This is a genomic window from Listeria weihenstephanensis, assembly GCF_003534205.1.
GTDB lineage: Bacteria > Bacillota > Bacilli > Lactobacillales > Listeriaceae > Listeria_A > Listeria_A weihenstephanensis.
In genome coordinates this window covers 1,127,122-1,184,792 of the sequence record NZ_CP011102.1, presented here as the reverse complement: position 1 = coordinate 1,184,792, position 57,671 = coordinate 1,127,122, and the positions used below count along the sequence as shown (strand labels likewise).

Annotated in this window: 50 protein-coding genes and 1 riboswitch (2 of these 51 only partly in view); of the genes, 12 read left to right on the top strand and 38 right to left on the bottom strand. The window is 42.2% G+C overall.

What is annotated here, in order from left to right:
* From UE46_RS05755 to UE46_RS05735, 5 genes are all read right to left on the bottom strand, one after another.
* A protein-coding gene (locus UE46_RS05755) for an SGNH/GDSL hydrolase family protein (RefSeq protein ID WP_036061101.1) crosses the window boundary here: on the bottom strand, nt 1–612 show its 5' portion. 177 nt of this gene lie to the left of the window's left edge; the window shows 612 of its 789 coding nt (coding positions 1–612); it begins with the start codon at nt 610–612; the stop codon falls past the left edge of the window.
* Nucleotides 609–1,433, bottom strand: coding sequence for a hypothetical protein (locus UE46_RS05750; RefSeq protein WP_036061098.1), 825 nt, complete (start codon nt 1,431–1,433; stop codon nt 609–611). Before UE46_RS05750 ends, UE46_RS05755 begins: the two co-directional genes overlap by 4 nt.
* Before the next feature lie 159 nt (nt 1,434–1,592).
* The gene (locus UE46_RS05745; RefSeq protein WP_036061097.1) at nt 1,593–1,934 is read right to left on the bottom strand and encodes a GIY-YIG nuclease family protein; all 342 of its coding nucleotides are present in this window, start codon (nt 1,932–1,934) and stop codon (nt 1,593–1,595) included.
* A 13-nt stretch (nt 1,935–1,947) separates the two neighbouring features.
* On the bottom strand, nt 1,948–2,427 hold the full coding sequence (locus tag UE46_RS05740; protein ID WP_036061096.1) for a DUF6530 family protein: 480 nt from the start codon (nt 2,425–2,427) through the stop codon (nt 1,948–1,950).
* Nucleotides 2,428–2,525: 98 nt separating this feature from the next.
* A complete protein-coding gene (locus UE46_RS05735; RefSeq protein WP_036061094.1) occupies nt 2,526–3,287 on the bottom strand; it encodes an adenylyltransferase/cytidyltransferase family protein in 762 nt (253 codons plus the stop codon).
* 163 nt (nt 3,288–3,450) lie between these two features.
* On the opposite strand from UE46_RS05735, the gene UE46_RS05730 reads away from it, so the two are divergent.
* A complete protein-coding gene (locus UE46_RS05730) occupies nt 3,451–4,143 on the top strand; it encodes a DsbA family oxidoreductase (RefSeq protein ID WP_036061093.1) in 693 nt (230 codons plus the stop codon).
* A gap of 48 nt (nt 4,144–4,191) precedes the next feature.
* Here the strand turns inward: UE46_RS05730 and UE46_RS05725 are convergent, their stop codons facing one another.
* A complete protein-coding gene (locus UE46_RS05725) occupies nt 4,192–4,524 on the bottom strand; it encodes a hypothetical protein (protein WP_036061091.1) in 333 nt (110 codons plus the stop codon).
* Nucleotides 4,525–4,777: 253 nt separating this feature from the next.
* Nucleotides 4,778–5,251, bottom strand: a complete 474-nt coding sequence (locus tag UE46_RS05720) for a methylated-DNA--[protein]-cysteine S-methyltransferase (RefSeq protein ID WP_411431064.1) — start codon at nt 5,249–5,251, stop codon at nt 4,778–4,780.
* A gap of 160 nt (nt 5,252–5,411) precedes the next feature.
* Here UE46_RS05720 and UE46_RS05715 point away from each other — a divergent pair, with 160 nt between their 5' ends.
* Both UE46_RS05715 and UE46_RS05710 read left to right on the top strand, forming a co-directional pair.
* The gene (locus UE46_RS05715; RefSeq protein ID WP_036061088.1) at nt 5,412–5,771 is read left to right on the top strand and encodes a DUF4064 domain-containing protein; all 360 of its coding nucleotides are present in this window, start codon (nt 5,412–5,414) and stop codon (nt 5,769–5,771) included.
* An 88-nt stretch (nt 5,772–5,859) separates the two neighbouring features.
* The gene (locus tag UE46_RS05710; RefSeq protein ID WP_036061086.1) at nt 5,860–7,014 is read left to right on the top strand and encodes a VanZ family protein; all 1,155 of its coding nucleotides are present in this window, start codon (nt 5,860–5,862) and stop codon (nt 7,012–7,014) included.
* Nucleotides 7,015–7,062: 48 nt separating this feature from the next.
* On the opposite strand, the gene UE46_RS05705 is transcribed toward UE46_RS05710, so the two are convergent.
* The 11 genes from UE46_RS05705 to UE46_RS05655 all read right to left on the bottom strand — a co-directional run bounded on the left by UE46_RS05705 (nt 7,063) and on the right by UE46_RS05655 (nt 23,267).
* A complete protein-coding gene (locus tag UE46_RS05705; protein ID WP_036061146.1) occupies nt 7,063–8,400 on the bottom strand; it encodes a TrkH family potassium uptake protein in 1,338 nt (445 codons plus the stop codon).
* Nucleotides 8,401–8,446: 46 nt separating this feature from the next.
* On the bottom strand, nt 8,447–9,208 hold the full coding sequence (locus tag UE46_RS05700; protein ID WP_036061085.1) for a TerC family protein: 762 nt from the start codon (nt 9,206–9,208) through the stop codon (nt 8,447–8,449).
* 436 nt (nt 9,209–9,644) lie between these two features.
* Nucleotides 9,645–10,415 (bottom strand): TerC family protein, encoded by a 771-nt coding sequence (locus tag UE46_RS05695; protein WP_036061084.1) that lies wholly within the window; start codon nt 10,413–10,415, stop codon nt 9,645–9,647.
* A gap of 96 nt (nt 10,416–10,511) precedes the next feature.
* Nucleotides 10,512–10,620: riboswitch (yybP-ykoY riboswitch) on the bottom strand.
* 102 nt (nt 10,621–10,722) lie between these two features.
* Nucleotides 10,723–12,108 carry a collagen binding domain-containing protein gene (locus UE46_RS05690; RefSeq protein WP_077912521.1) on the bottom strand — a complete coding sequence of 462 codons (1,386 nt, stop codon included), beginning with the start codon at nt 12,106–12,108 and terminating at the stop codon, nt 10,723–10,725.
* An 88-nt stretch (nt 12,109–12,196) separates the two neighbouring features.
* Nucleotides 12,197–13,765 carry a peptide chain release factor 3 gene (locus UE46_RS05685; RefSeq protein WP_036061081.1) on the bottom strand — a complete coding sequence of 523 codons (1,569 nt, stop codon included), beginning with the start codon at nt 13,763–13,765 and terminating at the stop codon, nt 12,197–12,199.
* Between the two features lie 168 nt (nt 13,766–13,933).
* Nucleotides 13,934–17,731: a type I pullulanase gene (gene pulA, locus UE46_RS05680; RefSeq protein ID WP_233231015.1), complete on the bottom strand. Its 3,798-nt coding sequence runs from the start codon at nt 17,729–17,731 to the stop codon at nt 13,934–13,936.
* A 215-nt stretch (nt 17,732–17,946) separates the two neighbouring features.
* A complete protein-coding gene (locus UE46_RS05675) occupies nt 17,947–19,032 on the bottom strand; it encodes a S8 family serine peptidase (RefSeq protein WP_051492934.1) in 1,086 nt (361 codons plus the stop codon).
* 349 nt (nt 19,033–19,381) lie between these two features.
* A complete protein-coding gene (locus tag UE46_RS05670) occupies nt 19,382–20,929 on the bottom strand; it encodes a flotillin family protein (protein WP_411431063.1) in 1,548 nt (515 codons plus the stop codon).
* Nucleotides 20,930–21,004: 75 nt separating this feature from the next.
* Complete coding sequence (locus UE46_RS05665) at nt 21,005–21,547, bottom strand: NfeD family membrane protein (protein WP_036061078.1); 543 nt, start codon at nt 21,545–21,547, stop codon at nt 21,005–21,007.
* Nucleotides 21,548–21,724: 177 nt separating this feature from the next.
* On the bottom strand, nt 21,725–22,198 hold the full coding sequence (locus tag UE46_RS05660) for a glutathione peroxidase (RefSeq protein ID WP_036061077.1): 474 nt from the start codon (nt 22,196–22,198) through the stop codon (nt 21,725–21,727).
* Nucleotides 22,199–22,214: 16 nt separating this feature from the next.
* Complete coding sequence (locus tag UE46_RS05655; RefSeq protein ID WP_036061075.1) at nt 22,215–23,267, bottom strand: M42 family metallopeptidase; 1,053 nt, start codon at nt 23,265–23,267, stop codon at nt 22,215–22,217.
* Nucleotides 23,268–23,397: 130 nt separating this feature from the next.
* Between UE46_RS05655 and UE46_RS05650 the strand changes: the two genes are divergently transcribed.
* A complete protein-coding gene (locus UE46_RS05650) occupies nt 23,398–24,873 on the top strand; it encodes an LM6179_1298 family efflux MFS transporter (protein ID WP_036061074.1) in 1,476 nt (491 codons plus the stop codon).
* A 391-nt stretch (nt 24,874–25,264) separates the two neighbouring features.
* The gene (locus tag UE46_RS05645) at nt 25,265–25,366 is read left to right on the top strand and encodes a type I toxin-antitoxin system Fst family toxin (protein WP_118907467.1); all 102 of its coding nucleotides are present in this window, start codon (nt 25,265–25,267) and stop codon (nt 25,364–25,366) included.
* 151 nt (nt 25,367–25,517) lie between these two features.
* On the opposite strand, the gene UE46_RS05640 is transcribed toward UE46_RS05645, so the two are convergent.
* Nucleotides 25,518–26,540, bottom strand: a complete 1,023-nt coding sequence (locus tag UE46_RS05640; protein ID WP_036061071.1) for a branched-chain amino acid aminotransferase — start codon at nt 26,538–26,540, stop codon at nt 25,518–25,520.
* Nucleotides 26,541–26,767: 227 nt separating this feature from the next.
* Here UE46_RS05640 and UE46_RS05635 point away from each other — a divergent pair, with 227 nt between their 5' ends.
* From UE46_RS05635 to UE46_RS05625, 3 genes are all read left to right on the top strand, one after another.
* Complete coding sequence (locus tag UE46_RS05635) at nt 26,768–27,517, top strand: alpha/beta hydrolase (RefSeq protein ID WP_036061070.1); 750 nt, start codon at nt 26,768–26,770, stop codon at nt 27,515–27,517.
* Between the two features lie 15 nt (nt 27,518–27,532).
* Nucleotides 27,533–27,967, top strand: a complete 435-nt coding sequence (locus UE46_RS05630; protein ID WP_036061068.1) for a GNAT family N-acetyltransferase — start codon at nt 27,533–27,535, stop codon at nt 27,965–27,967.
* A 140-nt stretch (nt 27,968–28,107) separates the two neighbouring features.
* A complete protein-coding gene (locus tag UE46_RS05625) occupies nt 28,108–30,261 on the top strand; it encodes an ATP-dependent Clp protease ATP-binding subunit (protein ID WP_036061067.1) in 2,154 nt (717 codons plus the stop codon).
* A gap of 335 nt (nt 30,262–30,596) precedes the next feature.
* Here UE46_RS05625 and fabI read toward each other — a convergent pair whose 3' ends face one another.
* The 4 genes from fabI to yjbM all read right to left on the bottom strand — a co-directional run bounded on the left by fabI (nt 30,597) and on the right by yjbM (nt 33,946).
* A complete protein-coding gene (gene fabI / locus UE46_RS05620) occupies nt 30,597–31,385 on the bottom strand; it encodes an enoyl-ACP reductase FabI (RefSeq protein WP_036062960.1) in 789 nt (262 codons plus the stop codon).
* Between the two features lie 73 nt (nt 31,386–31,458).
* Nucleotides 31,459–32,349, bottom strand: a complete 891-nt coding sequence (locus UE46_RS05615) for an RluA family pseudouridine synthase (RefSeq protein WP_036062958.1) — start codon at nt 32,347–32,349, stop codon at nt 31,459–31,461.
* 94 nt (nt 32,350–32,443) lie between these two features.
* Entirely contained in the window at nt 32,444–33,235 is a 792-nt protein-coding gene (locus UE46_RS05610; RefSeq protein ID WP_036062956.1) for an NAD kinase, read from the bottom strand.
* Between the two features lie 48 nt (nt 33,236–33,283).
* Nucleotides 33,284–33,946, bottom strand: a complete 663-nt coding sequence (yjbM, locus tag UE46_RS05605) for a GTP diphosphokinase (protein WP_036062954.1) — start codon at nt 33,944–33,946, stop codon at nt 33,284–33,286.
* Between the two features lie 169 nt (nt 33,947–34,115).
* On the opposite strand from yjbM, the gene UE46_RS05600 reads away from it, so the two are divergent.
* The 3 genes from UE46_RS05600 to yjbH all read left to right on the top strand — a co-directional run bounded on the left by UE46_RS05600 (nt 34,116) and on the right by yjbH (nt 36,283).
* Nucleotides 34,116–34,595 carry a tetratricopeptide repeat protein gene (locus tag UE46_RS05600; RefSeq protein ID WP_036062952.1) on the top strand — a complete coding sequence of 160 codons (480 nt, stop codon included), beginning with the start codon at nt 34,116–34,118 and terminating at the stop codon, nt 34,593–34,595.
* Nucleotides 34,596–34,619: 24 nt separating this feature from the next.
* Nucleotides 34,620–35,195: a CYTH domain-containing protein gene (locus tag UE46_RS05595; protein WP_118907466.1), complete on the top strand. Its 576-nt coding sequence runs from the start codon at nt 34,620–34,622 to the stop codon at nt 35,193–35,195.
* A 281-nt stretch (nt 35,196–35,476) separates the two neighbouring features.
* Nucleotides 35,477–36,283 carry a protease adaptor protein YjbH gene (gene yjbH, locus UE46_RS05590; protein ID WP_036062950.1) on the top strand — a complete coding sequence of 269 codons (807 nt, stop codon included), beginning with the start codon at nt 35,477–35,479 and terminating at the stop codon, nt 36,281–36,283.
* 124 nt (nt 36,284–36,407) lie between these two features.
* Here yjbH and UE46_RS05585 read toward each other — a convergent pair whose 3' ends face one another.
* From UE46_RS05585 to UE46_RS05550, 8 genes are all read right to left on the bottom strand, one after another.
* Nucleotides 36,408–37,604, bottom strand: coding sequence for an ISL3 family transposase (locus tag UE46_RS05585; RefSeq protein WP_118907465.1), 1,197 nt, complete (start codon nt 37,602–37,604; stop codon nt 36,408–36,410).
* A gap of 131 nt (nt 37,605–37,735) precedes the next feature.
* Nucleotides 37,736–38,926, bottom strand: coding sequence for an ISL3 family transposase (locus tag UE46_RS05580; RefSeq protein ID WP_118907464.1), 1,191 nt, complete (start codon nt 38,924–38,926; stop codon nt 37,736–37,738).
* Between the two features lie 378 nt (nt 38,927–39,304).
* On the bottom strand, nt 39,305–46,117 hold the full coding sequence (locus UE46_RS05575; protein ID WP_036058684.1) for an immunoglobulin-like domain-containing protein: 6,813 nt from the start codon (nt 46,115–46,117) through the stop codon (nt 39,305–39,307).
* 476 nt (nt 46,118–46,593) lie between these two features.
* Nucleotides 46,594–47,520, bottom strand: a complete 927-nt coding sequence (gene htpX / locus UE46_RS05570; protein ID WP_036058682.1) for a zinc metalloprotease HtpX — start codon at nt 47,518–47,520, stop codon at nt 46,594–46,596.
* A 23-nt stretch (nt 47,521–47,543) separates the two neighbouring features.
* Nucleotides 47,544–48,101 carry a LemA family protein gene (locus tag UE46_RS05565; protein WP_036058681.1) on the bottom strand — a complete coding sequence of 186 codons (558 nt, stop codon included), beginning with the start codon at nt 48,099–48,101 and terminating at the stop codon, nt 47,544–47,546.
* Between the two features lie 183 nt (nt 48,102–48,284).
* Nucleotides 48,285–49,550 (bottom strand): peptidase U32 family protein, encoded by a 1,266-nt coding sequence (locus UE46_RS05560; protein ID WP_036058680.1) that lies wholly within the window; start codon nt 49,548–49,550, stop codon nt 48,285–48,287.
* 12 nt (nt 49,551–49,562) lie between these two features.
* The gene (locus UE46_RS05555; RefSeq protein ID WP_036058679.1) at nt 49,563–50,471 is read right to left on the bottom strand and encodes a peptidase U32 family protein; all 909 of its coding nucleotides are present in this window, start codon (nt 50,469–50,471) and stop codon (nt 49,563–49,565) included.
* Nucleotides 50,472–50,589: 118 nt separating this feature from the next.
* The gene (locus tag UE46_RS05550; RefSeq protein WP_036058677.1) at nt 50,590–51,651 is read right to left on the bottom strand and encodes a glycosyltransferase family 4 protein; all 1,062 of its coding nucleotides are present in this window, start codon (nt 51,649–51,651) and stop codon (nt 50,590–50,592) included.
* Nucleotides 51,652–52,295: 644 nt separating this feature from the next.
* On the opposite strand from UE46_RS05550, the gene UE46_RS05545 reads away from it, so the two are divergent.
* Nucleotides 52,296–53,093, top strand: a complete 798-nt coding sequence (locus UE46_RS05545) for an LCP family glycopolymer transferase (protein WP_233230992.1) — start codon at nt 52,296–52,298, stop codon at nt 53,091–53,093.
* Nucleotides 53,094–53,139: 46 nt separating this feature from the next.
* Here UE46_RS05545 and UE46_RS05540 read toward each other — a convergent pair whose 3' ends face one another.
* The 7 genes from UE46_RS05540 to UE46_RS05510 all read right to left on the bottom strand — a co-directional run.
* Entirely contained in the window at nt 53,140–53,604 is a 465-nt protein-coding gene (locus tag UE46_RS05540; RefSeq protein WP_036058675.1) for a DoxX family protein, read from the bottom strand.
* Between the two features lie 13 nt (nt 53,605–53,617).
* Nucleotides 53,618–54,073: a DM13 domain-containing protein gene (locus UE46_RS05535; RefSeq protein WP_036058674.1), complete on the bottom strand. Its 456-nt coding sequence runs from the start codon at nt 54,071–54,073 to the stop codon at nt 53,618–53,620.
* Between the two features lie 77 nt (nt 54,074–54,150).
* Nucleotides 54,151–54,798, bottom strand: coding sequence for a TVP38/TMEM64 family protein (locus UE46_RS05530; protein WP_036058672.1), 648 nt, complete (start codon nt 54,796–54,798; stop codon nt 54,151–54,153).
* Nucleotides 54,795–56,147: a dihydrolipoyl dehydrogenase family protein gene (locus UE46_RS05525; protein WP_036058671.1), complete on the bottom strand. Its 1,353-nt coding sequence runs from the start codon at nt 56,145–56,147 to the stop codon at nt 54,795–54,797. Before UE46_RS05525 ends, UE46_RS05530 begins: the two co-directional genes overlap by 4 nt.
* Before the next feature lie 5 nt (nt 56,148–56,152).
* Nucleotides 56,153–56,746: a CDP-alcohol phosphatidyltransferase family protein gene (locus tag UE46_RS05520; RefSeq protein WP_036058670.1), complete on the bottom strand. Its 594-nt coding sequence runs from the start codon at nt 56,744–56,746 to the stop codon at nt 56,153–56,155.
* Nucleotides 56,739–57,599 (bottom strand): ABC transporter ATP-binding protein, encoded by an 861-nt coding sequence (locus tag UE46_RS05515; protein ID WP_051492759.1) that lies wholly within the window; start codon nt 57,597–57,599, stop codon nt 56,739–56,741. The genes UE46_RS05520 and UE46_RS05515 overlap by 8 nt, the downstream gene beginning before the upstream one ends.
* Nucleotides 57,599–57,671, bottom strand: partial view of an ABC transporter permease gene (locus UE46_RS05510; protein ID WP_036058667.1) — the final stretch only. 653 nt of this gene lie beyond the right edge of the window; the window shows 73 of its 726 coding nt (coding positions 654–726); the start codon falls outside the window, past its right edge — the gene reads right to left on this strand; its stop codon occupies nt 57,599–57,601. Before UE46_RS05510 ends, UE46_RS05515 begins: the two co-directional genes overlap by 1 nt.

Genomic DNA, 57,671 nt, shown 5'->3' with positions numbered 1-57,671 from the left:
GGTCGTATCCATGTTCCATTTAGACGCAATACTAGCCAGCTCCGCGCGATTTGCTACATCCACAAACGGATTATATAAACCAAGATGATAAACAACCGCATCTTTATTTAACTCGCGAATTCGTTTATAGGTTTGCTCTAAATTTTTCAAGTATGCTGTTTCATTCTTTTGAATATCCGCCGCATTTAAATCCTCCAATGCCGCGCCACCACGAAATAGATCGTTACCGCCAATCGTCATTAAAATAACATCGGCGTTCTTCACTTGGTCCGCAATCTCCTTTTGGCCAAGCTGACTGAGTAACTGGTTGCTACGTGCGCCGCTGATAGCCAAGTTAGATAGCGTTACATTCGTGCCGTTTTTTTCAATCGTATCGACCACACGCCGAACGTATCCTTTGCCATCCGTATCCCCAACACCAGCTGTTAAAGAATCTCCCAATCCGGTTACTTGGAAACGACCTGATTTCTTCGTCTCTGTTGTCTTTTCTGTTTTTGCCGTTGAATCTGTCGTTGTTTTTCCAGTTGCCACTGCAAATAATCCTACTAAGCAGAGCAAAAGTGCCAATATCGAGATCCACGTCATCATGATAACCCATTTATTACGTTTCAAGTGCGTTCCTCCTGTTCGCTTCTTCTAGCCCCTCCCAAAAATAAAAGGAAGCCAATAAATCCTGTCACACCAACAAATAAAGGCAATATCCCGAGCATTGTTAGTTCCGCTCCACTGCTTTGCATACTGCTCATCTGTAGCCAACCAAATAATAATTCGCGCATCGCGATACCGATTCCAACATAGGCAAGTAGCGGCTGCCATTTTTGGAATAGTAAAAATGCGATAAAAATAAATGCCACCACTACAAATAAATATTCTCCTAACGCAATCATTGCCGGATAAAAAACATGTTTTTGGTAGTCAACGCCTTGCCAATCTTTCATTTCCGCATAGGCTTGATAACGTACGACCGCAAGCACAAGTCCAAGCCCAGCGCCAAGTAATACCATTACAAAACCGCTTACCGTCACCATTCGATTTTCTGATTTAGCTTTTACTAATCCTGGTTCCGTCGTATAAAATAGAATGAAGGCGGAAAACATCGCAAGTCCTGCTAACAATGATAAAATATTCGTATTTTGAATCGTTGCAGTTTCTTCCATCCCAATCACCGAACGAATCATAAAATACGTGAAGTACGTGACAAAAAGTAAACTTACCACGACTTCGGTTCCTTTTAACCGGCGACCAGAATAAGATAAAATTGCCGTTACAATCATCAAAATAGCCATCCCGAGCTCAACAATCCAATATACGCTTGAACGTTCTTGATCGAGCATCAGCATATACATTAGCCGCCTTACCGCACCAAGACCCGTAATCACACCAAAAACAAGCATTAATGCAATACCGATTTGATGCGTATAATATTTTCTCATCCCTTCACCATCCCCTCTTTATTTAGGTACCATTATACTTTTGATTAAGTATAGCAGAATTACGTCCAAACCAAAACAAAAAAGCCGAAATATGGCGAGAATGACACTTTGACATGCCTCCATCGTCCACTTCGACTTTCTCCGTGAAACTCGTGCGAATTAGCTTAACTTCTCCTGCCAAATTTCCAATAATACATCTAATTCTTCTTTAATATCCTGATTTGTCATTTCATCTTTTATATCAACAAGTTCTAAAATTTCCAAATCGACCGCGTCCATGCCGTATTTTGCAACGTCTTGTGCAATCACATATGGCAATGCACTCGGCTCATTCACTTTTTTCGCAAATTGGTATTTGTTCTCAATACCTTTTAAATTCATACTCGCAGCCAGCGCATAAATGCCCGACTCCTTGCTAATAAAGCGATACACGCCAGCACGGTGCTTCGTCTGCTTGTACGCGTTCGTCATTTCCTTCCGAGTTTCCTTCGATGATGTCATGTTCCAAACCTCCTTAATAACCTGCTTCTTTCAAAATTCGGCTTAACGTGCGCAAACGCTCACTAAGCAACTCGTCGCCATCCGCTAATGCTTGTTGGAAAAGTTCGATGTCCTCGGCAATCATCTGGTTATCCTCACATACAGCAACCGTCATCGCGTCTCCTTGCAAACCAATACGATCAATTTGTGGATTTTCTTTATCATATAAGCCCTCATATTTATAAGCGTCTTTAAAATATAACTTGGATCTCGCGATTAAAATAGCTAAATCAAGTACACGATGAAGTGGTAATTCTTCTGATTGGCGAGACCACTTCCCGCCAGTATGCCGCCAAACTTTTGCTGAAATATCAACTTTGCCGCGATCGTTCCATTGCGCTAAGCCAAGAGACAAGCCCTTCGCATCCGAATTATAGGCGTATTTGCCATCGACCTCTTCATAGTTTTCAGCTACAATGACTGGTTTGTGTTTTAAATTGGTTGGGATTTTCATGGTATCACTCCTTCTTAGTAATTTAGTAAATTAGTAACTTACTAAAAAGATTATAACACCTTCTTAAAGGAAAATCAACCCAACAAAAAAACACCACCTCATTTGGTAGTGTCTCTTGTCAAAAATTGAATTCTGGCATAGTCCACTTCGTCCGGAATAAACACGTTCCCCTCACTTGAAATCTGGATAACCGCTCTCTCCCCATTAAGAAGCACATCATATTCGCCCTGCTTTGGTACTACAAATTCATCGATTCCCAAAAGTTGATTCCCGAGCACCGTTTGCGCTTCCATAAAATACGGATGACCAAGAAGTTGCTCTGCTTTTTCAAAATCTCCTTCATATAAAGCCGCGCGAATATCGGTCGAGCTAATTTTATGCTGTGTTCCGTCGCGAATAAACGGCACTTCGGTCACAGGAACCGCACGCTCACCACAAAGATTGATCAATAAATCGACGTCAGAATCCCGCCCTTTACCGAAATTAAAGCTCTCGCCAACCACGATATGTCGCAAATTAAGACCACGCAAATGTTCTCTCACAAAAACTTCCGCGGAATTCTCTGCATATTTCACATCGAATTCGATATTGTACACCTTATCCACGCCAAAATGAGCCAGCCACAAAAACTTCTCGGCATCAGGTGTAATCGCTCTTTTATACGCAGGGTCTTTTTTCAACGCCCACAATGGATGCGGCGTAAAACAAACGATTGCTAGTTTTTCTCCGTTTTCACAAAACGATTTCGCCTTTTCTAGAAGATACTGGTGACCTTTGTGAACACCATCGAATTTACCGATAACTAGCACAATCGGTTCTGCACTATCTGGCAATTTATCCTTCACTTGAAAAACTTCCATTCCAAAAATCACTCCTCTACTATTCAAAGATACCCTATTTCAGCCTCGCTTCTCAACTGGTTTGCCTCGTCTACTAACAAATAGTAAGCAAGTTGGTTGTATTCCTGATTTCGGCACGCTATACTTACTATTAAACGCATCATTATTTTAGGAGGAATATACAATGAAAGTAGAAATTTGGTCGGACTTCGCATGTCCGTTTTGTTATATTGGAAAACGCAATTTTGAAGCTGGTTTAAAAGAATTTGGCCAAGATGTCGAAGTTGAATATCGTAGCTTTGAACTCGATCCTAGCGCACCAGTGAAATACGATCAAACGATGGATGAAATTTTAGCGGAAAAGTATGGTATGACCGTAGAAAAAGCGAAAGGCATGAACGACCAAGTCAGCGCGCAAGCTAAAGCGGTTGGTTTAGATTATCATTTCGATACGATGATCCCAACAAATACATTTGACGCCCACCGTTTACTTCAATTCGCCAAAACAGAAGGGAAATCCACCGAGTTAAAAGAAATTTTGCTCCATGCGTATTTCACAGACTCGAAGAACTTAGGCGATCATGAAACACTCGCGACTCTCGCTACAACGGTTGGCCTAGATAAAGCGGCTGTTTTAGAAATGCTTGCGAGTGATGCTTATGCAGCAGATGTGCGTGATGACGAACAAACTGGTGCTGCGCTTGGCATTCAAGGCGTACCATTCTTTGTTATCAATGAAAAATATGGCGTTTCTGGCGCACAACCTGCTGAAAGTTTTACCGAAGTCCTTGAAAAAGTTTGGAAAGAGGAAAATCCGCTGACGATGCTAAACAAAGATGATACTAATCAATGTTCTGGCGACTCATGTAACTGCTAACAGCGCAAAAATGGCACATTCGACGTAAAAATCGAATGTGCCATTTTTTTAGATAGAACTTGATGAAGAACTACTAGAACTTGAATCAGTATCCGGGTTAATAGAAGCGCCAGAGTTAGCGTCTGTATCACCACTCGATCCTGTTGTTCCATCTTGTTGCGCGCCTGGACTACCACTCGGCGGCGTTCCATTTGAACCGCTTGTTCCGCCCATTTGTGTTTGACCGTTTGACGGCATATTTCCTTGCCCCGTTGTACCTGCTTGATTAAATAGTGCAAAACCCATAAATGAGATCGTAATAACTGAAACAATACTTACGATAATAGTACTCCATTTCCACTTGTTCACCTGTTTTTTCGGTGCTATAAATTCACTTTCCATGTAATTTCCAGCTCCTTTCAATTGATTTAATCTTACCTAATAAATAAGACAAAACTATGAACGAGCCATGAAATTTATAATAACATTTTAAAAGCACTATACTAAAAATGATTGACATGATTTCCTACCAAAATTCAGCATGTCGACAAGTACTGAATTCCTAGGAAAAAGCGAGTACCAGCGCGGAATGTACTAGAGTATATGAGCACTGGAACGGAGCTTTTAACGAAGGAAATGAGTGCTTATCGACACGCTAAAAAGGCCTCTCCAAATTCAATAACCACACTTTGCGATCAACATCATTACCATTGTATCCGCCGAGTTTCCCGCCAGCTCGAATCACACGATGGCATGGAATTATAATTGGAATCGGATTGGCACGGTTCGCTTGGCCCACCGCCCGCACTGCTTTAGGACTCCCTGCAAGCTCTGCAATCTCTTTATAAGAAACAGTTTCCCCGTAAGGTATCGTTTGCAAAGCCTCCCAAACTTTCATTTGAAAAGCCGTTCCCGAGACTTCGATCGGCACAGAAAAATCGTTTTTCTCTCCAGCAAAAAAAGCTTCCAACTCTATTTTTAATTGTTGCATCAAATCGATTTCCAGGTTACTAACATCCATCCGATCATCTAAAAAGGACGCTTCATCGTAAGAAATATATTTCACCGCTTCCTCCGATACACCAAGATAAACCTTTCCAAGTGGCGTCTCCATCTCATTTACATAGATTTTCATCATCTTCCCGCCTCCTCTTCCTTCCTCCAAAATAGCATATTCGCGTACAAATAACCACCTAAATTTTATTATTCACTAAAAATGGTTATTCTTTCTGGAATTGGGGTAAAAGTAGTGAGTACGACTAAAGTGTACATTACAGAATGGGGGAAAAATGATGTCAAGAAAAATTGAATTAATACTTGGACTTATTGGTTCTATCGTTGGGCTAATCGCAGGATTTTGGATTATCAATTATGGTAACGATTTAACAAATTACATCCAAACTTTCACGTATTTAAGTGGTACTTTTGGTGATGAAGTGGCGACACTCGGTTGGGTGACAGTCGTTGCATCGGCTCTAGCACTTGTCGCGTCACTACTTATCAAAAAAAACCCACGTGGTTGGGGTGTTCTACTCGTACTTATCGGCATTCTTATGTTCTTCGTTGTCGGCCAAATCTGGATCGTATCAGGAATTCTTTTAATCCTTGCTGGTTTAATGGGGATCTTCCGTGTACCGAATCCAAGATAAAGTTCGCTTTTTAGATCAGACTAGTGACTTATGTTGCTAGTCTTTTTCATCGATTTATTGTAGTCTAGGAAGAAAGGAGGTTGATCCTGTGGACGCATACTTATTTCCAATAAAAATTGCCGTGCTATTATTTCCCATACTCGCATTTGTTTTGACGCTGCCATTCGCGATTTACCAGTATCGTAAATTCGGTGGGCTAAATTTTCTGCGCAATGTGGTTTTATATACGTTCATTTTTTACTTATTATGCGCGTTCTTGTTGATTTTACTACCACTCCCAGATCCGGATGATGTCGCAAAAATGACGGGCTCTGCGGTACAACTCATCCCATTTAAATTCGTTCAGGATTTCCTCGCGCACACCGTCATCGTCTGGAATGACCCAAGTACATATTTGGTCGGACTAACACAAGCCGTTGTTTTGCAACCGATTTTTAACATTCTACTTGTGATTCCCTTTGGTATCTATTTACGCTATTATTTCCGCTTTTCATTCCGCAAAACCATACTTTTCTCATTTTTACTTTCGCTCTTTTTCGAAGTCACACAACTAACTGGAATTTACGGGATTTACCCACACGCATACCGGCTTTTTGATGTCGATGATTTAGGTTTAAATACACTCGGAGGCATCGTCGGGTATGCCATTGCGCCACTGTTTACAAGCCTTTTACCATCTCGCTCTAAAATGGATGAAATCACCTATCTCAAAGGAAAACGAGTCAGCTACATCAGACGCCTGCTCGCCTTCATCGTTGACTGGTTCCTGCTTGACGTCCTAACATGGATCCTCGGCACAGCTCGCGTCATTCCCTTTAAGAAACTAGAAATAAACGGCGGCACAGGTTTTTCACAGCTTTGGTGGCTCGTCTTGCTTGTTTTCCTTTATTTCATCGTCATCCCAAGATTCGCCCGCGGACAAACGATCGGAAAAGGGCTCGTTCGGATTCAGATAAAATCAACAAATAGCGAGAACCTCACATTCAAACACCTCTTTATTCGTAACGCCCTGCTTTATTATGTAGCACTTGCCACCATTATTTTACCGCAAAATCCATTTTTCATAGATCGCCTTTCACCTGTACTTTTTTTAACCGTTATTGGAATTGGCTTTGTCGCTGGTTTTATGTTTTTCATTCATATTTGTATCAATGTTTTCTCGAAAGACCGACAATTATTTTATGAAAAATTGAGTCATACTGCGCATGTAAGTACTTTTAAACCAAAAAAATCTGACCTCTAAAATAGAGATCAGATTTTTTATTTTGCTAGGTTTATCTGCCTTTCGTTTTTATCCAGTGATAATCTTCTCTTTTGGCAGTCTAATCGCATTTTTCTTACCGTCACGTGTTCTGAAGGATAACATCATGTACATGATTCCCACGCGGCCGATAAACATCAGCAAGATGATCACAATTTTGCCGATTGTTGTCAGATTCGTCGTCAAACCTATCGATAATCCGCATGTTCCAAAGGCCGAGAATACCTCGACAATGATGGCCATTAACTCCGCCTGCTCGGTGTAGCCAAGTGTTACGATAGCACTGACGCATAAAATCGTTGCAAAAATCGCGACAGCAAGTGCTTTTCTAACGTCTTCTTGGTACAACTCACGCCCAAAAATATAAATATGATTGCGCCCGCGAATAACCGAGTATAAGAATAAAATCGTGATTGCAAATGTTGTCGTCCGAATTCCGCCACCAACAGAACTTGGCGATGCCCCGATAAACATTAAGGCAGAAACGACTAGCAGCGTCGGATTAGTAAGCGCTGATGTATCGATCGTTGAAAGTCCCGCGCTTCTGGAAGTTGCAGATAAGAACATTGAGTTGAAAAAGCCTTCATCAAGTGACGTTCCTTTGAAATAATGCTGGCTCTCCATCGCCCATATTAGCAAGCCACCAACGACTAGCAAAGCCATGTAAGTCGCTGTTGTTACTTTTACGAATAGGGAAAATCGGAAGGGGATCAGCGTATTTTTTTCGAATAAGAAACGTCTTGCTTCGATCAAAACTGGGAACCCGATCCCGCCCGCAATAATAAGTAAAATCGTGATGAATTGGACGAAATAATCATTCACAAATGGCGTCAAGGAATAACCAGTAATGTCGACGCCTGCATTGGTAACCGCAGAAACCGAGTTAAACAGCCCCTGAAACATCGCTTCCCCGACATCGCCTTTATAATAGGGAATGAAATAAATCCCAAGAATAAGCCCACCGATAATTTGCAACCCAAAAATTAAAACGAGTATTTCTCGAAGCATCCGAACCATGCCGCTAAGCGTAAACTGATTGGTATCCGTCATAATTAACTGGCGCTGTTTCAGACCAATTCGCCTTTTTAAAATTAAGTAAAAGAAGGTGCTCAGCATCATGACACCGAGTCCACCAATTTGGAATATACCCATCAAAACCCAGATGCCAGCGCGACTGTAAGATTCGCCGATATCGACCGAAGCAAGCCCCGTCACGCTCACCGAACTCGCGGCTGTAAATAGCGTATCAATGAAGGAAATATGCACACCGGGTTTTTGTGTGAAAGGCATACTAAGAATCGCGGTTGCAATCGTGACAGACCAGATATAGAATGTAATGATGACTTGTATTGGAGTCATTTTAGACATCCGTGCTCGCATTCTTCCACGCCTCGACGTGCCACCAATCATATAATTATCCCTTTTGTTTCTCTTTTTTCCTCGCAATTATATAACCACCTAAACCAATGATAATCATGACCGCCCAAAATGTGATTTCCCATGCAGGCGAATCAGGAAATGTTTCTGGCAAAATGCCAACTTGCGGATGTGCCAACGTAATAACGGCCATCTTCACGCCAACCCAACCAACGATCAAAAACGCCGCTGTTTCAAGTGTAGGATAGCGTTCTAGTAATTTCACGACTTGTGTTGCTGCAAAACGAATCACAATAAGTCCCGCTAATCCACCTGTAAACATCACGATGAATTGGCCAGCACTCATGCCACCGATTTCGTACGTACCGATAGCTGGAAGTGTCACAACTAAGGCAGCTGCTGCTAACATGGAATCAAGCGCAAACGCAATATCCGTTAATTCGACACGTGCCACCGTTCCCCAAAAGGAAGTAGGCTTCGTATCTTTCTCGACCGCGTCTTCTTTTGACTTCCCTTTTCTCTTGTCCCAAATATGCTTTATAGCTAGGTAAAGTAAGTAAATCGCTCCAATTGCTTGGATTTCCCAAAAATTAACTAAGTATGAAATAATAAGCATGGCGATTAATCGGAAAACAAATGCGCCAACTAAGCCATAAAATAAAGCTTTACGTTGCTGTTCATGAGGTAATTTCTTCACGATAACTGCCATAACAACAGCGTTATCTGCGGAAAGTACACCTTCTAAAACTACTAAAATTAAGAATACCCACAGATACTCTCCCCAAATCGATATATCCATTTTCACCCCACCGTTTCTTTACTCTTCACTTTAACATATTTACTAGTCTTTTTGCTATTTTTATGTTGTTAAAACGTAACATAAAAACTCCCGCATAATACGGGAGCCTAGATTTCAGAAAAACTACCTTACATGATACTCCACTAAACTTCAGCGTGTTGTTGGAGATCTTCGACATGGAATGAGTTAGTGCTCCAATATGCAGAGAAATTTCATTTATCTGCCATCCTTATTTGCTTAGTTTCTAGGCAAAAGCGAGTACCAGAGCGGAGCGTACTGGGGTACGTGAGCACTGGAACGGAGCTTTTAACGTAATGGATTACATGTTCGCTTTGCTCTCATGCATATTGGGACTGTAACTTATTTCATTCGAACAGTCCCAACAATGAGTGTTTGTCGACACGCTGAACTCCCGTATGATACGGGAGTCAGGATATTATGCATTAGCATCTGGATTTTTCTTCGCTGCACGTGCTGATACGAGCCAGCCCCAAAGGATGATACCGATCATAACAGCCCAGAATGTTACTTTCCAAATGGTTGAATGTGGGAAATGTTCTGGTATAACGCCTAGTTCTGGATGTGCTAATGTGTATACGACTAGCTTCACGCCGACCCAACCAACGATTAAGAATGCTGCTGTTTCAAGTGATGGGTATTTTTTCAGTAGTTTTACGAATTGTGTTGCGGCGAAACGGATACAGATTAGTCCGATTAGACCACCGATGAACATCACGCTAAATTGTCCCGCATCTAGTCCCCCGATTGTTCCCCAACCTGTTGCTGGTAGTGTGATCGCCAGTGCAACAGCTGCAAGCATCGAGTCAATCGCAAACGCAATGTCTGCAATCTCTACTTTTAAAACGGTCACCCAAAAGCTTGAGCCTTTGCCTTCTTTGACTTTGTGCCCGCCGTCTTTGCCTTTCATGTGTTTCCACATGTGGCTAATACAGATGTACAGTAGGTAGGCCGCGCCCAGTGCTTGAACTTGCCAAACTTCTGCCAAAAATGAGATTAGGAAAAGCGCTGCGAAACGGAACACAAATGCTCCGATTAAGCCGTAAAATAAAGCTCTTTTTTGTTGTTGTTCGGGTAAATGTTTGACCATCACGGCCATAACAACGGCGTTATCCGCTGCAAGAATTCCCTCTAAACCTATTAGGACGAGTAACACCCATCCATATTCTAAAATCATCGCTGTATCCAATAAAATTCCTCCTTATTTGTTTCAACAATCGTCATAAGCGTCTATTCGTAAACATCAAAAAACGAGACCCCTGCCGATAATGGCAAAGGTCTCGCTGACATTTAATGTTAAAATGTTGATAAAACCGATGGAACAGAGTCCATGTAATGACGACTTTATCTTAGCCTAAAAAATAAGGCTACCGCTACTCCCCCTTGACGAATGTCAAAAGTGATATTTGATTGATAGGAAAATAATATCACAGAATAGGGCGCTATGTCAATAACCTGACAAATAATCAGAATGCAATATTTACTTCATGGCTTTTTTAATTTTTACGGATTAGAAATCCTGCTGATGTTGCGACTAATAATGCGCCTATAAGTTCAGCTAGTCCACTATTTTTATCGCCTGTTGCGGGTAGTGTTGTCATGGATGTTGGAGTAGCGCTATTAGCTTCTTGCACTGCCGCTTTTTTCGGTGTCACTTTCACAATCAGCTTTTGTCCTACTTTTATTTCATTAGTAGTGAGGTTATTCCATTTCTTCAACTGCTGCACGGTGGTCTCGAATTTTGTAGCAATGCTTGGAAGGGTATCACCTTTTTTCACAACGTAGATTTGCACTTCATTATCGCCATCTGTCATGGTCGTTACTTTTGGTTCTGTGGGAGTTACAGCGATTAGATCTGTGGGTTCTGTCGGTGGATCTGGCGTCGTGGTTGGCGGTTCAGGATTTGTGGTTGGCGGATTTACAGGAGGTGGCGTGCTTCCTCCACCTTCTCCACCACCAGAATAATCATTAACAGTGGCATTTCTTGATTGTTCGGTAATGTTTGTGCCACCAATCTTCGCTGTATTTTTATAGCTGAATTGGCCACCCGCCATTTTTGTTTGATAGCTGATCACGACAGATTTATCGATGAGATTCCCCAGTTCTAAACGAAAACTACGATTCGCGTCCAGTGTGACATTTTCATTTTTACTACTGATTTCTTTTTTATCAACATCGCGGTATTTCACTTTCACTTGGCCGACAAGCGTTTGACCAGCACCCATCACATCGGTGTAATACGCATCGCTAATATCGACGAGCGCATTATTGAGCGTGACCGTCCAGTTGATCAGACTACTATCCTTCGCATCAATTTTACCTTGCTTGAAAACAACAGTCGGTGTCACCGTTCCGCCACCGCCAGAATTCACTTTATGAATCATCACGTCAAGCGTTGTCGATGCACCCGCCGTTGGAAATGTTATCGGATTTGTTTGATCCGTTACGATATTATTTTTATTAAAATCCGCGTAAAAGAACATCGAGCCTTTAATATCTGTGTGCGTGTCGACAAATGTGGTGAATGTGAGGACTATTTTATTGTTAATAGGATCAACAACCGCTTCGGCTACAGCATTTCCATTGTTATCCTTCAGCAAAAATGGTGCAAAACTGACATATTTCAATTGTTCTGGCAGTGATATCGTCATCGTTTCACCGCTATGCACAGTTTGTGTTAAGTCCCAATTATAAACCACTTTCACGCGATCATTTTCCTTGAAATCTGTTGTCGCAACACCATTCTTATTTTGGAGCTCTACGTTGGTGAAAAATTGCGAACCATAATCTGTCGCGGCTTTCGCTTCATGGTCTCCTGTGCCTAATAATGTTGCGCCAAATACGATCAATCCTATCAAGAAAAATATTGTTTTCTTCATCATTCCACCCCTTTGATATTCTGCCTATTTTTTCCCTTGTTCTTTTCCGTTTAAACATGCAAAAAAGAGCCCGTAAAAGGACTCTTCGTTTTTATAATAAAGATGTTAACTCAATATCAGGATTCTTATCGTGGAACCAGTTTAGTGCGAACTGATTTTCAAATAGGAATAGTGGTTTGTCAAAGCGATCTTTTACGAGCATGCTACGTGCTGTTGAAAGTTTCTCATCGACGTCCTCCTCTTTGATCCAGCGAGCGATTTTAGAACCGATTGGCTCCATGCGGATTTCGGAATTATATTCATTGTTCATACGGTGCTCAAATACTTCAAATTGTAGTTGACCGACCGCACCAATAATGTAATCCTCCATGCGCCATGTTTTGAATAACTGAATCGCGCCTTCTTGAACGAGTTGTTCGACACCTTTATGGAAATGTTTTTGTTTCATAACATTTTTTGCGGAAACTTTCATGAATAATTCTGGCGTAAATTGCGGTAGTTTTTCATATTGAAGCGTCTTGCTACCGTTTGTAATCGTGTCGCCAATTTGGTAATTCCCTGTGTCATACAGGCCAATAATATCGCCCGCAACGGCACTGTTGACTGTTTCGCGATCATCCGCCATAAACTGCGTGGAGTTCCCAAGTTTGATCGCCTTGCCCGTGCGCGTTAAGTTCACCGACATCCCACGCTCAAATTCACCAGAACAAATGCGTACAAACGCGATCCGGTCACGATGGGCTGGGTTCATGTTCGCTTGAATTTTGAAGATAAATCCGGAGAACTTATCCATGTAAGGATCGATTTCACCTTCATTAGACTGGCGCGGTTGTGGTGCTGGCGCGAAATTCACATACGTTTTAAGGAATGTTTCCACACCAAAATTCGTTAGGGCGCTCCCGAAAAATACAGGCGTCAATTCGCCAGACGCGATCCGCTCTTCGCTAAAGTCATTGCCAGCTTCATCTAGCAACATGATTTCATCGAGCGCCTGCTCATAATAACTCGAGTTTTGAATCGGATGTGCTTCTGCTAAATCGCCATTTTCACCGAGTGGTAAGAAGCGTTCGTCGCCGTCCACACGATATTGCTCGACTTGACGATGGTAGCGGTCATATAAGCCACCGAGCTCTTTTCCCATCCCGATTGGCCAGTTCATCGGATACGATTCGATCCCCAAAACTTCTTCCAATTCTGCAAGCAACTCAAGTGGCGCCTTCCCTTGACGATCCATTTTGTTGATAAAAGTAAAAATCGGAATTCCGCGCATCCGACAAACTTTGAATAGTTTCAAGGTCTGCGCCTCAATTCCTTTCGCGCTATCGATAACCATCACAGCGCTATCTACCGCCATCAATGTCCGGTACGTATCCTCACTGAAATCCGAGTGACCCGGTGTATCCAAAATATTAATCCGTGAACCGTCGTAATCAAATTGCATCACAGAACTCGTTACCGAAATCCCACGTTGCTTCTCGATTTCCATCCAGTCACTTGTCGCAAACTTACCTGATTTCTTTCCTTTTACCGTTCCCGCCGAGCGAATAGCTCCACCAAAAAGCAATAACTGCTCTGTAATCGTTGTTTTCCCCGCATCGGGGTGAGATATAATTGCAAAAGTTTTGCGCGAAGCAACCTCTTTTTTTAAATCTTGCACCATTTTAAAATTCCTCCTAGACATACTCACATTTCTTTAGTATATCACATCGAGGCGTTTTTGAGATAGTTTTTCGTGAAAAATAATGGCAGATTTCGCGCTTTTTATCGTGCGAGTAAACATCCAAATAAACCGATGCGTATCATGACATCGGTTTATCATTAGAACTTTTTAGTTATTTCTATTTCTGCGTGCGAACAAGGTAAATACACTTCCGAGAATCAATATGGAACCTATTAAAATGAGCCATAAAGATGTCTGCGTATCACCCGTTGCTGGTAAATCTTGTTCTGGTGTTTTCGCGGTTTCTCCTACTTGTATGTTCGAGTCATTTTTTGGTGGCGTAATTGTCGCTTCATTATCTGGATCTATCGGAGTCGCCGGGTTTGTTGGCGTTGTTTCGCCTGTGTCGCCAGGTTTAGGTATTGTTGCCGCTGCCGTCAATGTGATCTGCACCGATTTTGTCGTTGCAGCTCTGGCTTTACTTTCTGATGCCAACGATAGCGTACCTTCATAAACTCCCGCTTTGGGTGCCGCCCAATTGAGATTCGCCACGTCAAGCATTACATCCAGATCATGTCGCTCCGTGTCCCCTTCCAAATTGTAATAACCACGCGCTTCCAGTTTTTTCAGGAGATACGATTTTTTCGCAGTTTCCCCAGAAATCGTCTGTAATTCGGATAATGGTAGAGATATTTTGTTCAGACTTTCAATCGCGTTATTTTTTGCTAACGTTTCAAAAACTACTTCGATCGTGTGCCCCGCAGTTAGCGCGTCAAATATATACGTCATTCCAGAAAGCATCACCACTTTCCCATCTACAAGCACTTGTTTCACGCGATATCCTGCGTCGGCCTGCACCGCAAAGCTTGGCTTTTCACCCGCATTGTAACTCTGTTTTCCGTTCGGCGTAATCGTTCCACCGACACCAGCTTTGGCATCGATTTGAAACATGGCCTTGCCGTTTTTCAAAACGAGCGTCGATAGCGCTGGCGCTTTCACAGAACTCGCTTTTGTAGCTAAATTCGTCGTTGTTTCTCCAATTCTAACGCTGTACTGATTAGCTGGAATCGCGATCTCTTTTTCCGCTTTATTCGCATTGAAAATCACGATATAAGATGTTTCAGCCTCTTTCATTTCATACGCGATCACATTTTCGTCTTGCTTGATAATCTTCATTTTCTGATTGATCTCGGCATAATCTGTCATTCGGAAAAGTGGCTCTGTGTTGCGAAGTTGCATCACGGCTTGCGTTTCTTTCACCGATTCCACATTGTCCGCATAACGATCCCAGTCCAACTTATTGATCGCGTCACTCGATTGGTAACTGTTCTCATCACGATCTTTCGTCCGGAAAAATTCTTGTCCAGCGTGGATAAACGGCACGCCTTGTGAGAGTAACACGATATCCGTCGCCAACTTCTGCATTTTCTTTTTATCTGCTTCGGTATCATTTGGATTCGAGTACGAAAGCTTGTCCCAAAGCGTCAAATTATCATGAGCCTCCGCATACTGAATCACCTGACTCGGCTTGGCAAAATCATAAATACCTTGACCTTGATCACGCAAACTCCCCGCTAAAATGTTCTTTGCAACCAGCTCTTCTTTTCCAGTCGCGCCATTTACAAAACCAGGTTCCGCTTCTTGACCACCCCATGTGCTTCCCTTAATAGCATCACGAATCGAGTCATTAAAATGCGCAATTTCTGGCATTTTGGAGGCATTTTTTTGGTTCGCTTTTGCATCACTTGCAAGCGGCGTACCTAAATCCCAACCTTCGCCAAGAACGATGATCGATGGGTCAATTTTGTTCAGTTCCGCCTTAATCGCGTTCATCGTATCGACATCGTGAATGCCCATCAAATCAAAACGAAAGCCATCCATGTGGTATTCCTTCGCCCAATAAGCGACACTGTCAACCATATATTTACGCATCATCGCACGTTCCGACGCCGTATCATTCCCAACACCTGTTCCATTAGAAAGCTTGCCATCATCACCGTAGCGGAAGTAATATCCCGGTACCGTTTTTTCAAAAGAATGCGCGCCAGCCTCATATACATGGTTATACACAACGTCCATAATCACACGCAAACCATTGTTATGGAGGCCCTGAACCATCTGCTTTGCCTCATGAATTCGCGTCACAGGATTGTACGGATTCGTGCTATAACTACCTTCCGGGACATTGTAATTTTTCGGATCATATCCCCAATTATACGGAAACGCACCGAGTTGTTCGGAAGTACTTTGATGCTTTTCCTCGTCAAGCGATGCATAATCAAACATCGGCAAAATTTGAACATGCGTGATGCCGAGATTTTTCAAATAATCGATTCCCGTCGCGTCCCCATTCGCCGTCTTCGTTCCTTCTTCAATCACACCTAAATATTTCCCTTTGTGGACCGTATCTTTATTCGCAATGGAGAAATCACGAACATGCATTTCATAAATAATCGCATCTGTCGGATTCGTAAACGCTGGCATGCGACTCGTTTCCCAATTCGCCGGCACCATTTGCGCTGGATCTAAAATCACCGAACGATTTCCATTTGCCGTCGCCGCTTTGGCATACGGATCTTGAGACGTCGCTTTCTTCCCGTCCGCAAAAACAAGCTCATACGTGTACGCCGTTCCCGACGGAATTTTCGCAGCAAACTCCCAAATCCCCTGGGCTTTCGGTGTCATGTCATAACTTTGCGCCACAGCACTATTCGGCAAATTATCTTGATACGTCGTCAATTTCACACTTGCAGCAGTCGGTGCCCACAAACGCCAGACACTCTGCTCCGCGCCATACGTTGCGCCAAGCGGTTCGGTGCCTGTATACGCAAATTTCTTGTCAAAATCAGGATTTCTAACAATACTAGTCGTATCCACAAATTTCTCGCCAAAACCATTCGTCTTCACGCTCAAAGCGGCTTGAATCGGCAAATCTTGCGCTGTTTCAATGTAAAAAATAGCTGGGTTTGTCGCGTCCCTCCGAATATTCGAAATCGCAACCGCGTTCCCGTCCTCAGTAAGCGTAACATCCGCCATCAAATCAAGCGCTGTCGCATCACGGTTTAGCGTCACTTTCACCTCTCTGAAACTTGCCAAACTCGCTGTTTTTATTTGCTTCGTCACATCCGCAAAATTCGGATTTCGGTAATTCGTTTTATCACCACTTACAATCCAAACCTCAGCCTTCCCATCATCGGTAAACAGATACACCATTCTGTCATCCTCTGTCCCGTCTTTTTCCCACGCCCCATTCACATCTCGCGCAATGGTAAAGCCGATATTGGACAGACTTACCCCACTAAAATTCGCTTTCACAGATTGCCACTCACCGTCCGACTGCCCATCTTTGAAATCAAGTTTTTGCGTACTCGTTGCTCCCTCTGCCCAAGAATGCACGAACCAATCGCTGTAATCCTTGTCATCACGATGATAGTAAAACGTCACGTCCAAATTATCGTGACTCGGCAGATCCGCTAAATTAGCCGGTTTTGCAGACATCTCTTCCTTCCCAAATTCCAGCCAAACCTCAGTGATTCCGTCTTTCGTTTTAATATAGCGATCACTTGGAATATCGCGGTCGCCACCCCAACCAGAACCATTTTTAATCAGGAATCCCAGTTCTTCCTGCACGCCTTCCGCATCAATTACCGCTACCTTAGAATAGTCGCCATACGCATTCGTGTCTTCAAAAACAACCTCATGCCCAGCAACACCATCATTATTCCAAACCCACATTTGCCAAGCTTTACTCGCCTGATCTTTCGGATTATAATGCACAATGACTTTCGTTTTACTCTCTTTATTTTCCGCTAAAACACCATCATTGACACTGCTAACAAGCTTGCTCTCTACATTGGCCTTGGTTTCAGATGTCGCCGCTTCCTCCGCAAACCCCTCAATTCCAACGCCAAAACTCTGTACTCCAAATAAAAGAACGATCAAAACGACTAGATACTTACGCCACATTTTTTTCAAATTAGCTACCCCTTTTTCGTTTTTAGGAAAGCGCTTTCCTTTATTAAAGTATAAGCAAGGTCTCCTGTTAAAATCAACCTAAATAAAACTGTTAACGATAACAACTTGTAAAATTCGCATCAAATTCAGAGTTTTCTTTGTCTTATTTTCAGTAAAAAATCTAGATGCATCGAGCTACACATCTAGATAAATTCATATTAATATATTTAGGTGCTCATGAAATAGACAAAAGCTCTTCCAACTATATTTACGATAACTATAATAATTAGTGCCGTTAGCAAGATTTTCGTTGGCCACTTTTTAGGTAGGGATTTCTGGTAAGATATGAGGCTATAAATTGCGAGGCAAACAAATGCGCACACCGTTGCAATATTAAGGATTAGCCCGATATAAACATACCACGTAGCTCCATCGATGCCTTGATTTAAATCAGCTTTCATCGTTTTTAAAACCGTATCATGACTTACCTTTTCACCAGCTTTTTGCTTACCTTCCATGACCAGTGCTGCAAAACCAGAAGCGTAAGCAGTAGCATAAGAAACACCTGTATCTAGTGTCAATTTATTATCGAAGTAAGTGCTTGTTAAATCCTCACCTGGCGCATAGACGTCGACTTTCTTTTCTTTAAATTCGTCAGCGTAGATTTGACCTTGTAAATTTAGCATGCCAACAGAGATGACATTTGGATAAGCGCCCGGATAAGCTTTAAACGTATCTCCTTCTGCCCGAATGTTTCCAGATGATGCGATAACGATAATATTATTTTCTATCGCATTATTTATCGCCTGCTTCAATTCGGAATTCCCTTTACCAAACTCTAAACTAATATTGATAATATCCACTTTCTGATCGATCGCCCAGTTTAAGCCTTTAACGACATCGTCAAATCCAACTTTTCCGCTATCATTGGCAACCTTCGCGATATAAAGCTCGGAATTAGGCGCGATTCCAATGAGACCCTCGCCATTTTTACGTGCGCCAATAATGCCTGCGATCTTTGTTCCATGACCATTCTTATCGGAAAAATCGGCAGCATTGTTTGTCGTGAAATTTATACCTTTTTTGAAAGTCAGATCACGATTGGATTTATCAATACCAGTGTCTAAAATGGCGATTTTGATGTTCTTTCCCGTAACATTTTCCTTGTAATAACTATCTATACTTCCCGCTTCATCGGATTGGTTGACTTCACGATCTGATTGAACGATTTTTGATGCGAATACACTGAGCGGCGTTTGAAATATTATTATTGTGAATAAAACTATAAAGCATATTTTCGCAGTATTTTTCATTTTTATGTACTCCTTTTATAGGTATCCGTCTCCATCAAATCGTAACGTATGTCACTACAATTTTCAACTGTTAGCTTATTCATATAACTTCTTACTTTCGAAACCACAGCACACTAAAAAAACTATCATCAACTAAGATGATAGTTCCAGACTGTAGAAAAACTGCCATACATGATACTTCGCTAAACTTCAGCGTGTCGACAAATGCTTAGTTTCTAGGCAAAAGCGAGTACCGGCGCGGAGCGTACTGGAGTACGAGAGCACTGGAACAGAGCTTTTAACGACGAAAATGAGTGTTTGTCGACACGCTGAAACTATCATCAACTAAGATGATAGTTCCCTTCAAAACTTATTTAACCTCTTCAACGTCCTCACTCGGAATTTCCACTTCTACAATTTCCTCAGGCTTCTGTGATTTCACAGCATTCGTCAAATCTTCAATGCTATTTTTCACGTTGCCTTTGCCAGAGAAATTCTCAAGTAATTCACGAATATCAAGACCCGTCGTTGCTTTCAAACTTTCTTGCGCTGTCGCCATCAAATTCGTGGCGTAACCACTCACTTTATTCGCGCCACCGTTCGTTTCACTACTTCCAGTATCCACAACTGTGATCGAATCGATGTTAGCCATCGGAGCGGCAACTTGTTTCGCGTACTCAGGAAGCATGCTCACGATCATATCCAGCATCGCAGCTTGTCCGTACAACTCATACGCTTCCGCAATTTTTTGTTTCGCTTCGGCTTCGGCAAGACCTTGCAATTTGATAACCTCTGCTGCCGCTGTACCTTGTGCACGCTCGGAATCAGCTTTGGCGATACCTTGCACACGTACTTGCTCCGCCTCAGCTTTGGCTAGCGTTTCAATTCTGTATTGATTCGCTTCGGCTTCGGCGTACTCTTGACTCTTACGCGCTGCGGCCGCTTGTTCAATCGAATAACGATCCGCATCTGCTTTTTTCTTCACTTCGGCGTCATATTGACGTTCGCGACGCTTAATTTCGCGATCTTCTAACTCAATTTGCTTCTCACGCTCGATGATTTTTACTTGCATTTGTTGCTCGATAACTTCTTGTTTCGAACGTGCCGATTCCAAATCATACGCCTGATCGGCTACGGCCTTCGCAGTTTCTTGCTCACTACGATATTCCGCAACTTTCAATTGATTTTGCTTCTCTGCTTCGGCGATCTCTGTTTTGCGTTCTAACTCGGCGCGCGTTGCTTCTTTTTCCGCTTCCGCACGTCTCATCCGCGTTTCTTTCGTCGCTTCGGCTTCGGCAACATCCGCATCACGCTTCACTTGCGCAATCCGTGGTTTACCTAACGCGTCCAAATAACCATTGTTATCGCGTACTTCTTTCAGCGTAAACGATACGATAATAAGTCCCATTTTCGACAAATCTTGCGTCGCAACACCTTGAACTTCTTGGGAGAACTTATCACGATTTTTATATATTTCTTCCACGGTCATCGAACCTAGAATCGCACGTAAATGCCCTTCCACGACCTCAATCGCTTCATTTTCACGTTCCTGCGTTGTCTTTCCTAGAAACTGTTCCGCTGCTGTCGCAATTTCTGAAACCGAACCACCAATTTTGATGATCGCCGTCCCATCTGCCGTTACTGGAACACCTTGCTCCGTATAAATTTCTGGCGTCCGAACTTCCAACTTACTCGAAAGTAAGCTAAGCGGGGCTGATTGCTGGAATACCGGCATAACAAACGTACCGCCACCACGTACAATCTTCACCCGTTTTCCGCCCTCATCTGTGAACACATTTTTCTTCCCTAAATAACTCCCTGATACGATCAACGCTTCATCCGGCCCAACCGTCTTATATTTCGTAATAAATACGATTAAAAATAAGACTAAAATTGCCACCGCAATAATCACGATCATCGTCACGCCACTTGTTAGTAAATCCATTTTTAGTAATTCCTCCTTGTCGTCTCCGTTTTTAAAACTAGGCTCTCTTTATTTCAAAAATGGTTCATACGGCACAACCGTCACAAAAGAATCCGTGGCATCGATTATCAATACCGTTTCATCCCGTCCGATTGGTTCGTTTTCATCACTTTTGGCAGCTTTGGAAATATTACCGGCAGTCATTTCGATAATCACTTCACCAAAACCGTCTTTTGGAACAGGCGTAATCACTTTTGCAACTTTACCTTCTAAATCCTTCGTCTCATACGCAATCGAGTCACTTTTTCTCGAAAGCGGTAACAGAATTCCGAAATAAAGAATAGAAGAAAAGGCAATGCCAATCACGATGGCCGCAATTAGAATTGTGCTACTGGAAAAAGACGTATATTTCTCTCCAAAGTAACCTGTTGCTGATGCAAATCCCAGAAAATAAAGCAAAACAGAACCTGGAATTGGTAGTAAATCCAAAACTAAACTGATAATTCCAACAGAAAAGATCAACGCTGTCAGGACATCGATCAAAATAATGATGCCGACAATGATCAAAACGGTGGAATAGACGGTCTCGATTGGATATCCAAATAGTGTCATTATCATACCTCCATTCCAAATGCGAGAACAATAGCCTCATTACTATATTACCAAATAATGCGCTTACTCACAAGCGGCTCATGAAATGCTTGGATTTGGTGGGGAAATTGCGAGGAGCGGGGTTTTTCGGATTTAGAGCAAAAAAAAAGCGAACCTTGCGAGGTTCGACTTTTTTCCCTATAGTAGTTTCTCGATTGCTTCCTTCATTGATAATGGTGTATCTTTTGGTGCGTAGCGTTCTACCACATTGCCGTCGCGGTCAAGCAGGAATTTCGTGAAGTTCCATTTGATTCCGCCGCCTAGCAAGCCTTTTTTCTGCTTCGTTAGGATTTCAAATACAGGATTTATATCAGATCCGCGTACTTTAGATTTTGCGAAAAGTGGGAAGGTCACACCATAGTTGATTTTGCAAAACTCTTCAATTTCGTTGGATGAGTCGAGTTCTTGATTCATGAAACTATCAGACGGGAAACCAAGAACGGTAAATCCTTTATCCTTATACTCTTGATATAATGTTTCTAACTCCTCATATTGTGGTGTAAAACCGCATTTGCTCGCCGTATTTACCACGATGATGACGTCACCTTTATACTGGTCTAGCGATACTTTTTCTCCGTGAAGTGTTTCTTGTTCTAATTCAAAAATGGACATGTTTACTTCCTCCTTCTTATTTCACCATATCAGAAAATAAATACGCGTACACTAACTTTTCGGTATGATATAAAGAATCTCGGTGCGTGCGTTCATAGGCGTGGCTGGCGTCAATTCCTGGGCCAATCAGACCGTGCACAATGTCAAAACCAGCTTTGATCGCGGCACTTGCGTCGGAACTGTAAAACGGATAAATATCGACTTTATAATCGATGCCATTCTCCTCGCAAAGTTGTACCAAGTTTTTGCGCAAACCGTAGTGATATGGGCCGCTTCCGTCTTTGGCACAAATCGAAACGGTGTATTCATCGGATGTTTGGCCGTCGCCGAGCGCGCCCATGTCGATTGCCAAATACTCAATGGTTTCTGGTGGAATGTTCGAATTCCCGCCGTAGCCAATTTCTTCGTTGTTTGAAATCAAGAAGTTCGTCGTATATGGTAACTCTGCGCCATCTTCTTGTAATTTTTTCAAAAGGGATAACAGAATCGCAACGCTTGCTTTGTCGTCCAGATGGCGCGATTTAATAAAGGCATCATCAATAATCTCCACGCGTGGATCGAGCGAAACAAAATCGCCAACTCCGATTCCAAGTGCCGCTACATCCTCACGATTAAACACTTTCGCATCTAGACGTATTTCGATGTTTTTCGCATCACGTGCCGCCGTTCCAGCATCTTGGTACACGTGAACAGAAGTTTGGTGCATCAAAATAGTACCCGTATACTTTTGTCCAGCGCTCGTTTCAATCAGACAATATTCGCCTTCGATCGCGTTAAAACGGTATCCACCAATCAGGTTGATTGCCAGACGACCATCGGATTTCACTTCTTTAACCATCGCGCCGAGCGTATCGACGTGTGCTGTCAACATCCGCTGTTTTGTCGCATCTTTTCCTGGAATGCTAACAAGTAACGCCCCTTTATTATTTCGTGTGCTTGCAATCCCAGCTTCTTTTAAGAAATTTTCGACAAAGATAAGTACCTGTTCCGTATTTCCAGTTGGGCTCGGTATCGATGTCAATTCCTTGATCAACTGCATCGTTTCTAAGGTTTTCGGTTCAAACGCCATGCTCTAATTCCTCCTTACACTTTCTTCTCTCATTTATTATACCTCTTTTTTTAAATATTGACGGGTATCCTGCTTTCCATTTCGAGTTATGTTATAATTTTAATGGTGTGTGAAAGGAGTTTTTATCAAAATGGAACAAACGAATACGAAAAGAACAGCCGTCACGATCGCTGTTTTTGTGGCTACTTTTATGGCCGCGATTGAAGGGACAATTGTTAGTACGGCGATGCCTACAATTGTCAGCGCTTTACAAGGCATAGAACTCATGAACTGGATTTTCTCGATTTACTTACTTACTTCGGCCGTTACTGTCCCAATTTACGGAAAATTATCCGATCTATTTGGCCGCAAAAAAATATTTATTATCGCCACCATTATTTTCATTATTGGTTCTTCGCTTTGTGGTTTTGCGCAAACGATGGAGCAATTAATTATTTTTAGAGCGATCCAAGGAATCGGAGCTGGTGGTATTTTGCCAACAACGATGACGATTATCGCCGATGTTTACCCTTTCGAAAAACGTGCAAAAGTACTCGGCTTCATGGGTGCTGCATGGGGAATTGCTGGCGTTTTCGGACCATTGCTCGGTGGCTTTTTAGTCGATCAACTGTCATGGCATTGGATTTTCTTCATCAATGTACCTGTTGGAATCGCTACAATCATCTTGATTTCGATGTACTTGAAGGAACACCTCGTCCGAGTCAAGCTACCTATCGATTACTTAGGAACAACGCTATTCACGGTCGCGCTTTTGAGCCTATTATTCGCTTTGCAACGCGCTGGTGAGACGCTCAATTGGCTGGAACCGCTCGTCGTCGTGCTACTCATCACGTCAATTGCATTATTTATCGGTTTTTACTACGCCGAAAAACGAGCGCAAGATCCGATCATGCCGTTCGTCCTTTTTAAAAATCCGGTCGTGCTGATTGGGAACTTGATTGGCTTTCTCGTGAGCGCATTCTTGATCGGGATCAACGTCTACATCCCAATGTGGGCACAAGGTATGATGGGGCATGGCGCCATGATTGCCGGTCTGATGATTGCCCCATTATCGGTGAGTTGGATTATCGGTTCCTTTATCGGCGGACGATTGTTGATGTCCATCGGGAATCGCCACACCGTTGGGCTTGGTGTGATTATCGCGACGGTCAGCGGACTTGTTTTGGCGCTGTTTCCGAGTACGACGCCAGATCTTTACTTCTATCTTGATAGCGCCTTGATGGGCTTTGGTTTCGGGATTATCTTCACAACTACAACGGTTACCGTTCAAGATGCCGTGCGAAAAGATCAGACCGGAATCGCGACGGCTTCCAATACACTATTCCGAACTGTCGGCCAAACGATTGGTGTCGCTGTGTTCGGGACGATTTTCAACTCCGTATTGGCGAATGGTTTTCGCGACGCGACAGCTGGTGTGAATCGAGATAACTTGAATCAACTCATCAGCCCGCAGACATCAGGAAACGTGGATGCAACACTCGTCGAACCTTTGCGTGACGTTTTATACAGCGGTCTGCACATGGTATTCTGGGCCATGTTCGCGTGCTGCCTACTCAGCTACGCAATCCACTTTATTTTACCGAAAAAACATGTCTCTGGAAATTAACAAAGAAGCGAGTACCAGCGCGGAGCTTCCTTGCGTACGAGAGCACTGGAACGGAGCTTTTAACGACAAAAATGAGTGTTTGTCGACGCGCTGAAAGAAGCGAGAGCCCAGTTCCGGACTCTCGCTTCTTTCATTTATATTGATAATTTTAAGGGTGAATGCTTGGGCCTCTTGTTACGAATTAAAATCATTATTTTTCATTCTATAAACTTTCCCTTTTCCACACTATGTTTCTGCTATAAAAATGATTTTTCATACGTTTTTTGTTAAGAAATTCGTTAAAAATAGCATCAAAATTCATTTTCATCTATCTGCAAGTTTCTTACGTATCATGCTATAATGAAGCGTCGCCTATCTCCAAGCGAATATTATGTTGGAGGAGGTGAGTTTCATGTTCATACTATTCTCTACTATCATTGCGCCGATTGTGGTTGGCTGTACAGTAGTATGGTTTAAGCACACGTTAGAGGATCGGCGCCGTGGCAACAAATAGGCGACTTCTCTAGCACCATCAAAAAATCCCCTCGTTGCGGACCAACGAGGGGATTTTGGTGAGCTCACGCCCATACTATTTTCTAAATTCATTATATCATCTTAATCTCAATTCGTAAACCATAAGCTTTCCCAAATCAATATAGGAAATCCTATTTCACTTTATAAATCCAACCTTCAGGAGCTTCAATATCTCCAAACTGAATGCCACAAAGTTCGTCATATAATTTCTTCGTTACAGGTCCAACTTCTGTTTCACTATGAAACACGTGGAAATCGTCCCCGTTTTGAATGCCACCAATTGGAGAAATAACAGCCGCCGTCCCACATGCCCCAGCTTCTGTAAATTCATCTAGCTTATCAATATACACATCGCCTTCTTCCGCTTTCAAGCCTAAACGATTCTCCGCTAAATAAAGCAATGAGTATTTCGTGATACTTGGCAAAATAGATGGCGAGAACGGTGTTACAAAGCGATTATCTTTCGTAATACCAAAGAAATTCGCCGCGCCTACTTCCTCAATTTTTGTATGTGTCGCAGGATCTAAATAGATGCAATCGCTGAACTTGCGGTCTTTTGCAATTTGTCCAGGATACAAACTAGCCGCGTAATTCCCACCAACTTTTGATGCGCCTGTACCATTCGGTGCTGCGCGATCATACTCCGAAATAACGAAATTCGTCGGGTTCAGACCACCTTTAAAATAAGGTCCAACTGGGCAACAAAATACGGAAAACATAAATTTAGGAGCTGTGCGAACGCCCAAATTATCACCAATTCCAATCAAATATGGACGAAGATACATCGTTCCACCAGAACCATACGGCGGCATGTAGTCTTCATTTGCTGCGACCACTTGTTTACACGCATCAATAAAGCGATCTGCTGGAAATTCTGGCATCAATAACCGATCACAACTATTTTTCATTCGTTTAGCATTCTCATCTGGACGGAATAAATTGATCGAACCATCTTTACAACGGTAAGCTTTCAATCCTTCAAAACATTGTTGTCCGTAGTGAATCGCGGTGGAGCCCTCTGCGATATGAACGACATTATCCTCGGTTAACGTCCCTTCATCCCACTTGCCATCTTCCCAAATAGAAACATAGCGCAAATCAGTTTTAATATATTCAAAACCTAGCGTGCTCCAATCAATATCCTTACTACTCATGCGATTCCCACCCTTTTTCTTCTATTATTTGATCTGTCCATTATATCATAACTCCCCGCGATTTGAAAAAAGACACGCAATCTTTTGAAAAAAAACTGATTATTTAAGCAAAAGTCTCCTCATGTCTTTCTTTTTGTGGTAGAATGTTATTACATTATAAAAAGTATCTTATTCACGGGTTATTATCTAAAAATTCAGACACTGATTAAAGAAAGGGGATTATACACATGACACATGCAAAAATGTTGGAAGAGAAGATTTGGAGTACTGTTTTGAACGAGGAATTGGACTTATTAATTTATTTACCACCAACGTTTTCCCCCCTTTCGAAATATCCTTTTTTCTTGGTACAGGACGGAAAAGATTATTTTCAATTTGGTAAACTAGCGCGCTTTTCCGATGAACTGTCAGATGATAAAATGATTCAAGAAGCAATTTTTGTTGGGATTCCGTATAAAACCGTGGAGGATCGGCGGGCCAAGTACCATCCAGATGGTGCGCAAAATGAAGCTTATATTCGTTTTTTAGCGCATGAACTCGTTCCTTATATCGAGGCGAATTTCCCGACATATCACATGGGAGCAAGTCGTTTCTTGATGGGCGATTCGCTTGGTGCAAGTGTTTCCTTGAAGGCGGCACTAAAATATCCGCACACATTTGGCAACGCAATTTTGCATTCCCCGCTCGTTAATGATGAGTTGATGGACCTTGCGAAAAAAGCAAACCCAGCGCTTGTTAAAATTTTCCACGTTATTGGTAATGAAGAAACAGCGGTAGAAACGACGGATAATGACGTGGCGAATTTTTTAGAGCCTAATCTGGCGCTTCACAGCATTCTACAAACGCGCGGATTTGATTATTATTTCCAAGAATTCGAAGGAAAACATCGCTGGAAATACTGGCAACCTTTTGTCAAAGAAGCGTTGCAATTCATGCTAGATAAAGAGCAATTTGAAACAGAAGATATGAGTGTTTAAGGAGGAATAGGAACGATGGTAGTCAAGAAAGTAACAGATAAAAATGGGAAACAAGATGCGTTTGATATTCGTAATGAGGTTTTTGTTCTAGAACAGAAAGTAGCGCCAGAACTCGAATGGGATGAATTTGATGCGCTCGATTCCACCGTTATGTTCGTTGATTATGACGAAGATGGGACAGCGCTTGCCACAGGTCGATTCCGCGCTTTACCTGCATACGGGAAAGTAGAACGGATCTGTGCTCGCAAAATTGCTCGTAAAAAAGGAAGCGGTCGCCGTATTATAGAAGCAATCGAACAAGAAGCGCGCGATCAAAATGTGACCTTGCTAAAACTCGGCGCACAAACAACGGCGATCCCCTTCTACGAAAAACTAGGCTATGAAGTATGTTCTGATATTTTTCTAGACGCTGGTATTGAGCATAAGGATATGGAGAAACAATTGAATTAACAGACAAAAAAAGATTCCGAAAAGGTTTCTTTTTTTTGAGCAAAATAGTTGAAAGTCAGAATAGGTCAGACTATAATATAATCGTAAGGTCAAATAAAGTCAAAGTCAGACCTGATCTCAAAATTATGGGAGGTTATATTATGAAATGTCAAAATTGCAATCAAAATGAAGCTACAATTCAACTATATATGAACATGAATGGTCAGAAAATGGAGATGCCACTTTGCGCGGATTGTTATGCCCAACTAAGAGCATCATCAGGTGGAAGTCGTGCACAAAACGGTTTCTACCCACCAATGGATGATTTCTTCGCAAGTATCGCTGGTGGACAACAACCAAGCGCGCAACCAGAAAAAAGATCCGCTGTTAAAACACAGACAGCTGGTGGTGGACGTGGTGGTTTGCTAGATGAATATGGTACAAATCTGACTGCCATGGCTCGTAACGACAAACTCGATCCAGTTATCGGTCGTGACGAAGAAATTCAGCGCGTGATCGAAATTTTAAATCGTCGGAATAAAAATAATCCTGTTCTTATCGGTGAACCAGGTGTTGGTAAAACAGCGGTTGTCGAAGGATTAGCAAATGCGATCGTCGCTGGAAAAGTTCCTGCAAAACTACAAAACAAAGAAGTTATTTTGCTCGACGTTGCTGCTCTCGTTTCTAACACAGGAATTCGTGGTCAATTTGAAGAACGTATGAAACAGCTTATTACAGAACTGCAAGCCGATGAAAATACGATTTTATTTATCGATGAAGTGCATACAATCGTTGGTGCTGGCTCTGCGGAAGGTTCCATGGATGCTGGAAATATTCTAAAACCGGCGCTGGCTCGTGGCGAACTTCAAATGATCGGTGCGACAACATTAAAAGAATATCGCAAAATCGAGAAAGATGCGGCGCTTGAACGTCGTTTCCAACCGGTGATTGTCGATGAGCCAACCATTGATGAAACGCTCACTATTTTAAAAGGTTTACAGCCAAAATATGAGGACTTCCATCACGTTCATTATGCGGATGATGCGATGGAAGCAGCAGTGAAACTGAGCGATCGCTACATTCAAGATCGTCATTTGCCAGATAAAGCGATTGATTTGATGGACGAAATCGGTTCGAAATACAATTTAACGTTAGAACACGTCGATCCAAATACAATCAATGAACGCATTATCAAACTTGAAGAACAAAAAGATACCGCGCTTCGCAATGAAAATTATGAGGAAGCTGCTTCGGTTCGAGATGAAATCACAAAATTAAAAGCACTCAAAACAGATGGTAGTCCTTCTGAGAAACCAACGATTCATGCAGCAGATATCCAAGGCATGATCGAAGAAAAAACAGGTATCCCAGTCGGTCGTTTGCAAGCTGACGAACAATCTAAAATGAAAAACTTAGAAGCAAATCTAAAAGCCAAAGTCATCGGTCAAGAAGAGGCTGTGACTAAAGTTGCCAAAGCGATTCGCCGTAGCCGTGTTGGTTTGAAACAAAAAGACCGTCCCATCGGTTCCTTCCTATTCGTTGGCCCAACCGGTGTTGGTAAAACAGAACTTGGTCGGACACTTGCTGCTGAAATGTTCGGTTCTGAGGACGCGATGATTCGTCTAGATATGAGTGAATACATGGAAAAACACAGCGTTTCCAAACTAATCGGTTCCCCTCCTGGTTACGTTGGACATGAAGAAGCAGGCCAATTAACTGAAAAAGTGCGTCGTAATCCGTACAGCATTATTTTGCTCGATGAAATGGAAAAAGCGCACCCAGATGTGCAGCACATGTTCCTGCAAATTTTAGAGGATGGCCGTCTAACTGATAGTCAAGGTCGTACGGTGAGCTTCAAAGATACCGTAATTATTATGACGAGTAACGCTGGCGCAACATTGTCCGAAGCATCAGTCGGATTCGCGACAACAGCTGCCGAAGCCGTGAAAAAAGAGTCCGAAATCCTCGATAAACTCGGCGATTTCTTCAAACCTGAGTTTTTAAACCGTTTGGACGCGATCGTTTCGTTCCAAAGCCTAGATAAAGAACATCTTCTTGTTATCGTTGACTTGATGCTTGCAGATTTGAACGAAATGCTAGCACCTCAAGAAATCAATTTAACAGTAGAAACAGCCGTGAAGGAAAAACTTGCCGATATCGGTTATGATCCTAATTTTGGAGCAAGACCATTACGCAGAACGATTCAAACGCAGTTAGAAGATGCGATTGCCGACTTCATGATTGAACGGCCAGAAGCAAAAACGCTCATTGCCGTTCTAGAAAATGACACTATTTCTGTCCAAGCCAAAGCATAACAAAAAGCGCCTTGAAATTTTTTTCAGGGCGCTTTTTTCTGTTGACGTTTCTTAAAATAGAAAACAATTAATAACACGATTCCAATTTATTTGGGTAAGAACTGCATTCTGCTTTACACAAACCGAGCGAAAGCGTTTGTATTCAGGGGATTTGGTGGAAGCTGGAAGCGGAGTGTACGACTGTACATGATGACTGAAAACAGGGAGGGAGTTGTATCCCCGACCATGTGAGAAGTTAAGCGAAACTGCTCTTGTGCAGCAGAACCGGAAGTCCGCCAAATCCCCTGAATGCGAGCGCTTGCCGCCGATTTATCTAGCTTATGCTCTATTCGTTTTTAGAATCCGATAATGTGATAGCCACTATCCACATGAATCATTTCGCCAGTTACGCCGCGAGATAAACCACTAAATAAGAATAGTGCTGCGTCGCCAACTTCTTCGGCTTGTGTCGCGCGTTTTAATGGTGCTTTTTCTTCCACAACAGCAAGCGACTCACTGAAGCTTCCTACGCCACGTGCAGAAACGGTGCGGATTGGGCCAGCCGAAATCGCGTTGACACGAACGCCGTGCTTCCCTAAATCCATCGCCATGTATTTCACGCTTGCGTCCAGTGCCGCTTTAGCAACACCCATGATATTGTAATTTTTCACGACGCGTTCGCCGCCAAGGTATGTCAATGTGACAAGGCTAGCATCATCCGTTAACATTTCTAAATGCTTCGCCGTACGTGCAATCGCTGTGAACGAATACGCGCTAACTTCATGTGCTTGCAAGAAGCTTTCACGATTCACTTCCAAATAATCGCCCGCCAAAAAGTCCTTGTTCGCAAATGCGATACAATGTGCGATTCCAGCGATTTTGCCGACTTTCGCTTTAATCGTTTCAAAAGCAGTGACAATCGCCTCTTCATTATTCACGTCACACTCGATAACAAGCGGATTTTGGTTATTCTCATTCAACGAGCCCACAAGTTCGTCAATACTGCGCTTCGAACGTTCATCTGCATATGTAAAAATCAGATTCGCCCCAGCTTCATTTAGCGAACGAGCAATTGCCCATGCAATACTTCTTTTATTCGCTACGCCCATCACGACATAGTTTTTTCCCTCTACTGATAAATTCATCTGTTTTATTTCCCCTTTCAAATTACACGCTAATTCTCATTTTACACGAATATTTCTTATTTTAAAACCGTTATTATTTATTTTGATCTAAAATTTCTGCCAAATCCCCCGCCAGTTCACTATCCCAAGCCATTTTTTCCTCCGTAAAAGGATGAATCAACTCCAAATGACAAGAATGCAGTGCGTGGCGTCCAAGTAATTCCGTGGGTCCGCCATACATACTGTCCCCAATAAGTGGATGGCCAACATGCGCAAAATGAACACGAATTTGATGTGTACGCCCCGTTTCCAACTGAATTTTCACATGGTCAAATGTCGGATAGCTCGCCAAAACCTGATAATTCGTTTTCGCATATTTCCCGTCCGCTACAACCGCGCGTTCAATTAAACTATCCGGATTCCGCCCAATCGGCGCGATAATACTACCCGAGCGCATTCCCATATTTCCCGACACAAGCGCCTGATACTTACGCGTCACGTACCCAGTCTGATGGAGCGTACTAAGCCGGCCGTGCGCATACCGCGTCTTTGCGATCAGCATCAAGCCCGACGTTTCCTTATCGAGCCGCGTCACAATATGAATCGCCGAATCAATATTATTCCGCAAATAATGCCCCTTCAAATGGTTCGCGACCGAACCGCTTGGATGGTACTGCGACGGAATACTCGTCATCCCCGCTGGCTTGTCCAACACCAAAATAAAATCATCCTCAAATACAATCGGCAGTTCGCCATATTCCGCCAACAACCGCTCATTTTCCTGCTCCTTAGGAAAAGTAATCCGAACATGATCCCCCGTTTTCACACGATAAAGCACATTCTCCTCTTTCCCATTAACCTCAATCTTACCGTCCTCCGAAAATTTCACCGAAGTAAGCAACAATTTCGAAACAAATTTTCCTCGTAAAAAAGTACGCAGCATCAAATTTTCCTCATCCACCGCGACATTCCATTCTAAATACATACCTATACCTCACAAATTTCTGCTCTAATGTCTTATGTTTTAATACCGACTGGGTAAACTCTATATTCTGCCGCCGATTTACTCCACATATAACCTATTCTTCAATGAAAGAATCATGAACTCTTTTCCAAAACGGAAAAGGTCTAAAACGCGCAAACATCACTTTCTGCTGTGCCACATCATACCTGATTTCATGCACATCCCGATGCAAAATACTTAAATGATCCATCGAAACTTGAAAATCCTTATCATTCACTGGCTTTAACGTCACAGAATGATGTTTCGGCAAAATGAGCGGCGAACCCACCGTCCGATACACCCGATTATTAATCGATGCCATCTCCGTCAACTGCATCGCCTCAATCGAGGGATGCATCAACGCACCGCCAAGCGCTTTATTATACGCCGTTGTACCAGAAGGCGTTGACATACAGAGACCATCCCCACGAAACCGCTCAAAGTGGGATTCATTAATCGACACATCCACAACGAACGGCCCACCCGAACTTTTGACCGTAGATTCGTTTAGCGCTAAATAAATTTTCTCTTTATTACCGCCATATTTAATCGTCGTTTTTAAAAGCGGATAGGCTGCTGTATCGTATTTCCCTTCAACAATCGCAAAAACTAGTTTCTCGGCTTCTGCTGGTCGCCAATCTGCGTAAAATCCTAAATGACCCGTGTGGATTCCGACGAAAGTAACCTTGTCTAAACGGTGTTGGTACTCGTGAAAAGCGGCAAGCAAAGTGCCGTCTCCGCCAATTGTAATGACAATCTCAGGCTCAGCTTCATCATATGACATATCAAAATCCTCGAAATAACCAATTATTTTGAGTCGTAATAAGTCGGATTTTTCATCACCTCTAGAAGTGACTGCATACTTCATTGATACTTCTCCCCTATCTTCTGTGCAACAAATGATTGACATACTAGGCTAGTTTTTTGGCAATGTATGATGGCTCGCATTTTTGTCTTTTGGCACTTCTTTATTTTTTGTGAAATACACTTGCGCTTCTTGTACTTCTTCACGAATCTCGCTCATTTCTTCATCCAGCCGGAAAGCCGCTTCAGCAGCACGTTTTAGCCGTACATTGATATCCTCTGGAAATTCGCCTTGATATTTATAATTGAGTGAATGTTCAATCGTCGCCCAAAAATTCATCGCCAATGTTCGGATTTGAATCTCGGCTAAGATTTTTTTCTCACCCTGCACCGTCTCAACAGGATACTCAATCACAACATGGTAGGAACGGTAACCACTTGGTTTTTTATTGGTAATATAATCGCGCTCTTCCACAATTCGAAAATCATTGCGTTGGCGCAGTAATGATACAACGACGCTAATATCATCTACAAACTGGCACATCATGCGAAGTCCAGCGATATCTTGCATTTCCTCAACTAACCTATCAAGCGGAATGTCCTTCTTGTTCGCCTTATCCAAAATACTGGAAACCGGCTTCACGCGGCCTGTCACGAACTCAATCGGCGAATGGTTATTTGCCAGTTGGAATTGTGAACGCATCCCTTTTAATTTAATTTTCAGTTCTTCCACTGCTTGTTTATATGGCGCTAAAAAATCTTCCCAATGATTCAAAACACTCACCTCATATGTCGATTTTCATTATGTGATAAACTTGCTCGCCTTCTATTTTAGCATATTTACGCGCCTTTCTCTCCTATTAACATCTGGCTTTTTTGATTTCATTTATTCTGGCAACTTGTGTTAAAATGAATGAATACACAATCCAAGGAGGAGAACGAAGATGAAAACACCAGAAATACTTGCTTTACTTGAAAGCGGACAGTATCAAAATGCCAAAGACAGCGCTGAAAAAGCTTTACTATCAGAACCCGACAACGCACTCCTAAACTATTATGCCGCCTGGAGTTGCGACGGTTTGAGTATTGAGAACGACGCCATTCCTTACTATGAAAAAGCGCTCGAACTCGGCCTTCCAAAAACAGATTTAGCGGATGCCTATATCGGTCTTGGTAGTACCTATCGCGCTATCGGGAACTACGAAAAAGCAGGCGAAACGTTCCAAAAAGCACTTGCCGCCTTCCCAGAAAATCAAGCACTTGCTGTTTTTGCGAGTATGGCGCTTTACAATGATAGAAACTACAAGGAAGCGATGCAACTTGCGATCAAGATTATTGGTGAAACATCAAACGACCCGAATATTATCGCCTACAAAAAAGCTATTCTCAATTACTCCGAAGATTTAGATGCCGTTTGGGATTAAAAAATAAAAGGAGCGCGTACAAACATGAGTAAAGATTTAGAAATCGAATTTAAAAATATGCTAACGGAAGAAGAATATACGACATTAATCGAAGAATTCCGTTTGAAAGAGGACGATTTTTTTACACAGACAAACTATTATTTGGATACCGCAGATTTCCAATTAAAGGATAAACTCGCCGCACTTCGCATCCGAAAACGTGAACTATATTATGAACTCACTTTGAAGACGCCAGAACAAGTGGGGCTACTCGAAACGACACAAATTTTAGTAGAAGAACAAGTGACAGCGATTTTAGATGGTGCGAATATTCCCGTTGGACAGGTTCGTGATTTGCTGCAAACGCTTGGTGTTGACCATCAAGACCTGATTATGTTCGGCTCTTTGACAACAACACGTGCTGAAAAAGACTATAAAAATGGATTACTCGTTTTCGATAAAAGTTTTTATAGCGATACGCATGATTTTGAATTAGAGTACGAAGTTCCTGATTTTGATAAAGGAAAAGTGATTTTTGAACAGTTTTTAGAAGAAAGAGACATTCCAAAGCGTCCAACGATGAACAAAATATTACGTTTTTATGAAGCTGTTTATAAATAATTGCCTATCCATTACTATCACTTGATGTTAGCGCGATCTTTTTCTGATAAAACAGCACGCTTATATAATAAATGTTACGGTTCCGTCAAATTTGGGTAAAGAAGTTTCGTTTTTTTGATTGCAATCATTTGTTAATTCAACCTGTGACTGCTAAAATATAGTTATGGTAGTATGAATGATGTCATGACAGAGCGCATACGCAACTTCTTTAGAAAATAGATACATTCGCATATTCTTTGTCTAATCAAGAGAGATTAGAATCTGAAAAACAGGTGATAGCAATGATAAACCAAAATTTATATCTTCAATCGGTCTGTAATAGCAAGCCTATTGAGATTTATCTATTTTTTGACCCGGCTTGTACGGATTGTTGGAATATGGAGCATACAATTCGGCGGTTGCAAATGGAATATGGCAGCTATTTTAAGTTGCGCTATGTTCTGCATAACAACCTGCAAACGGTGATAAATAGACAGAAGCGAAATGCATGCACAATACCTCAACCCGAAATGGCGCATATGTCGTACATTTCCTGTTTAGCTGTGAAAGCGGCGGAACTCCAAGGGAAGAAACAGGGTATTGATTTCTTGCGTAAACTTCAAGAATCTCACTTTATCGATGGCAAAGATATTTCGGAAGCGGAAATTCTCTATGAAACCGCACGCGTAGTAGGTCTTGATCTGATTGAGTTCAAAACTGATCTCCAATCTAACCTTGCAAAACGAGCTTATATTGGCGATCAAAAAGTAGCACACGAAATGGAAATTGTAGAAAACCCAACTGTTGTCTTTTTCAATCGAAATATTGAAGATGAAGGCTTAAAAATTAGTGGGCTACACCGTTATGATGTCTACGTTCATATTCTTTCTGAATTGTTAAATCACTTTCCAGAACCTAAGAAAACACCAACACTCGAAGAATACATGGAAGAAGTTCAGATTTCAACAACCAAAGAAATCGCAAATATGTACGCTTTGCCTGAAAAGCAAGTAGAACGGCAAATGAAGAAGTGGCGATTGCAGCAAAAAGTCACGCTTGTTGATTCTAAAGACGGTCAAGCACTGTGGAAATACAATAAAGAAGCTTAATTAAAATAAGTAGAAGCAATTTTGGCATGTCGATGTTGAGATTGCTTTTTTTATTGGCTCTTTGTCAATTGTTGGGGTGAAATATCGAGGTACAAGCTAGGGAAATAGTGGCTTGTACCTCTTTTTAGCCTACAGAAATGTCAAAATTTTTGATAAAGTGCTGGGCAAGTATTTTGGCGCGGAACCGTGAAAAGTTTTGATAGCCATAAGAAGTACGCTTGATGACCTTGGTTCGGTTGTTAATTCCTTCTACGAAACCATTGGACAGATGTGGGTAAATGAAGGCATTGATGATTTCTGTTTCCCAGCGTCGGAAAGTACCGATAGCTTTTATGAATTCTGGAAGCTGTTTGTCTTGTACGAGTTGATAGAAATCGTGTAAGGATTGACGAACGTCGCGGCGTTCTTGTGCTTTATTGGCATCAAACCAAGCCTGATAGGCTTCCTTGATGGTGTAGGCGGTTTGTAGATCAGGGTGCAAGCTTAAGTAACGGCGAATGATGCTTTTTTGCGCTGTATCCAGCTTATGAGATCGCTTGAAAAGGAGTTTTTGTATCCGTTTCCCGTGTTTTCGATCTTTTTCTGAAAAACGCTGTTGGACACGAACGCGGACTTTATTCAGCGCCCAATAGATGTAGCGAGAGAAGTGGAAAGAATCGGCAATAATAACTGGTTTGTCAAGAGCTTGTTGCACAGCGTTTTTGAAGGTCGAGCTCAAATCCATGATAACCATCTCTACCTGATGCCCGCGTTCTCTTAAATAACGTTGAATGGTTTTGGGGCGACGAGTCATGGGGTCAGCGATAATGAGTTGGAATTTGCCTTTGTCGGTATCTCCCTTGAACTCATCGATAGCGATGACTTTAGGAAGAGCGACGGGAGGCGTGGAAAAGGCTTCTGTACGCGCGTCGAATAGGCGCATAATTTTAGGTGCGGTGGTTCCAAACGTTCTGGCAGTATAGGTAAAGGAGGGGGCAGAGATACTATGGAAAAGGGCTGCTTGATGCCAAGATGTCGAAAAACGCTGATAGCGTGCCACAAGTCCTTGATTTTTTTCATCAAATGATTTTCCGCAGGAACAAGCATATCTGCGTTTTCGATAGTGCACATAGACACGTTTTTCTGCGACTTTTAGATGTTGGAAAGTGTGCGTACGATAGTCTTTAATGCGATCTGTCCGTGTTTTACAAGAGGGGCAGGCATGTTTTTTTCGTTTTAGTTGGATATGAATGTGGCAGATATGATTTTCAATCGAATAATCAAGAAGTTGGATGTTTTTATTTTCTAAACCGATGAGTTGTATGATAAAATGGTCTGGCATGGTAATATCGCTCCTTTGGATTGGGTTTCGTCACTTTTATCTTAAAGGATTTTGATATTACTGTGTATTTTTTTGTCTTGAAATGAGAACAAAAAAATGCGGAGGTAGATTATTTTCTACCCCAACATTTATTATAGAACCAGTATTTTAGCGCGGAATCGTGAAAAGTTTTGATAGCCATAAGAAGTACGCTTGATAACTTTGGTTCGGTTGTTAATTCCTTCTACGAAGCCATTGGACAGATGTGGGTAAATGAAGGCATTGATGATTTCTGTTTCCCAGCGTCGGAAAGTGCCGATAGCTTTTATGAATTCTGGAAGCTGTTTGTCTTGTACGAGTTGATAGAAATCGTGTAAGGATTGACGAACGTCGTGGCGTTCTTGTGCTTTATTGGCATCAAACCAAGCCTGATAGGCTTCCTTGATGGTGTAGGCGGTTTGTAGATCAGGGTGCAAGCTTAAGTAACGGCGAATGATGCTTTTTTGCGCTGTGTCCAGCTTATGAGATCGCTTAAAAAGGAGTTTTTGTATGCGTTTGCCGTGCTTTCGATCTTTTTCTGAAAAATGTTGTTGAACACGAACGCGGACTTTATTCAGTGCCCAATAGATGTAGCGAGAGAAGTGGAAAGAATCGGCAATAATAACTGGTTTGTCAAGGGCTTGTTGCACGGCGTTTTTGAAGGTCGAACTCAAATCCATGATAACCATCTCTACCTGCTGCCCGCGTTCTCTTAAATAACGTTGAATGGTTTTGGCGCGACGGTTTTCTAAGATATCAATGGGGCGACGAGTCATGGGATCAGCGATAATGAGTTGAAATTTGCCTTTGTCGGTATCTCCCTTGAACTCATCGATAGCGATGACCTTAGGAAGAGAGACGGGAGGCGAGGAAAAGGTTTCTGTGCGCGCGTCGAATAGGCGCATAATTTTAGGTGCGGTTGTTCCAAATGTTTTAGCAGTATAGGTAAAGGACGGAGCGGAAATACTATGAAAAAGGGCCGCTTGGTGCCAAAGCGTTGAAAAACGCTGATAGCGTGCCACAAGTCCTTGATTTTTTTCATCAAATGATTTTCCGCAGGAACAAGCATATCTGCGTTTTCGATAGTGCACATAGACACGTTTTTCTGCGACTTTTAGATGTTGGAAAGTGTGCGTACGATAGTCTTTAATGCGATCTGTCCGTGTTTTACAAGAGGGGCAGGCATGTTTTTTTCGTTTTAGTTGGATATGAATGTGGCAGATATGATTTTCAATCGAATAATCAAGAAGTTGGATGTTTTTATTTTCTAAACCGATGAGTTGTATGATAAAATGGTCTGGCATGGTAATATCGCTCCTTTGGATTGGGTTTCGTCACTTTTATCTTAAAGGATTTTGATATTACTGTGTATTTTTTTGTCTTGAAATGAGAACAAAAAAATGCTGAAGTAGATTATTTTCTACCCCAACATTTATTATAGAACCTTTTTCTCATGATAGTTTTACGTAGGACTATCCAAATTCTCATTTTGTTTGTGTATTATAGAGAATGTAAAGCAAGGACAGCAATTAGTTTTATCCCCCTTTTTCTAATTGTGGTGTCCCTTAACAAACTCCTTTTTTTCGACCAGCCTCCCCTGCTGGTCGTTTTTTTATTTTACAATATAGCACAGGATTTCTTTGCAATTTTATACACAAAATACCTCAGCTTCTCCCTAACTTTTAAAGAATAGGTATGATTACCGTCTGAATCTCGCCTCCTAATAAATCATATGCTATCAGTAAAACGATATCTGTCCGGGTCTTAATGACGTTTTTTGCGTAGTATTGGAAGTCTGGTCCTGTTGTTGGCACATTGATAGTTGTTTGTTTTACATTATTAACGCTCAGGCTTATTCTTGCTACATCACCAGAGAATTGACCCTTGACGTAACTATCGGTACCAATCTGGAAAGAGTTCACTGTTACATTGCCATTTGTCGAAGTTACTGGTATCACTTTTGTGCTAACGACATTGCCAGCTTTGTTATAAGCAACTAGCTCGATAATATCTGTCACTTTTGTGATGTCTGTTTTCGCATAATATTTGATTGTGCCCTCTGTAACATTGACACGTTGTAGGGGCACTTTGTTTATTTGCAGCTCAACTTTTACAATACCTCCTGAGAATGTTCCTGTTACATAGCTGTCTTTACCAATCTTGAATGGCATAACAGTATCGATTTTCCCAGGAAGGCTGATACTGTTTAGAATGGTGACTTTTTTTGTGTCAAGGACTTTACCGACATTATCGTAGGCCGTCATTTGGGCGGTGTCATTTAGGTTACGAATCACGTTACTCGCATAATACTTAAAATCTGGCGAACTTACGCTGATTCTCGTACCTTCTATATTGTTGACTGTCAAACTGATTTTAGCCACATCACCGGAAAATTGTCCTGTTACATAGCTGTCTTCGCCAATCTTGAATGGCATAACAGTATCGATTTTCCCAGAAAAGCTGATACCGTTCAGGATGGCGACTTTTTTTGTGTCAAGAACTTTGCCGACATTATCGTAGGCTGTAAGTTGGACATTATCGTTTAGATTACAAATCACGTTATTTGCATAATACTTAAAGTCTGGCAAACTTACGCTGATTCTGGTACCTTCTATATTGTTGACTGTCAAACTAATTTTAGCCACGTCCCCGGAAAATTGTCCTGTTACATAGCTGTCAGTGCCAAGATAAAATGGGTTCATTGTGAGTTGTACGGGCATTGGTTTTTGCACGTTTACTTTTGTTTTTTGTAGCTCGTTGCCGTCTTTATCGTAGCCAATCATGTTGACTTCGTCGGTCAGCGCATTGATTTTACCTTTTGCGTAATATTGGTATGGGGAGCCGGTTGCGTTGATGATTTGTTGCAGTGTACCGTTTATTTCTAAAGCGATTTTTGCGACATCGCCAGTATACGTGCCTTTGACGTAGCTGTCTGCGCCAATGATAAAGTCGTTTGTTGTGATGGTTCCCGACGTTTTTCCTCTGTTTGCTAATAATTCTTTCGCTTTATTTAATTCATTTTGCAAAGTGGCTCTCGCTTCAACATCCGCTACAGCGTCTACTGCTTTTTGTGCAGCATCGATCGCTTTTTGATTCGTTTCTTTTTTAAGTGATGTCGCTGTTACATCATCGTTTGTAAATAAAGCTTGTACAGCTTTTGTTGCTACGTCTTCTTTTTGTGCTTGTTCTGCGGCTAGACCGTTATCGATCATCGGTCCCCAGTTATTTGTTTTAAAAGCGCGGACAGTTAATTTCACTTTTGCATCAAGAATTGTTCCTGGTGTGTATTTAGTTGCTTTGCTTGATACAACGCCGTCTGCTCCCATTGGATCGGTGCCGTCAGTTGTGTAATAAGCATCCGTTCCAGCATTTGGATTTTCTAAAATAACTCCCGTTCCACTTGGTACAACATTAACGTTTTGTAATGTATGCGCCATGCCGTATTTTGTCCACATTTCTAGGTTGTATTTCACGCGATCAGGGACTTGAGCTTGTACTTTTACTTGAGCCGCTAACCAATCGTTATACATCGTTTTTCTCGCACCCATGTATGCTGCGTCTAGTTTGTACGCCGCGTCGATTTGTTTTTTGTTTTCTAAGATCAGTTGTCTCACGTTTGCGACAGATAAAGGAGCACCCGCTGCACCCGCGAAATCGCCGTTTGCTGGACCGATCTGTTTTAAAACCTGATCTTTAACGAGCGTTTTGAACTCAAGGTTTCCAGCTGTTGCGACGGTACTACTATCACCTGATAAATTCCCGAACAAAACACCAGCACCGCGCCTTGAGTTGCCATCTGCCCATTTATAGCGGTACGTTCCGCCACCACCAGTGAAGACAGAAGAGCTTGTTCCTGTACCACCGTTATTATAAAAAGCGCCGTCTGTATCGTTAATATTGAACTTCATTTTCGTGCCATTCCCGTTTAGAATATCGTTGGAAACGACTGCGTCTACTTCTTGTTCTGTATCAGTGAACATGAATAGTATTTGTGTTTTGATTAAATCATCGACATCGACATAGTTTTTAAATTCTTGGAAGTTTTTCGCTGCTGCTACTGCTTTTACTTTTGATAAAATAGCTGTGTCGCCATCGCCAGTTTCTACGTGACCTGGTACAAAATAGCCATCTTGGAAGCGAATTTTTGTATAGTCATCATCGCTACCACCGAAGTACTCCTCAAACATTTTCTGGCTGAAATCTTCGCGCATCGTCTTTACACCCATATATTTACCGTTGTAATAGTAATGCACGTAATTGGCATGTAAAAAGATTTTATGCATTTGTTCGGCTAACGTGTTGGTTACTTTTTCATCGTAACGATTATAGCCGAGGTTGTAAATGTCATTCTGCGGACCATCTTGCCCCTCTTTAAGCTCTAGTTTGCTGAATTTCCCTACGACTGGGTATGCTTCACCAGGTATGGCATCGAAAAAGTTGTATTTAGCTTTTTTGCCGTTGAAATCGCGATGGAATTTAATTGCGACTCCGGAGTTGTATTGTGATACACTTGCTTGCCCGAATTTTTTAGCACCGGAAAAATTGAAATAATTCGTTCCTCCGGTACCCAGATGTGAATCTAGATATTCGAATGTACCGGGTGTATGTGTGGTTCCATTTAGATTTGTGGCATCACCAGTAACGGATACAACAGGAAAATCATCAATGGCTTGAGCGTACTCATCACTCGTAATCGTCGTTTTATACTGCCATTGGGAGCCTGATGTCACTTCATTTTTGTAGTTATCTCGCAAAATATACGTGTTCGAAAGTACGCCCGTATTCCCAGTTGCATCATCCCCATAAACTTTCACAACGGTTGTTTTGCTAATAGTCAATGGCCCAGTGTAAATCGTCCCTTTCGTTGCGCTCGGTTCACTACCATCTAACGTATATTTCAATGTGATACCAGCTTTAGAAGTGATGCTTAAGTCAAAACCAGTGTCATACATACCGCGATTTTTACTGAATTGTACAGCATAATTCGTCTGACCGTTATCATTCGACTTGCCTAACGTATCTGAGCTGAATAAAGTGAGGTTCTTACTCGCATCCGGTTGACGTCCGAATGACTGATTGTACGCTTGTTTTGTATATTTAATCGAGTCTACAGTTTTAAATTCAGAGCCGACTTTAGCCGATAAGATAACATCGCCACTACCGCCGATTTCAAAACTTAAGTGATTATTGCCGAGTTCCGTTGCTTTATCAGAGTACATGACGCGGTATCCTTTTGCGGGAATTACCAGATTGGAAAACTCGAATTTATCGAGCGTTTTCGCTTTATCTGTCAAATACATCCCTTTGTCTAAAATTACAGGGACATCGTTGTCATTGTATAGCTCGACCCACGCTTCTTTTGAGCTCGCGGTGCCTTCTGATGATAGTTCGTTGATGTAGACGTTTTTGATTTTATCTGGTGTTGTGAGTGCGCCTTCGATGCTCGGACCTTTGCCATTGTTTTTATATTTGATGATTAGACGGGCGGCACTTGCGTTTCCACCTTGATAGACGCTCCCAATATAGTTATCACCATCGACGCGGAATGCCATCGATTGCCCGTCTTTCCAACCAGTTAAACGGTTTTCGTCAATAATATCTTTTAAATTAGCTGTACGCACGATTTGATTGCCTGTTGTAAAAGCTGGCTGATTGTATTTCACAACCAAATTACTGTAAGCTCGCGATGTGATGTTTCCAGCTTGATTTTTGTAGATTTCTGGATTACCAAGCTCGGAGCGAACTTCCATATTGGAGCTTACTTTTGCTGCATTCGTTGCATACGTTGTGAATTCTAGGTAAGCATCTTCAATTTCTGCTGATTCTGGAATGCTGACATTGCCAAAACGGAAAGCTGAGATATCTTTGTAACCAGGTGTTAGATTAGTTGATGTGTACCCGCCGATTCTTAAATTCGAGTTTAGGTCGATTGATTTTGCTGTGCCATATTCTTCTGCATCGTCGTTTGCCGTCGCAACTTGACCGCTAAAATCGCCGTTTTCCGAGTAATATTCTAGTACTAATTTTGGAGCCATTGCTGCGCTTGATTCATAGGAACGCGCAACGAATGAACCTGTTTTGTCACCGCCAACTTTGAATACGAGATTTTTCATGGAAGGAGTTCCTTCACGCATCTCATTGATAACTTCTGTCAGATCACCTGTATTGACAAGATCATTAACAGCTACTTTTTCAGGTGTTGTAGATTTTGCGACAGTAGTTGTCAGTTTACGACTATCAAATGAAGCCACGGTAGCCGCGAAAGCATCACCATTTCCGACTTCCCCTGAAACCGTCAAATTCGTTGGTGCGCCTGAGGCTGTGAGTGTTGTGAAGGCAATATATGCTTTCGTAATCACGGCATCTGCTGGGATCGATACATTCGCAAAACGCACAAATGTAGCTTGTGGCGTGGTAGTTAAGAGTCCGTGTAAATTAAGCGCAGTGCTTGTTAAATTAACCGCTGTAGCCGTAACACCCGCGTCATCCGTTCCAGCTTTGATGCTATATTCTTTCTTCGCTAACGGTACTTGGTCCGCATCTTCACGAATCGAATACGTAAATGTCTGCACACCACTATTTTGTTTTGCGTTATAAGCATATGCTTTTACTGTTGTGTTTTTATCGATGGTAAACGCTTTTGTATACGTAGTTCCATTAGTTTCACTCGGTGTAGAGCCATCTGTCGTATACTTAATCGTGTTGACGGCATCACTTGCGAGAGTTAAGTCAAAAGCTTTCGCATAAAAACCAGTTTTTTGGCTGGCTGTAACCGTAACGATTTGCGTAGCATCATTATTGGATCGCTCATAAGTCCCCTGTTTAAAAGTCACTAAATCTGCTTCGCCATCGTTAATACGCCCTATTGTCTCGTTAAAACTCATTTCTCGAACATTGAACGAGTCGATAGTATGAAAACTGTCATTGTATTTTGTAGATAAATATAGTTTTGTAGCCCGGTTGCCCAATGTGAAATTAGCTGAAGCATTATTTTGTGTCCCATCTGCTTTCACAATGCGGTATCCTTTTGCTGGAATATAGAAGTTTTTCAACTCTGATTTACCTAAAGTAGCTGCATCATCTGATAAGAAAACATCCTTCCCAATGAATACAGGCACATCGTTATTATTATAAATTTCGATCCAACCAGCACTTTGGACATCTGTTCCCATACTCGCAACTTCGTTAATAAAAATATTTTTCATATTCATAGGGTCTTTTATAACGTCTGCTCCGATCGCATCCTGTTCACTATATGAATATTTAATAACAAGTTTTGGTTGATAAGCTGCGGCAGAACCACCTTGATAAACCGTTCCAATATAATTGTCACCATCGACGCGAAATGCAAGTGCATTACCATTTTGCCAGCCCATTAGGCGTGTTTCATCGATGATATTTTTAAGATTTGGTGTTCGAATGACTTGGTTCGCTACTGTAAACGATGGCTGCTGGTATTGAATGGTTGATGCAGTATAATTACGCGTACTAATATTTCCAGCAACATTCGTATAAGCAACTGGATTCCCTAGTTCTGCTGCAATCGACATATTAGCCACACGATTTGCCACCGTAGCTTTCGTCGTGAATTCCAAATAGGCATCGTCAATTTTCGCATTTTCTGGGAGCGTTACATTCGCAAAACGGAACGCCGAGAGATCTTTATAGGCTGGTGTCAGAGTCGTTGATGTGTAACCACCAATTTTCATTTCTGCATTCAACTCTATCGCTTTGTTCACACCGTACTCTTCGGCATCGTCAGACGTACTGCTAATTTTCGCTGTATAATCTGCGGATGGTGATGTATACTCTACGATAAGTTTCGGCGCCATCGCTGCGTTTGAATCATAAGAACGCATCACAAAAGAACCTAGTTTGCTACCTTCTATTTTGAATACATAATTTTGTATATCAGTCGAATTAGATCGCATTTCATTTAGAACAGAAGTAATATCTGTTGTATTAAAAATCGTATTCGTCGCTACTACAGGTGTCGTCATGCTCACTGCTGCATTTGTAAATTTTCGATTTGTAAATGAAGCCACTGTATTCGTGAATTCTGCTTGACTACCGACCTCACCAGTCAAACTAATCGTTGTTGATTGGCTTGCAGAGGAAGCATCACGCGTCGTAAATGAAAGATACGCATTTGATATTTTCGCATCGACTGGCAATTCTACATCAGAAAAACGTAAATAAGTCGCTTGAGGCACGCCACTCACTACACCGTGTAAATCAAGACCAGTACTCGTTAAATTAACGGATGAAGCGCTAACTTCAGCATCTTCTGTCCCTTTCTTAATTTGAAACTCTTTTTTCTGTGCAAATGTCGGTTCCGCATTTTCAGTTTTAATAGGTACTGTTGTTTCTGCAAAAGCAACGATATTCCCGAGAGAAGTCGGTACCATTAAGGCGGCAATCATTGCCACCGATAAAATTTTTAATCCAAATTTCTTGTTCATTTTCATGTTTGTAATTATAACTACTTTATGCATAATATATTTATGATGAGCAGTTATTTCCTCCTTCATTTAATTAGAATTTTTTCTTTTTCATCGCACTTGTGTTGCACCATAATCTCACAAAAATATTTTTGATTCACTTTTCATACATGTTATCTTTCTTATTGCTGTAGAATCATTCATTTCAGAATACGCTTAGAGTAGTAGTAAATTTCAAACACCTCATTTGTACTTTTTTGATTTAAAAATGGCTTTACTTTATTTTCTGTTCCTACTCTTATCTTACCTTCCTCACATAGGCCAAGTCAGCAAAATATTCGTTTTTTTTTACTGTGAAAATAACTGTTCACAAAAATGACATCCACTCTTCTTGAAAAACAGAAGAGAATCAATATTCATCATTATGTATTTTTATTCATTTATAAACAAATAAAAAAGACGAAAAAACAGCATATTTGTCCTTTTTAAATGACAATTGCTAATTCCTTCGCCTTCTTTATTATTAGTGTTTACATATGTTCCAATCGCTCAATCCGACTTGTAATTGGAGGATGGGAATCAAACCAACCAGCCTTTTCTTTCGTCTTCTTTTCTCCTTTTGAAGGAGTTGTGAAGTAGATCGATTCGGAAGCCGCACTTGGCTGTTTCATCTTCGTCGTGTCGCCACCAATTTTGCGCAAGGCGTCGGCTAAACCAACTGGGTTCCGCGTCAGCTCAATCGCCGTTGCGTCTGCCAGATACTCGCGGTTACGGCTGAGCGCGAATTGAATTGCTGTTGCAATGATCGGCGCTAATATAACAAAGATCAGCGCAACGATATAGATAATGGCCTGTGCACCGCCACCACCGTTGTTATCGTTACTCTTCCTGTTATTATTACCACCCGTGATACTACCCCAAAAGAGCATACGCATCGCTAAATCCGATAGAATAGCAACAACAGCAACAAGGGCAATCGCGATCGTAGAAAGACGAATATCGTAATTACGAATATGCGCAATCTCATGGGCGATAACTCCTTCAAGCTCGTAGCGTTCTAATTTATTTAGCAAACCACGTGTAACAGCAACCGCACCCTTTTCAGGCGAAATTCCCGTTGCAAAAGCGTTCGGACTCGGGTCCTCCACAATGTAGACTTTCGGCATTGGAATTCCAGCTACCATCGCCATGCTCTCCACTGTATCCCAAAGTACTGGTTCTTGATCTTTTGACGTGACTTCTTTTGCCCGATTCATTGTCATAACGACCTTCGAACTTGAAAAAATCATAATCGCGATATAAATAGCGCCAATCACAGCCGCCATAATCAGACCGTTCAAGTAGTTATTATAAACCAAAATCCCGATCGCACATCCAACCAGCATCACAAAAATGAAGAATCCTAAAACAATGAACACTGTCTTACGCTTATTAGCCGCTATTTGTTCAAATAACATGGCGCATTCTTCCTCTCAGTGTTTTAGAATTGAACTTTTGGAACCACTTTTTCTTCTTCCGGTGTTGCAAGCATGTCGCGTTTAGTAAACCCGCCCATTTTAGCAACAATGTTAGAAGGTACAGATTCAATTTTTGTGTTGTATGTCATGACTGTTGTGTTGTAAAGTTGACGTGAATAAGCCACTTTGTTTTCTGTTGTTGCTAATTCGTGTTGCAATTCGATAAATGACGTGTTCGCTTTTAAATCTGGGTAAGATTCAGCCAAAGCAAATACAGATTTCAGCGCGCCTGTTAGCATATTGTCTGCTTCCATTTGTTCGCTGCGACCGTCTGCTGGGGCTTGCGTCATCATACTACGAGCTTCCACCACTTTCGCAAGCGTTTCTTTCTCATGTGACGCATAACCTTTGACCGTTTCAATTAAATTCGGAATTAAATCGAAGCGACGTTTCAGTTGCACATCAATTTGTGCCCATGTTTCTTCCACTCTGTTGCGATATTTTACAAGGCTGTTATACAGTCCGAAATAAATCAAGACAAGTATGACAACAACCGCAATAGCAATAATCCATCCTATCATGTTCATACAACTCCTTCTTGTGTTTGTTACTATTATACCAGCGTTTCTATGGAATCACAATCATTCGCGAGTCGTAAGTTATTAAAAAAGTTCACTATACCTCAGCGAATCAACGAACACTTATCTCCGTCGTTAAAATCTGAGGGTATGGTGAACTCGGAATAGCTTGCGTTAAAATATAATTTATTTTGAAGCTTTGACCCGTTTCTTAGCCACGCGCTCTTCTTTTTTCTTACGCATAAAATAAAATTCTTCAACTGGATGTTCCACGACCATTTTCACCGTCATCATCGCATTTGGTGCGCGATCAATCGACTCATCATTTTCGTTCCAAAGCTCCGTCACAACTTGCTTAAAGCCCACTTCACCTGGTCCGTAAAACTCGATTTCCTCGCCCACGCCAAAGTTATTGCGCTGTTGTAGCGTCGCGATTTTCGTTTCTGGATCGTATGCCAAAACTTGCGCCGCGAAAGCATATTGTGGAATCTTGCGTGTTTTTCCAAATAACTGCTCGTCTTCGGTTGGCTCTTGATAGAAGAAACCAGTCGACAACTCGCGCTGTGCTACTTTCCAAAGCTCCTCTTCCCAAGCAGGATCGAACACAAAATTATCAGGATCAGCACAATAAGCATCCACCACTTTGCGATATACACTTGCTACTGTAGAAACGTAATGAATCGACTTCATCCGTCCTTCAATTTTCAAACTATCCACGCCTGCTTCGACCATATCAGGAATGAAGCGGATCATCGACAAATCGACGGCGCTCATGGAAAATGGCTCTTCACCTTCTTCTACGATATTACGCGGCATACCGTTATCGATTTCAAAAAGATCATATTTCCAACGACAACTTTGCGCACAACCACCGCGGTTTGCATCACGATTTGCCATATGATTCGACAGCGTACAACGTCCAGAATACGAAATACACATCGCACCATGAATGAACGCTTCCATCTCAACATCCGTATTTTGACCAATTTCCTGAATCTCACTCATGCTCACTTCACGCGCTAAAACAACGCGCTCCAAGCCTTGTTGCTTCCAAAATTCAAGCGTTTTGTAATTCGTTGCCGACGCTTGTGTTGACAAATGCACGGGAAGTCCTGGCGCATCCGCAAAACAAATACTGATCAACGCTGGGTCCGACACGATAACCGCGTCAATCCCGATATCCCGCAACGTTCGGAAAAACTCGCCAGCGCCTTCTGTATCACCGTCATGCGCGACCATATTCGCCGCCACATACACTTTCGCATCACGTGCATGCGCAAACGCCACGCCCTCTTCCATCTCCTCATACGAGAAGTTTCCAGCTCGCGAACGAAGCCCGAAAGCCTGTCCACCAATATATACAGCGTCCGCACCATAGCGAATCGCAATTTTTAATTTCTCTAAATTTCCCGCCGGCGCTAAAACTTCCGGTTTCTTTGTAATTTTTCTCATAAAAATGCCCTCCTATTTTACCTCGTCTGGTTGTTTCAAAAAGAATCCTGTTCCTAGTACACGCGTTGCCGGTTGTAATCTCGCTAATTTATTCACAAAATTCTCCGCAACAAAATCGCCCGCTTCAAGCGCTTCTTTTGCCTTCACGAAGAGTGCTACAATCGCGACAAAATCCTCGCCTGGCAATAACACACCATCCAGCTTCCACGTTTTGAGTCCAGCGTTATACACACGCTCCAAATACGGCATCAACGACAAATCCTCCGTTGAAAAAATATGCGTCCCATTCTCATCCTCATAAATTGGCAACTGACTATCCGCATCATTTGGCTCACGCAAATAAAGCCCGCGCTCTTTCGACGTATCATCTTTTATTTCTACAATGTTTTGGTAATTAGTCACGAGCTTCCGTTTCGATTGGTGAATACACGTTGGTCCGTATACTTGCACCTCGATTGGAACATCCATTTTAGCCGTGATCGCCTCAAGTTCAATCAGCGTTAATTCACGTGCCATGACAGCCCCAACTGCCCCTTGTTTCACCCAAAAATCCACCTGTTCCGCGCTCGTCACAAACGTTTGTGCATCATAGATAAACGGTAAATCAAGCTTCATTTCATGTAACATAAAAACAACACCTGGGTCCCCTACAGTAATGGCGTCTACCTTTATGTTAGATAGTTCACGTAAATAAGCAGGTAAATCTTTCAAATGCTCATTGTGCATGAGTGCATTCACGGCCACTAAGACCTTTTTCCCTGCCTGGTGCGCTTTGTTAGTTATTTCACTAATTTCGGCGAGCGTCAATGATTGCGGCATTCGCAGTCCAAATCGACTTCCTCCGACGTATAGCGTGTCTACCCCCGCGCCCAGCAACAATTCAGCTTGCAATACCGACTCTGCCGTGGCAATAATATTCATGTTTATCTCTCCTTTGATCTGTTTAAAACTTACTTGATTAGATTAACACAGTTCCCCCTAAGCATCAAGAGCTTATAAAAAAAAGAACCTACCTAATAAAAGATAAGTTCGCGCGTCTCTATTCCTGTTCCTCTTCCCGTTCAATCCGTTCGATTCGGAGCAGTCGCATCATCGGTCGATAATTTTGGCTGATCAATCCTAAAACCTCTACGAAAAACTCGCCCACGATGAGCAATACAAAGATTAGCAGGAATGATCCCCAAAATGTCGACATTGTGAAAATGAGTGCAAATAATGAGAACAAAGCTGAAATCGCATAAATTAAAATCACTGTTTGGCGATGCGTAAACCCGAGCTTCATTAAGCTATGATGCAAATGTGATTTATCTGCCATCGCGATTGGTGTTCTGTGTACAATACGACGAATAATCGCCAAAATTGTATCGAAAATCGGCACCCCTAAAATCAAGATCGGCACAATCAGCGAAATAAACGTGACATTTTTGAATCCCATCAGCGAAAGAATAGCAATAATATAACCTAAGAATAACGCGCCCGTATCTCCCATGAAAATTTTAGCAGGATAGAAGTTATACGGTAAGAAACCAAGTGTTGAGGCAACAAGTACCGCCGTAATCATAATAACAATCGGGTCGCCCATCACAAACGCCATCCCCATGATCGTCAGAAGCGCGATCGTCGAGACCCCAGCAGCAAGCCCATCCAAGCCATCGATGAGATTAATCGCATTCGTAATCGCGACAATCCAAAGCAACGTCAGCGGAATCGCCATAAATCCAAAATGTATCTCGCCACCAAATGGTAAATTGATGAAGGTAATATTAATACCGCCCCAAAAAACAATAATCCCAGCAGCAATCAACTGCCCAATCAATTTATAGCGTGCCTTCAACTCCAGAATATCGTCCAACATCCCAGTAATTGCGATCACACTGACGCCAATAACAAGCGGCCACAAAAGCGATTTATCAATTGGCAACAGGAACATCCCAATTAAAAACGCAACAAAAATAGCGACCCCACCAAGACTCGGTATCGGCACCACATTAATCCGTCTCTTATCTGGTTTATCCGTTATATCAAATTTAATGACAATCCGTCTCACAATAGGCGTCAAAAGAAGTGCGGCCAAAAAACATATCAAAACAATGGTCCACATAACTCCTCGTCCCCTTCTCAAAATAGCTCATTTTTATATATGTAAAACACGACGCAATATACCATCACGTCCACCAAAAGTCCACACAATTTGAATCCTATCCCACCAATTATACCCACAAATCAAAAAAAACACAATCAAAATCCTGTTTCCATCCAGAATCACCGATCCGAAGCGTCATATACAACTCCCAATGCTGCTTTTCTAAGAAGTCCTGCCACACTTTTGTTCACCTACCCATCAGACTTTCAAATCATCCCTAAAAACCACGTAATCTTTCCTAATACACTGAACCCAAAAGGACCAACAAATGCTTGGTTGCTAGGCAAAAATGAGCACCGAAGCGGAACGTACGAATTGTGCGAGAGCATCGGAGCGGAATTTTTAATGACGTAAATGAGCGTTTGTCGCCCCTTTTGGAGCCAAATTCTCATGGAATATTAATGACAAGTTTCCCACTATGTAGTAAAATGGGAAGTGACAGAAATTTCACTAGAGAGGTTGAGACGCAAATGCGCGCTGAAAAACGCACAAAGACAAAAAAGAAACGCAAAGGTCTAAGAATTTTCCTGTGGATTGTTTTAGGTATTTTCTTAGTTTTAGGAGGCATTGTTGGATATGCTGTGTACCAAACAAAGTCAACCATGGATACAATATATGAGCCTGTAGCAGGCAAAACAGCAAAACCAGTTGATCTTGATGGGAACAACCCGTTCTCCGTCCTAATTCTAGGTATTGACCAACGTGAAGGCGATGTCGGTCGTTCTGATACAACAATGGTCGCAACGGTCAATGGAACAACGAATAAAGCACAAATGTTAAGTATTCCTCGTGATACACGTGCTGAAATTATTGGACATAACTCCACAAACAAAATCAATGCTGCCTATGCTTATGGTGGCGTGAAAATGGCGGAAGATACTGTAACGAACTTTTTAAATGGTATTCCGATTAACTACTATATCAAAATCAACATGGAAGGCCTGAAAGATTTGGTCGACGCTGTTGGTGGTGTTGAAGTTTACAACGACATGGACATCAGCCTGAAAGATAAAGAATTTAAAAAAGGTAATGTAACACTTAACGGTACAGATGCCTTAGCTTATGTTCGTATTCGTAAAACAGATGCGCGTGGTGACTTTGGTCGTCAAATGCGTCAACAAGAAGTGATCCAAGCGGTTGTTGAGAAAGTTGCAACGACACAAACACTGTGGAACTTCGATGAGATCTTGTCTGCCGTTGGTAAGAACATGCAAACCGATTTAACCATGACAGATATTACTCGTATTGCCAAAAACTATATTTCCGCACGTAATAATGTAGAAAATATGACAGTTGCTGGTGATGGCGGTAAATCTGATGGTATTTGGTACTACAATGTATCCGATGCAGAACGTCAGAAACTACACGATTCTCTAGCGAAAAACTTAGAGTTGGAATAAAGATTAAGAAGAAGCTCCTGCGTGACTGGGAGCTTCTTTTTCTGTATTAAGGGTTATCTCCTGCTTTGGCATGTCGCTTTTTGTGCCAGATTTTGTAGACATTTGTCAGGCTAAAATAGTTAGCTTGATGTATTGTGAGGACTAGGACAATTCCAACCGCGAGTTGCAATGGATAAATATAAATCATATCTGCCAACCAGTAGTTGATCCCCATGAAAATGCCGGAGACTAAGGCTGGTAAAGTAAGTATCCCTGTGATTAATCCAAGGCCAACGAGGAGCTCGCCCCACGGAATCAAAATGTTGAACAATCCTGTGTTAGGAGCCACTACGGTTTCCATGAATGTTTTGTACCAATCTGGTGAGTCTGTGTTGGCTAGAACGCTTGGCACGAGTCCAGAAATATCGAATTTGGCTTGAATCTTGAACCAGCCTTCGTGAAACCAGCTGAACCCGAGACAGATCCGAATAATCGAGAATAAGACGTTCGCGCTTTGTTTGATGATACGCATCAGGACCCACTCCTTAGCTGTTTAGCGGTGCTTGACCAAATACTTCATGCGCTTTTTCGCAGTAGATCACGGCCGTATTGTAGTCTGCTGTTTCAACGCCTGTCAACGAGAAGTTTTGCTCCGCCGCTTTTAGATCGATTTTTGAGATTTCTTTGCCGGTTTTAATATCGCCATCTTTTGTTAAATACACGTGCAAATCAGGACCTTCATCGGTTTTGAAGTTCATCAATTTCAAGTCATCGCCGTCGATCGTCGCTGTTCCGCTCACTTTATGCGCACCTTCCCCGCTGAGCGCCGCCATCAACGGTACTTTCTCGTTCGCTTTCATCATGTTGTCTTTTTTGTTTGTCATCGCTGACTTCGTGTCGTCTTTTTTGTCGTCTTTGCTTGATGAATCCGCGCCTCCACATGCTGCCAATACCAATGTCGAACCTAGCGCTACTGTTAAAATTGCTGCTTTTACTTTCATTATTTTTACCTCTCTTCGTTATTATTTTCTACTTTCTCATCATAACAACGAAAGATATGGTAACGTTTACGTGTTTCTTAGTTATTTCTTAATTTTTTCACGATCAGGGGTAAAATGATCATGAAAGCGTATAAAGCGATCGCCGTGTAAAATTGCCAATCGAGACGACCAAGTGAAGAACCGAGGAAATTGAGGACAAATGCGCCTGGAATAATGCCGAGATACGTTGCTGCAGCATAATCGCGCGTCCGCACCGAGCTGAGGCCCATCGAATAATTGATGCTATCAAAAGGAAAAAGTGGGATGAGTCGCAAATATAGCACGACTAAAAAACCATTTTCGCCAAGTTTATGATCGAATTTTTCAAGTTTTTTCCCTTGAATGAGGCGTTCGATTTTATCTTTTCCGAGTTTACGGGCAATCCAGAACGCTAGAAGTGCTCCAGTTCCAGCGCCAATCACATCTAGAATCGTGCCTTGTACCGCGCCGAATGTGTAGCCACCGAAAAGTGTGAGCGGGGTTGCGGGAAATAATACGAGTGGGCGCAGAATATAGGTAATCACGTAAAGAATTTTGCCCCAAATGCCCATATCGCGCACGACTTTACTAAGTTCCGCTACGTTGAAACTATCAACAATTCCGAGTTTATAAATGACTAGAAAACCAGTGATTACAAACACCACAAATAAAATAATGCCGCGCCATTCTTGCCAAAATTTCTTCATGATAACCCCCTCCATTTGATGATTTTGCGAATAAGTCGTTGTAAAATTGGTTTTTCGAGTTTTTCGGTGAGTAATTGATCCGATATATTTTTCAGGATTTCTGATTTGGTTGGGTACGGGTAGATTGGTTTGGATAGGTCTGTGAGTTTGGCGCCTGTGGATTTGAGCAGCGCCACTTGTTGCATGACTGTTGAGATATCCGTTCCGATTGCCTCCGCGTGAACGATTTTTGCCTTGGTGTCGATGCCGATTTTGACGAGAGCTTCTGGTTCGTTGTCGGTTTTGAAACGATCGATGTTGGCGCCTGATGCAGATAGAATTCTGTTTGTTTTTTGTGTCGATGCGAGCTGATAAATTTCTGGTTTTGTATAAATCACCGAAGCAAGTGTGCTGTAGTTTACTTTGCTAAAATTGCCGAATGCGATGTTTGTGAGGGCGATTCGAGCTTCGGCGCCACCTGCATGTGTGAGACTTGGACTTTTGATCACGTCCCCGATTGCATAAATATGTGGTGTCGTCGTTTGTAGATAGGGATTCGTATCGATTTTTGTGTCGTAAGCAATGCCGGTCTGTTCCAATCCAAGCATATCGATATTCGCTATTTGTCCCGCTGCAAAAAGGATTTTTTCGACGATCAGTGTTTTTTCTACCCCTGATTCTGTGATTTTAAGGCTGATTTCGTCTTTATTAAGGCGAGTCGCTTCGGTTAGCACGCTGTTTAGATGAATATCTAAATTTAGTTTTTGCAAGGCAATATCCGCGATATCACGGCTAAAATGTTTTAAAAATTCAGTATTATGATCAAAAATCGTAATTTCAACGCCGATGTTTTGCAAAGCTTGCCCAAGTTCGAGTCCGACTGGTCCAGCGCCAATAACCACCATTTTGCGTGGAAGTTTTGCCATCTGGAACAGCGTCTCATTTGTTTCATACATCGCATCCTCAAGCCCCGCCACACTCGGAACCCTTGGGCGCGAACCCGTCGCAATAATGAACTTTTTCGCGCTGAGTTCTTGCTCCCCAACCGCGATCCGGTGCGCATCTAGAAAACGCGCTTTTCCAATGTAAACCGTTGTGCCGATTTCTTCAAAACGTGGAACGCTGTCATGCACTTGAATCTCGGCGATCACGTCCCTTATTTTCGCCTGAATTTCCGTCCACTCCGTTGTTTCCTGCGCCATATGTAGCAGCGTTTTCGAAGGAACACAGCCAAAATGAAGACAATCGCCACCCATATTTGCGTCTGCATTAACCACCGCGACATCAACGCCAAGTCGCGCCAAGCCAGCCGTAGCATAGAGTCCCGCCGCGCCGCCGCCAATCACAATCACCTGATGATGCTTTTTCATCGTCCTCACCCCTCCTTATCGAGCTGTCTGTGCGCTTCGATTAAACGCTGTATTGTCGAGATTATTTCGATGACAAAAAACAATAACGTCGTCCAAAATAGGAAAGTCGGCGCTGTTAATACCATCAAACTAAGTAAAATAAATCCTTCCGTTCGTTCCGCGAGTCCCGTTGCATAATGAAACGACTTCACGCCTTTATTCTGCACCACATTTCCGATTGTCAAAAAGGCCGTAATTCCAAATAAAATCGAGGCCATCAAAAGTAGCAAAATGAACTGCTGTTCCGGAAAACGTGCGGCGAGCGCAATAATAATCCCCGCTTCGACCACTCGATCAAACGTCACATCCATCACTGTTCCAAAACCGCTTTGCTTCGTTTTCCGTGCCATCGTCCCATCAACCGCATCCAAAAACCCAGAAAACCAAAGGACTAAAACACCCGTCCACATCCAGCCAAATCCGACCAAAATCGCGGCAACAATCCCAATCACAAATGCCAAAACCGTCACTTGGTTTGCTGAAAATCCGATTTTTAAAAAGAAATCTGCCGTTTTATCCAATATCGGTCTCACATATGGTCTCGCTTTCGTATCAAGCATCTTTTTCACCCCTTACTGGTGCAATATAAGCTGTTTCCGCTCTATTTTCATCCACGATAATAAACTTTTGCGCCCCATCTTCTAAAATCACCGACCAATAGGCTTGCCCATAGAGCATAACCTGGCGCTCGACCTGCACCGGAACACCAGAATCCGCCATCCGCCAAGCACCAATCGGATAATAAACATCCTTATACAACAGACCATCTCCGAAAAACACATCGATTTCAGCATCCGTCGCCTCTTTCAGTACGCCATTCTCCATTAGCAAAACGCGTTCACTGAAAACTTTAGCCTCTTCATAATGATGCGTCACGAATACTGCCGCCATTTTGCGCTCCTCAATTTGCGTAAAAACCCACTGCCGCATATCCCGTCCGAGTCGCACATCCAAACTACTAAACGGTTCGTCCATCAATAGTAAATCTGGATTCCCAATCAGCGCACGCGCCACCGAAACCCGTTGCTGTTGCCCACCTGAAAGCTCAAAAGGATACGCATCAGCCCATTTCGCCAGCTCACTTTTCTCCAAGAAAACCCGTCCGATTGCCTCACGTTCTTTCCGTTTTACCTTTTGGCATTTCAGTGGAAAAATAAGATTCTCCAAAACCGTCATATGCGAAAATAGCACAGGTTTTTGTGAAATATACGCGATTTTAACCCCTGATTTCTGATAACTACCACTATCAAACGGCAATAATCCCGCTAACACTTTCAAAAAAGTCGTTTTCCCACTCCCTGATCCACCTAAAATCGTCACCTTCTCACCTTGCCTAAGCGCCAAGCTAACCCCATGCAAAATTGTCTCGTTTTCAAAGCGTTTCGTTATATTTTCAACCTTAATTATCTCCATTAACCCATCACCCCAACCAATTTCACAATTCCTTTGTAGCACCATCTAAATATAAATAACATCACAAACGCC

What these genes read in the sequence shown, in the direction of transcription:
- UE46_RS05610 (WP_036062956.1), bottom strand. Translation starts at nt 33,235, where the DNA reads ATGAAGTATGCAGTCACTTCTAGAGGTGATGAAAAATCCGACTTATTA.
- UE46_RS05635 (WP_036061070.1), top strand. Translation starts at nt 26,768, where the DNA reads ATGACACATGCAAAAATGTTGGAAGAGAAGATTTGGAGTACTGTTTTG.
- UE46_RS05585 (WP_118907465.1), bottom strand. Translation starts at nt 37,604, where the DNA reads ATGCCAGACCATTTTATCATACAACTCATCGGTTTAGAAAATAAAAAC.
- fabI (WP_036062960.1), bottom strand. Translation starts at nt 31,385, where the DNA reads ATGAATTTATCAGTAGAGGGAAAAAACTATGTCGTGATGGGCGTAGCG.
- UE46_RS05670 (WP_411431063.1), bottom strand. Translation starts at nt 20,929, where the DNA reads ATGATCGTGATTATTGCGGTGGCAATTTTAGTCTTATTTTTAATCGTA.
- UE46_RS05520 (WP_036058670.1), bottom strand. Translation starts at nt 56,746, where the DNA reads ATGCTTGATACGAAAGCGAGACCATATGTGAGACCGATATTGGATAAA.
- UE46_RS05535 (WP_036058674.1), bottom strand. Translation starts at nt 54,073, where the DNA reads ATGAAAGTAAAAGCAGCAATTTTAACAGTAGCGCTAGGTTCGACATTG.
- UE46_RS05750 (WP_036061098.1), bottom strand. Translation starts at nt 1,433, where the DNA reads ATGAGAAAATATTATACGCATCAAATCGGTATTGCATTAATGCTTGTT.
- UE46_RS05540 (WP_036058675.1), bottom strand. Translation starts at nt 53,604, where the DNA reads ATGCGTATCATCAAACAAAGCGCGAACGTCTTATTCTCGATTATTCGG.
- UE46_RS05515 (WP_051492759.1), bottom strand. Translation starts at nt 57,599, where the DNA reads ATGGAGATAATTAAGGTTGAAAATATAACGAAACGCTTTGAAAACGAG.
- UE46_RS05665 (WP_036061078.1), bottom strand. Translation starts at nt 21,547, where the DNA reads ATGACACTATTTGGATATCCAATCGAGACCGTCTATTCCACCGTTTTG.
- UE46_RS05565 (WP_036058681.1), bottom strand. Translation starts at nt 48,101, where the DNA reads ATGATAGGATGGATTATTGCTATTGCGGTTGTTGTCATACTTGTCTTG.
- UE46_RS05715 (WP_036061088.1), top strand. Translation starts at nt 5,412, where the DNA reads ATGATGTCAAGAAAAATTGAATTAATACTTGGACTTATTGGTTCTATC.
- UE46_RS05730 (WP_036061093.1), top strand. Translation starts at nt 3,451, where the DNA reads ATGAAAGTAGAAATTTGGTCGGACTTCGCATGTCCGTTTTGTTATATT.
- UE46_RS05560 (WP_036058680.1), bottom strand. Translation starts at nt 49,550, where the DNA reads ATGAGAAAAATTACAAAGAAACCGGAAGTTTTAGCGCCGGCGGGAAAT.
- UE46_RS05650 (WP_036061074.1), top strand. Translation starts at nt 23,398, where the DNA reads ATGGAACAAACGAATACGAAAAGAACAGCCGTCACGATCGCTGTTTTT.
- UE46_RS05735 (WP_036061094.1), bottom strand. Translation starts at nt 3,287, where the DNA reads ATGGAAGTTTTTCAAGTGAAGGATAAATTGCCAGATAGTGCAGAACCG.
- UE46_RS05725 (WP_036061091.1), bottom strand. Translation starts at nt 4,524, where the DNA reads ATGGAAAGTGAATTTATAGCACCGAAAAAACAGGTGAACAAGTGGAAA.
- UE46_RS05600 (WP_036062952.1), top strand. Translation starts at nt 34,116, where the DNA reads ATGAAAACACCAGAAATACTTGCTTTACTTGAAAGCGGACAGTATCAA.
- UE46_RS05550 (WP_036058677.1), bottom strand. Translation starts at nt 51,651, where the DNA reads ATGTGGACCATTGTTTTGATATGTTTTTTGGCCGCACTTCTTTTGACG.
- UE46_RS05530 (WP_036058672.1), bottom strand. Translation starts at nt 54,798, where the DNA reads ATGAAGAAATTTTGGCAAGAATGGCGCGGCATTATTTTATTTGTGGTG.
- yjbH (WP_036062950.1), top strand. Translation starts at nt 35,477, where the DNA reads ATGATAAACCAAAATTTATATCTTCAATCGGTCTGTAATAGCAAGCCT.
- UE46_RS05580 (WP_118907464.1), bottom strand. Translation starts at nt 38,926, where the DNA reads ATGCCAGACCATTTTATCATACAACTCATCGGTTTAGAAAATAAAAAC.
- pulA (WP_233231015.1), bottom strand. Translation starts at nt 17,731, where the DNA reads ATGTGGCGTAAGTATCTAGTCGTTTTGATCGTTCTTTTATTTGGAGTA.
- UE46_RS05525 (WP_036058671.1), bottom strand. Translation starts at nt 56,147, where the DNA reads ATGAAAAAGCATCATCAGGTGATTGTGATTGGCGGCGGCGCGGCGGGA.
- UE46_RS05700 (WP_036061085.1), bottom strand. Translation starts at nt 9,208, where the DNA reads ATGGATATATCGATTTGGGGAGAGTATCTGTGGGTATTCTTAATTTTA.
- UE46_RS05685 (WP_036061081.1), bottom strand. Translation starts at nt 13,765, where the DNA reads ATGGTGCAAGATTTAAAAAAAGAGGTTGCTTCGCGCAAAACTTTTGCA.
- htpX (WP_036058682.1), bottom strand. Translation starts at nt 47,520, where the DNA reads ATGTTATTTGAACAAATAGCGGCTAATAAGCGTAAGACAGTGTTCATT.
- UE46_RS05630 (WP_036061068.1), top strand. Translation starts at nt 27,533, where the DNA reads ATGGTAGTCAAGAAAGTAACAGATAAAAATGGGAAACAAGATGCGTTT.
- UE46_RS05575 (WP_036058684.1), bottom strand. Translation starts at nt 46,117, where the DNA reads ATGCATAAAGTAGTTATAATTACAAACATGAAAATGAACAAGAAATTT.
- UE46_RS05675 (WP_051492934.1), bottom strand. Translation starts at nt 19,032, where the DNA reads ATGAAAAATACTGCGAAAATATGCTTTATAGTTTTATTCACAATAATA.
- UE46_RS05545 (WP_233230992.1), top strand. Translation starts at nt 52,296, where the DNA reads ATGGATACAATATATGAGCCTGTAGCAGGCAAAACAGCAAAACCAGTT.
- UE46_RS05745 (WP_036061097.1), bottom strand. Translation starts at nt 1,934, where the DNA reads ATGACATCATCGAAGGAAACTCGGAAGGAAATGACGAACGCGTACAAG.
- UE46_RS05615 (WP_036062958.1), bottom strand. Translation starts at nt 32,349, where the DNA reads ATGTATTTAGAATGGAATGTCGCGGTGGATGAGGAAAATTTGATGCTG.
- UE46_RS05740 (WP_036061096.1), bottom strand. Translation starts at nt 2,427, where the DNA reads ATGAAAATCCCAACCAATTTAAAACACAAACCAGTCATTGTAGCTGAA.
- UE46_RS05705 (WP_036061146.1), bottom strand. Translation starts at nt 8,400, where the DNA reads ATGTCTAAAATGACTCCAATACAAGTCATCATTACATTCTATATCTGG.
- UE46_RS05555 (WP_036058679.1), bottom strand. Translation starts at nt 50,471, where the DNA reads ATGAATATTATTGCCACGGCAGAGTCGGTATTGCAAGCTGAATTGTTG.
- UE46_RS05655 (WP_036061075.1), bottom strand. Translation starts at nt 23,267, where the DNA reads ATGGCGTTTGAACCGAAAACCTTAGAAACGATGCAGTTGATCAAGGAA.
- UE46_RS05595 (WP_118907466.1), top strand. Translation starts at nt 34,620, where the DNA reads ATGAGTAAAGATTTAGAAATCGAATTTAAAAATATGCTAACGGAAGAA.
- UE46_RS05640 (WP_036061071.1), bottom strand. Translation starts at nt 26,540, where the DNA reads ATGAGTAGTAAGGATATTGATTGGAGCACGCTAGGTTTTGAATATATT.
- UE46_RS05690 (WP_077912521.1), bottom strand. Translation starts at nt 12,108, where the DNA reads ATGATGAAGAAAACAATATTTTTCTTGATAGGATTGATCGTATTTGGC.
- UE46_RS05645 (WP_118907467.1), top strand. Translation starts at nt 25,265, where the DNA reads ATGTTCATACTATTCTCTACTATCATTGCGCCGATTGTGGTTGGCTGT.
- UE46_RS05660 (WP_036061077.1), bottom strand. Translation starts at nt 22,198, where the DNA reads ATGTCCATTTTTGAATTAGAACAAGAAACACTTCACGGAGAAAAAGTA.
- UE46_RS05625 (WP_036061067.1), top strand. Translation starts at nt 28,108, where the DNA reads ATGAAATGTCAAAATTGCAATCAAAATGAAGCTACAATTCAACTATAT.